Origin of the sequence: Leeuwenhoekiella aequorea (assembly GCF_004104375.1) — a bacterium.
GTDB classification, from domain to species: domain Bacteria; phylum Bacteroidota; class Bacteroidia; order Flavobacteriales; family Flavobacteriaceae; genus Leeuwenhoekiella; species Leeuwenhoekiella aequorea.
Window position 1 is genome coordinate 576,715 of record NZ_QOVM01000001.1, and the last position, 57,671, is coordinate 634,385.

Below are 57,671 nucleotides of genomic sequence, written 5' to 3' on the forward strand. Positions count from 1 at the left end.
TGGTAATGACATGATTCCGGGAGCAGATGTATTTATCAAAACATTACAAGATCGCGGTATCCCATTTTTATTTATGACAAACAATAGTCAGCGTAGCCCCATCGATGTGGTGAATAAATTAATCCCTATGGGGATTAAAATAAATGAAGATAATGTGTATACCAGTGCAATGGCTACAGCTTGGTTTTTAGGTTTTACTAAGCCTAATGGTACGGCTTATGTTCTTGGAGAGGGAGGTTTGCTTTCAAGTTTACATCAAAATGGGTACTCATTAGTAACTCAAGATCCTGATTATGTGGTTATAGGTGAAGGAAGAAATTTTACGCTAGAGATGGCAAACAAAGCGGTAGATATGATCTTAGGAGGTGCTAAGCTAATCGCAACAAATCTTGATCCGTCACCTATGAAAATTGGTTGGTCTAATCTAGGTATAAAGGCTATTGTTAAAATGATTGAAGAAGCTACCGGCCGTAAAGCTTTTTCAGTAGGAAAACCGAGTCCGGTGATGATGCGTGCAGCCAGAAAAAAATTAGGTCTTACGACAGATCAAACTATTGTTATAGGAGATACTATGGATACAGATATTCTAGGCTCTATACAAATGGGATACAAAACTATTTTAACATTATCGGGAGTTTCAAAAGCTAAACATATTAACCATTATGCTTACGCACCAGATATGATAATAGACTCTTTAAAAGATTTTAATATTGACGAGGCTTTAGAAAAGTTAAGCGTTAAAAGTAACACATCAGAATTTTGAAAATAGTAGTAACAGGCGGACTAGGTTTTATAGGATCACATACTGTGGTAGAATTACAGAATGCGGGGTATGAGGTGGTGATTATTGATGATCTATCTAATGCATCAGAATCTGTACTTGATGGTATAGAAGCAATAACAACTAAAAAACCAACTTTTGTAAAACTGGATTTACGCGATCGCAATGGAGTTTCGGAGTTTTTTAAGAAGCACACTAATATTACCGGAGCAATTCACTTTGCGGCTTCTAAAGCAGTAGGGGAAAGTGTAAATAAACCATTAGAGTATTATGAAAATAATCTAAGCTCTTTAATCTATTTGCTTCAAGAGTTAACGGCAAAAGAAGGGGCTAATTTTATATTTAGTTCTTCTTGTACAGTTTATGGACAAGCAGATGAATTGCCTATTACAGAAGAAGCTCCGGTAAAACCTGCAGAATCTCCTTACGGAAACACTAAGCAAATAGGTGAGGAAATCATTAAGGACACTGCAAATGTTTGTCACAACTTCAATGCTATAGCCTTGCGTTATTTTAACCCAATAGGTGCTCACGAAAGTTGTGAAATAGGAGAATTGCCTCTAGGAGTTCCTCAAAATTTAGTTCCTTTTATCACTCAGACAGCAGCGGGACTACGTAAGGAACTGGCCGTCTTTGGGAATGATTATCCAACGGCTGACGGAACGTGTGTGAGAGATTATATTCACGTTGTAGATCTTGCCAAAGCCCACGTAATGGCACTAACACGTTTAGTAAATAAAAAAAATATATCGAATTATGAGACTTTTAACTTAGGTACAGGAAAGGGGAGTTCTGTTCTTGAAGTTATACAAACATTTGAAAAAGTGACGGGTGTCGATCTTGCCTATAAAATTGTAGATAGAAGGGAAGGAGATGTAATTGCTGCTTATGCAGATACAACAAAGGCAAATGATATTTTAGGTTGGAAAGCAGAGCTTACTTTAGCTGAGGCATTAGATTCTGCCTGGAATTGGGAGAAAAAAGTACGCGGACTATAAGTTAGTTAGCGTACTTATTTAATAATTGAAATAGTTTCAGTAAGCTTTTATTATTCAACAATAAATTATTGCAGATTAGAATAATGAATATCTGATAAATTGCGCAAGGTTTCCGCAGCCATCTCAGCGGTTATATCGCGTTGAGGTGTGGCAAACATTTCATAGCCAACCATAAATTTTTTAACCGTAGCAGATCGTAATAATGGTGGATAGAATGACATGTGAAAATGCCACGACTCCCAATCTTGCCCGTCTGTAGGTGCCTGATGAATTCCCGAACTATACGGAAATGATATTTTAAATAGGTTGTCGTATTTAATTGTAACTGCTTTTATAATTCTTGCGTAATCAAGGCGCTCTTCTGAATTAAGTGTAAGAATATTGCGGTGCTGTTTTTTTGGAGCGATCATAACTTCATAGGGCCATACCGCCCAGTAAGGTACTAGGGCTATAAAATTTTCATTCTCACTAATTACCCGCTCCTTTAATTCCTGCTCTTCTTTAATGTAATCACCAAGTAAACTGGAGTGATTATTCTGCCAGTATTCTCTTAGCTGTTTGTTCTTTTTAGCTACTTCTTGTGGAATAGTACGTTGTGCCCAAATCTGACCATGTGGATGCGGATTGCTACATCCCATTAGATCTCCTTTGTTTTCAAATATTTGAATGTGATTAATATCTGCTTTATCGCTAAGCTTTTTGAACTCTTTTTGCCATAATGCTATAACATCATCTATAGCCTCTACACGCATTACGGGAAGTGTAAGCGAATGATCTGGTGAGAAGCAAACTACTTTACATATCCCACTTTCTGATTCAGCTTTGAGAAGACCAGATTTAAATTTCGACAGCGGAACATCTTTTTTTAAAGCAGCAAAGTCATTAACAAACGACCAAGGTTTTGTATAATCTTCATTTATATGACCACCTGCTCGTTCATTGCCAGGACACAAGTAGCATTTCGCATTATAAGAAGGACGTATTTCCCTTACTATCTTTTCTTCTTTCCCTTGCCAAGGGCGTTTTGTTCTATGTGGAGATACGAGTACCCATTCACCTGTTAATATGTTATATCTTCTGTGTGAATTATCATTAAAATCTACCATACATTATTAATTAAATATGCGCTCAACTCCGTTAGAGGGCATTGCTGTAAAAGCTGTTAACTCTATATTAAAGACTTTTTTATAAGCCAGACTTGCGTCTGCTATATAAGCATCAATTGCATCTTGATGAATTAGATTTAAGGTGCAACCACCAAAACCACCACCCATCATTCTACACCCTAATATAGCTTCATTATTTTCAGAAAATTCAGTTAAAAAATCAAGTTCTTTACAGCTTACCTCATATTTATTTTGAAGACCTTGGTGCGATGCGTACATCAATTCACCAAAAGTTTTTAAATTCTTATTTTCTAAAGCAAGGGCTGCATCACTTACTCGTTTGTTTTCTTCTAAGACATATTCACAACGCTTGTAAATTAGAGGATCAAATTGCGATTGATGATTCTGAAGTTGTTCCATACTGCAATCTCGTAGCGATTTAATTTCTGGATACCACTGCTGTAATATAGTGACGCCTTGCTCACATTCTGCTCTACGGGTATTGTATTCACTTGTAGATAAACTATGTGAAACATTTGTATTTAATAAAAGCAGCCCGTAGGGTTCTATCATAAAGGGAACCAACTCATATTCTAGCGATTTACAATCCAGTTTTATTATGTGATTTTTTTTACTCATTACAGATGAAAACTGATCCATAATACCACATTGTGTTCCTACATAATTATGCTCTGCTAACTGCGAAAGCTTTACAATTTCTAATTGAGTGAGACCTAAATCAAACAGTTCATTAATTCCTGTCGCGAGTCCGCATTCTAATGCAGCAGATGAACTTATACCTGCACCTATGGGTAAATTGCTAAGCATTATGCAGTCAAATCCTTTTATTACTTTTCCAAGTTTTTTGATTTCTTCAAGAACTCCGGTGATGTAACGGGTCCACTCTTCCTGATTAGAGTTAGGTGAATTTAAATCAAATTTATAGCAGCTATTATAATTAAGACTTTGAATAGAACAAGATGATTCAGAACCATTTAATTTTAAATAAAACTGAATGTTCTTATCTATCGCCGTAGGCATTACAAACCCATTGTTGTAATCGGTATGTTCTCCAATTAAATTCACTCTTCCGGGTGCATTAATGATTACCTCTGCATTAAATGATGCAATCTGGCTATCAAATTGGGTCAAGCTATTTAAATACTTATTTTGCACTTAAAATCATTAAAAGTTAAAAGAATAAAACAAAGATACTATTTTAAATGTAAATTTTACGTTTAAAAATTAATGTTACTGAATTAGCCTCGAAAGGTTGATGATTATAGTAGAACCAACTTATAAATTATAATTGATAGACACCTTATAGCGATTTTTAAAATTTTGAGATTTAGGGTCAATTTGTCACCATAAATGAATGCAGCATTGCTCAAAATACGTTACTTTAACGCCTGAATAAAATAATTATATCGTTTTCATATAACTATCTAATAGCCTGTGCAAACGATTTTTTGAAAAATTAACCATGACAATAATTTCTTTTTTAGCATTCACAATTTTAGTGGCTCTTGTCTCTTGGCTGGCCGTGAGAAAACAAGATGAAAGCACATCTGACGGATATTTCCTAGGAGGTAGGAGCTTAACTGCTGGTGTAATAGCAGGTTCACTATTACTTACAAATTTATCCACAGAACAAATTGTGGGTCTTAATGGTAGTGCTTATAAAGACGGACTTTCCGTAATGGCTTGGGAAACATTAGCAGCCATTTCAATCGTTGTCACTGCTATCTTTTTACTTCCCAGATATTTAAAAGGAGGTTTAACGACCGTGCCTCAATTTCTTGCGCAGCGTTTTGATGTTTCTACAAAAACAATAACCTCAATTTTATTTTTGTCGGGTTATGTAGTCGTTTTATTACCAGTAATCTTGTATTCGGGATCTGTAGCTTTAAGTGGAATGTTTAATGTGCCAGAACGTTTAGGGGTTTCAGATACAACAGCTTTAGTGATTTGTATTTGGGGGATAGGTATTATAGGCTCTATTTATGCGGTTTTCGGAGGTTTAAAGGCAGTAGCCGTGTCAGATAGTATTAATGCTGTAGGATTAATTATAGGTGGTGTTTTAATTCCTGTTTTCGGTTTGATGGCTATAGGGGATGGGAGTATGATGGATGGTCTAAATCTATTAATAGATTCTGATCCTGCACGATTTGATTCTACAGGAGAACCAGGTCAGGAAGTTCCGTTTGCAACCATATTTACTGGAATGATGCTTGTGCAATTATTTTACTGGGGTACAAACCAGCAAATTATTCAGCGTGGTTTAGGGGCTAAAAATCTTGCAGAAGGACAAAAAGGACTTTTATTAGCTGCATTTTTAAAGATTTTAGGGCCTATTATTCTTGTGTTGCCTGGTATGATAGCTTATTACTATTTTGAAGGTGGTCTTTCTAGTAGTGATCTTGCATATCCTGAACTAGTACGGGCTGTATTGCCAAAACCACTTGTAGGTTTCTTTGCTGCTGTATTGTTTGGTGCAATATTAAGTTCGTTTAATAGTGTTTTAAACAGCTCTGTAACGCTTTTTGGTATAGACGTATATAAACAACACATAAACAAGGATGCTCCTGAAGCAACTGTTGTGAAATATGGTAAAATATTTGGAGTATGTCTTGCACTGGCAGCTATGTTTATAGCTCCATTTATTGCAAATGCAGGTAGTTTATTTAGCTACCTTCAAGAGATAAATGGTATTTACAGTATTCCAATTTTCACGATAATTGTTGTAGGATACTTAACTAAAAGAGTGCCCGCAATCGCAGCTAAAATTGGTATTATAAGTGGTTCACTTATGTATATATTTAGTCAGTTTTGGCTTAAACCTAATATGATTGATAGCGCTGTCGAAGCAGCAAAAGCAAGTGGAGTAACAGATGTAGAAGCACTTCGTATGGTTGAAGTAGGTGCGTATCCACATTATCTACACGTAATGGCAATCCTATTTGTGGCAAACATTATCATTATGCTTATAATAGGTAAGATTTATCCGCGTAAAGAGCCATTTGTGCTTGAGTACACAAAGCAAGTTTCTATTGAACCTTATAAATATGTAAAGCAGGTGGGAATTATAATCTGCCTAATCGTTGTCGGGATATATATCTACTTTGCGAAATAAACAATGTAATGAAGATTGCAGATATAAAAAAAAGCCCTATTAAGGGCTTTTTTTATATATAAGAATAGGACCTTTAAGAATCCAGTAAACCTCGAGAAATCACAATTTTTTGAATTTCTGAAGTTCCTTCATAAATCTGAGTGATTTTTGCATCTCGCATAAGACGTTCAACGTGATACTCTTTTACGAAACCATTGCCACCGTGAACTTGAACAGCTTCAACAGAAACATCCATTGCTACTTGTGAAGCGTATAATTTTGCTCGGGCACTTGAGATATCGTAGTTGCTACCTTGATCTTTATCCCAGGCAGCCTTCATAACAAGATGACGAGCAGCATCTATAGATACATCCATATCAGCAAGTTTAAATGCGATAGCTTGATGATTACAAATTTCTGTACCAAAAGCTTTACGTACCTTAGAATAATCACGAGCCAGTTCATAAGCTCCTGAAGCAATACCTAATGCTTGAGCTGCAATACCTATACGACCACCACTCAAGGTTTTCATTGCAAATTTAAATCCAAAGCCATCTTCACCTATTCTATTCTCTTTAGGCACTTTAACATCATTAAATATTAGAGAGTGGGTGTCACTTCCTCGAATACCTAGTTTTTGCTCCTTAGGTCCTATTTCAAAACCTTCCCAGCCTTTTTCAACTATAAAAGCGTTTATACCTCTGTGTTTCTTATCTTTATCAGTTTGGGCAATGACTAGGTAATAATCTGCAGAACCGCCATTTGTAATCCAGTTTTTAGTTCCATTAAGGATATAATGATCTCCTTTATCGATTGCGGTAGTTTTTTGAGAAGTTGCATCACTTCCTGCTTCTGGTTCACTTAAACAAAATGCGCCCAATTTTTCGCCGGTTGTGAGTTTTGAAAGGTATTTTTCTTTTTGTGCTTGAGAGCCATATTGCGACAGTCCATAATTTACGAGACTGTTGTTTACAGAGACTATAACTGAAGCAGATGCATCTACCTTAGAAAGTTCTTCCATTACCAAAACATAGGAAATGGTATCCATTCCGCCACCTCCAAACTCTGTTGGTGCCATCATACCCAAAAATCCCATATCTCCCATTTTCTTAATGAGTTCTGTAGGGAAGTGCTGTTTTTCGTCACGCTCGATTACACCTGGTAATAGTTCGTTTTGTGCAAATTCACGAGCAGCATCTCGTATCATAATGTGTTCTTCACTCAAGCTAAAATCCATAACCAATTTTTGATTAAAAAATATTTTTCCTTTATACCTTAGTATGCAAAATAAACCATTTACTATGCTTGCATAGTACTTTGCAAAATAAATCAATTTTATTATAGAAAGTTCAATAAATAAAACTAATTATGGTGAAATTTACGATTTTAATAGAAAATAGCTAATATATTAAGAATACTTGTAAAATAGAATTTTGAACGCAACTTGCTATACAATTTTAGGGGTGATGAGCGGTACTTCGCTTGATGGAGTAGATCTTGCTTACATAAAATTCACCAAGAAAGAATCTTGGGAGTACGAATTATTAGATTGTAAAACAATTGCTTATGAAGATAATTGGGTAATACGGCTGCGAGAAGCTGTAAATACGAGTAATGAAGAATTAGCCCAGCTTGATGAAGATTATACGTATTACTTATCGACTTTAATAAATACGTTCATAGCTCAATATCCTCTTAAGAATCTAGATGCTATTGCTTCTCATGGCCATACGATACTGCACCAGCCTAATCAAGGATTTACGTTACAAATAGGCAACCTCCCCAAAATTGCTAAGTTGTGCAATCAGTTAGTTATATGTGATTTTAGAGTAGAAGATGTGGCGCTGGGTGGACAAGGAGCACCTTTAGTGCCTATAGGAGACGAATTATTATTTAATAATTATGGAGCCTGTTTAAACATTGGTGGTTTTGCAAATATTTCCTTTAATCAAAACGGAAAACGTATTGCTTATGATATTTGCGCAACAAATTGTGTCCTCAATAGTTTAACCACCCAACTCGGATACGCTTATGATAAGGATGGGAAATTTGCAGAATCGGGGGTAGTGCATTTAAATGTATTAAACCACTTGAATAATCTCCCGTTTTATAAGCAATCTTACCCAAAGTCGCTAGGTCTAGAATGGGTGCAACAAAACATCTTTCCTATTCTGAAAGAAGCTAACCTGTCCATAATAGATTGTATAGCTACATATACAGAGCATATGGCACAACAACTAGCTCTTGTTTTAAAAGCGTGTAAATCTATTACAGAGTCAAATGAAATTTTAGTTACCGGCGGTGGAGCCTATAATTTATATTTTATGCGACGACTAGAAGAATTATCGGGTCTAAAAATTACAAAAGCACCTGTAAAAATTATAGAATTTAAAGAAGCACTCATATTTGGTTTTATGGGAGTTCTACGATTACGCAACACAATCAACGTGTTGCATAGTGTAACAGGAGCTTCAAAAGATCACTGTGCAGGAAAGGTGTATTCACCTTAATTTAATACGAAAACTATAGGGAAAACCGCCTAAGTAGTTATATTTGTCAACCTTCTAAATAATTTAATGAAAGAATTACTAAAACGTTACGAAACTAAAGAACCAGAAATTGTTTTTCACTGGAATGATCCTGAAACAGAAGCTGAGGGCTGGACGGTAATTAATTCACTTCGTGGGGGAGCTGCCGGTGGTGGTACACGTATGCGCAAAGGACTTGATCGCAATGAAGTACTTTCCTTAGCAAAAACAATGGAGGTTAAATTTACAGTCTCAGGTCCGGCAATTGGCGGGGCTAAAAGTGGGATTAATTTTGACCCTAACGATCCTCGTAAAAAAGGAGTTTTGGAGCGCTGGTATGCAGCTGTTTCTCCATTGCTAAAAAGCTATTACGGTACGGGAGGAGATCTTAATGTAGATGAGATTCACGAAGTTATTCCTATAACTGAAGAAAGTGGAGTTTGGCACCCTCAGGAAGGTGTTTTTAATGGGCATTTTAGACCAACAGAGGCAGATAAGATTAATCGTATAGGTCAGTTAAGACAAGGTGTTATAAAAGTGCTCGAAAATCAGCATTTCTCACCAGATGTATTTAGAAAATATACCGTTGCAGATATGATTACGGGGTATGGTGTTGCGGAAGCGGCAAAACATTTCTATGATATTTATGGCGGAAGTATTGAAGGGAAGCGAGCAGTTATACAGGGTTTTGGTAACGTAGGGTCTGCAGCAGCATATTACTTGGCTCAGCAAGGAGCAAAGATCGTAGGTATCATCGATGCGGCTGGTGGACTTATAAATGAAGAAGGATTTTCATTTGAAGAAATTAAAGATCTGTTTCTGAATAAGAATGGAAACAAATTGCAAGCAGATAATCTCATTCCTTTTGATGAAGTCAATGAGAAAATATGGAATATCAAAACTGAAATATTTGCACCTTGTGCAGCATCAAGATTGGTGCAAAAAGAGCAGATAGATGCGATGATAAATGCGGGTCTAGAGGTTATCTCGTGTGGGGCTAATGTGCCCTTTGCAGATAAAGAAATTTTCTTCGGCTCTATTATGGAGCATACCGATGAACGTGTTTCAGTAATACCAGATTTTATATCTAATTGCGGTATGGCTCGTGTTTTTGCATATTTTATGGAGCGTCGAGTTCAAATGACAGATGAAGCAATTTTTAGCGATACATCACAGACAATACGTGATGCAATTCAAAATACATATAATCACAATAGCAGTAATAAAAATATTAGCCGCACCGCATTTGAAATAGCATTGCAGCAGCTTATATAAATAATCATTAACCAACAACTAAATACACATGTTAAAATATTTTTTGGGTAGCAGCCCGCGCTGGTTCAAGTTAGCAATGGTAGCTTTCTTAATTTTTAATGTCTTTGCATACTACTTGCTAGGCCCTATGATAACCGCTTGGATTTTCATTGGTGAATTTATCTTTACATTAGCAATGGCACTTAAGTGCTATCCCCTACAATCTGGTGGGATACTCGCTTTAGAAGGATTAATTCTCGGGCTTACAAGTCCTGAGGCAGCGTACTCTGAGGTTGCTCAGAATCTCGAAGTGGTATTGCTTTTAGTGTTCATGGTGGCAGGTATCTACTTTATGAAGCCTATGCTTATGTTTATTTTCAGTAAAGTTTTTACTAAAATAAAATCTAAAGCAGTGCTCTCGATGCTTTTTGTCTTCCTGGCAGCTGTATTATCAGCGTTTTTGGATGCATTAACCGTTACTGCTGTTTTAATTAGTGTTGCAGTTGGTTTTTATGGAGTTTATCATAAAATTCACTCTAGTACTACTGCAGATTACGATGATGACAGTGTTTTAGATAGAAAAGCATTAAGTGGTGAAACTCTTGAGCAATTCAGAAGTTTCTTACGTAGTCTTATTATGCACGGTGTGGTAGGTACTGCTCTTGGTGGTGTTTGTACACTTGTAGGTGAGCCTCAGAACTTATTAATAGGGGAAAAGTTAGGATGGGAATTTGTTGAATTCTTTCAACGTATGGCTCCTATTACTATACCAGTATTAATATGCGGGTTGATTACTACATTAATATTAGAGAAAACAAAAACTTTCGGTTTTGGTGCAAAGCTTCCGGAAGTTGCACGTACAATTATTGAAAAATACACTGAGGAGGAAGATGAGAAACGTACTCCAAAAGAATCATTTGGTCTTTGGGTGCAGGGTATTTCAGCAATACTTCTAATCATAAGTTTAGCTCTTCACTTAGCTCCTGTAGGTTTCATAGGTCTTTTCTTAATTGTTGTTCAGACAGCATTTATGGGTATTACAGACGAGCACAGTTTAGGTAAAGCTTTCGAAGAAGCATTACCATTTACAGGTCTTTTAGTAGTATTTTTTGTAATTGTTGCAATGATTCACGATCAGCATTTATTTACTCCTATTATCGACTATGTATTGAGTCTTCCTGTTGATGCACAACCTTCAATGTTCTACTTAGCTAATGGAATTTTATCAATGATTAGTGATAACGTTTTTGTGGCTACCGTTTATATTAATGAAGTACAAGTTGCATATGACGCTGGTACCATTACTAGAGAACAGTTTAATCATCTTGCGGTAGCAATTAACACGGGTACAAATTTACCAAGTGTTGCTACTCCTAATGGTCAGGCGGCGTTCCTATTCCTATTAACGTCATCACTTGCCCCATTAATTAATCTTTCTTATGGAAAAATGGTAAAGATGGCATTGCCTTATACTATTGTATTAGGAGGGGTAGGTTTAGCAGGAGTATATTTTCTACTTTAAGCGTATAATTAAATCCTAATTTACTCGTTAACCATATAACTAATTAATAAAAACTTATGCTTACACTCTTGTTGCAAGAAGGTGCAGATACGCTTCCATCACTTGCTGCCGAAGAAGAACCGGTAGAAAAAACCCTTTCTCTTTTTGACCTCTTAATGAGCGGTGGCTTACCGGGTCAAATTATAATCCTTGTTCTTTTTATTTTACTATTTGTTGCAATCTATATTTACTTTGAACGTCTATTTGCAATTAAAGCTGCTTCCCAGATGGATAGTAACTTTATGAATCAAATAAAAGATCACGTTGCAAATGGAAATATCGAAGCTGCAAAAATACTTTGTGCGCAACAAAATAGTCCGGTTTCAAGATTAACAGCAAAAGGGATTAGCCGTATTGGGAGTCCGCTTGAGGATATAAACACAGCGATTGAGAACTCCGGGAAATTGGAGGTTTATCGTTTAGAGAAAAATGTAAGTGTCTTAGCTACTATAGCCGGTGCAGGTCCTATGATAGGTTTCTTAGGTACGGTAATAGGTATGGTTCTTGCTTTTCACCAACTAGCAACTAGCAGTGGCCAGGCAGAAATGGGTAATCTTGCAGAAGGGATTTATACGGCGATGACAACAACGGTTGCCGGTCTTATTGTAGGTATTGTAGCTTATATAGGTTACAACCATCTCGTGGTGCGTACAGATAAAGTAGTGCATCAAATGGAGGCTACAGCTGTTGATTTTCTAGATATGTTAAACGAACCAGCTTAGTATGAATCTACGCGGAAGAAATAAAGTAAGCCCAGAGTTTAGTATGAGCTCCATGACAGATATAGTATTTCTGTTACTGGTTTTCTTTCTGCTTACTTCACCGGCAATAACGCCAGACGCATTAGATCTCATATTGCCTAAAGCTAAAGGTAAAACGAGTAACCAGCAAAATCTTTCAGTGAGTATTACAAAAGATTTAGATATCTACGTTAACAAAGAGCGTGTTACTCAAGCAAACTTAGAATCTTTTATCGCCAGCGAATTAGCTGGAGTAGAAGATCCTACTATAATTCTTAGAGCAGAAGAAGGTGTGCCTATTGAAGAGGCTGTTGCAGTAATGGATATTGCAAACCGTAATAAATATAAAATAGTTTTAGCAGTGCGTCCTAATTAATTGGGGCGTTACGGCTAGCGCCGTCAGGCTTTTAGCTTAATCTTTTTTAGAATTAATTAATTCTAAAAAAGGATATCGCTTCAATCCTTAACGCAAACTAGAAACTCCTTTTTAAATCATATACTGCACTTAAATAGATCGCCATATTGAGCTTTTTAGATACAAAATATAAACGCAAATCATTTACCATTACAAGCATTTTATATGCCTTGTTATTGGTTGTTTTGTTTTTTGCCGGATTCAAATATTTAGATCCACCACCAGAGAGCGGTATTGCAATTAACTTTGGTACCTCAGACGTGGGAATGGGTGCTATTCAACCTAAAGAAGCAGTACAATCTGCTCCTCGAAATGCATCTCCAGAACCCCAAACTCAACAATCTGCTGAGTTAAAAGAAGAGGTGGTAACTCAGGATGTTGAGGAAGCACCGGTTATCAAAAATGAACCCAAAAAAGAAATAAAAAAGCCGGTTACCGAGCAGCCAAAGAAAGTGACAACCAAGCCGGTTGAAGCTAAAAAACCAGATCCTAAACCAGACAAATCTACCACAGATGCACTATCAAGTATTCTCAATGGTCCTAAAAGTTCTGGAACTACAAGTGGTGGAGAAGGTAATGATAATAAAGCGGGAGATAAAGGTGATCCTAATGGAGACCCTAATGCTTCTAGTTATTACGGTACCGGAAAAGGACTTGATGGTGATGGTAACTACCAGTTAGGAGGGCGCAAAGCCCTGAGTAAACCAAAGCGCGTTCAAGAATGTAATGAGGCAGGTATTGTCGTGGTAAGTATTGAAGTAGATCGTAATGGAAATGTAACTAAGGCAACTCCCGGAGTGAGAGGTACTACTAATAACAGTCGATGTCTATTGGACCCTGCACGAGCTGCTGCGCTTGCTACAAAATTTAACGGCGATTCTGATGCGCCTTCAAGACAAATAGGTAAAATCGTTTATAAGTTTAGTTTATCTGAATAATGGATTACGAAGAAACGCTGCAGTGGATGTTCTCAAAACTTCCGATGTTTCAGCGTCAGGGAGCGCCAGCTTACAAGAACAATCTCAATAATATTTTGCACTTAAGTGATCATCTGGGAAATCCACATCATTCGTTTAAAAGTATTCATGTAGCTGGGACCAATGGTAAAGGTTCAACCAGTCACATGTTGGCTTCGGTGCTACAAGAAAGTGGTTACAAAACGGGTTTGTATACATCTCCTCACTTAAAAGATTTTAGAGAGCGCATACGCGTAAATGGTGTTCTTGCAGATAAACAATTTGTCATTCAATTTGTTGAGGAGCATAAAGATTTTTTAGAAGATAATCATTTGTCATTTTTTGAGCTAACTGTGGGAATGGCATTTCAATATTTTGCACTTCAAGAAGTGGATATTGCAATAATTGAAGTAGGACTGGGAGGCAGGCTTGATGCAACTAATATTATAAATCCGCTACTTTCAGTAATTACTAATATAGGTTTAGACCACACTGCTTTTCTAGGAAACACTTTAGAGAAAATCGCTGCCGAAAAAGCAGGTACAATCAAAAACAGGATTCCGATAGTTATAGGTGAACGACAAGCAGAAACAACAGCGGTTTTTAAAAATGTAGCTTACGAAAAATCAGCTCCGCTCTATTTTGCAGATGAAACAACTTATCCGGATTTAGAAAGTGAGCTTAAAGGTTCTTATCAATTTAAGAATAAGCAAACCGTACAAAAAGCTATTGAGGTTCTAAATGCCACATCAAATTATAAAGTAGAGGCATCGGCATTAAAAACAGGTATAAAAAATGTTGTTACTAATACTGGGTTAATGGGTAGATGGCAAATCATACAAGATAGAAATCCGAAGATTATTTGTGATACCGGGCATAACGCTGAAGGGTTGCTTTATGTAACCGCACAATTGCAGAAAGAAGAGTATCACAAACTTCATATTGTTTTAGGAGTTGTTTCTGATAAAGAGTTGAATACTATACTTCCTCTATTTCCAAAGGATGCTATCTATTATTTTACTAAACCTGATGGACCTCGTGGTTTAGATGAGTCCATTTTGAAAGAAAAAGCTTTTGATTTTGAGCTTTTAGGTGAGAAATATAAATCAGTAGTGCAGGCTTTACACGCTGCAAAACAGGCTTCAGGCGCTGATGATCTGATATTTATAGGGGGAAGTACCTTTGTTGTAGCAGAAGTGATTGAATAATTTTAAAAAAAAGTGTTTGGTATATTTAAAAGTTGGTTTATATTTGCACCCGCTAAAGGGCAATTAGCTCAGTTGGTTCAGAGCACCTCGTTTACACCGAGGGGGTCGGGGGTTCGAATCCCTCATTGCCCACAAAGGTTTTCAGTATTGAAAACCTTTTTTTATCCTTTAGCATCTAATTAGTGATTACTTTTTAGGTATAGGAATTTAAATATGCCTTAAACGGGCAATTAGCTCAGTTGGTTCAGAGCACCTCGTTTACACCGAGGGGGTCGGGGGTTCGAATCCCTCATTGCCCACAAAGGCTTCCAGAAATGGAAGCCTTTTTTTATGCCTTTTGATTCTTGATATTTCATATTAAAGATTAATTCAAAATTTATTGGGATGGGATATACTAAAATTTGAACTTTAAAGTTTCAGATTATAGTTTTCAATATTGAATATTTTAGAAAATAAAATAGACGTAAAACATACTTCCATATTGGTGATAAAATCAAAATTTCTTCTTTTCATTACTATTTTAGGTCTTTTAATTTATGTGTCTTTAACAGCTTGGGGTGTTGAGTCTAATACTCATTTAGAATCTACCTCAATCAATGACGCGATTAATCAGGCCAATAAAAAAGAAGAAGTTTCATTACATTTATTACGTAAAGAAATTTTAATCAAACATTTAGAAGCTTACTTTCAGGATGCGTTGGATGCACATTTAATTATAGGCGCAGGTGTGAGTATTGTATCTGGAGATTCAGTCTTATTTAATGGTGGATTTGGCAGGCGCAATTCAACTTTAAACGAGCGAGTTAATGCACAGACTGTTTTTAGGTTAGGATCGCTTTCAAAAGGTTTTACCGGTGTACTTGCAGGTATAGAAGTGCATAACGGAAATTTAAATTGGGAAGATAAACTAGCCGAGGCAATTCCTCAATTTCATTTGAAGGATAAGGAAAATGAGGAAGCTATAACTTTATCCACAATTTTATCTCATACTACTGGAGTACCTTATCATTGTTATACAAACTTAGTAGAGGCGGGTTTGAGTATGTCTCAAATTGCCGAGCGGTTTGATATCATTAAAAGCACTTCAAAACCTGGTCAACTCTACAGTTATCAGAATGCAATGTTTGCTCTTAGTGGAGAGATGTTGCAAATAGCAACTGGTGACAATATGCACGAACTTCTTCAGAATAGAATATTCAATCCCTTAGATATGCAATTTGCGTCAACAGATTATGACGCTCTGGTAGGAGGTACTAATTATGCATACCCGCACAAAAATACTGCTCAGGGATTTAAACCAATACCTGTAAATAAGAAATATTATAACGCGATACCCGCAGGAGGTATTAACGCAAGTCCTGAAGATATGTCTAAGTGGATGCGTTTCTTATTAGGTTATAACGAATCTGTTTTGAGTAAAACAAATTTGCAAACCATATTTACACCTCAAATTGAAATGATTGAAGCGCGTAAATATTATCAGCGTTGGGAAGGCCACCTAAAATCTTCTTATGCTTATGGGTGGAGAATACATGAGTTTAAAGATAGTGCCACCGAAAAGAAAACCACGATGATACATCACGGAGGTTCTGTAAATAATTATAGAAATGAAATTGCATTGTACCCAGAAGAAGAATTGGGAATTTGTATTCTTTTTAATAGTATGACCCCATTGGCAACATCGGTGATTCCCGATGTGCACAAAATTGTAAGAAAGGTAATGCAGCAATCTCTAGCAGATTTTGAAAGAAATGCTGAATGTCTATAAGTGCAAAAATTCTTGAATTTTTATTTTCACTCATCTACTATTTTAACATTTATTGGATTTTTGATTATGTAATATTTAAATCATTCGATAAAAATCGGCGTGTAGTTTAAATAATATTCAATTGATTGCGATTTTTATTAATTGATTCTTCTTCAAAAGGATTTATAGTTAATACGTATTTATAAGCGCCGCATATAATGTAATTTAGGCTTATTAGATATGATTTTTGTATTTTAAAAATCGAAATAAGAAATTATGCAAAAACCAAATGAGCGTTTAAAAGGTCAAACAGCAATTGTTACTGGATCAAGTTCTGGAATTGGAGCTGCTGTAGCGCTGGCCCTTGGTAGAGATGGGGCTAACGTAGTAGTAAATTATAATTCATCAGATGAGGGAGCGCAAGAGATTGCTAAGCAGATTAATGATGATAACTTATGTGGTGAGGCAATTGTGGTAAAATGCGATGTGAGCAAGGAGGAGGATGTGCAGAATATGTTTAAACAAACAATTGATAAATTTGGTACTGTAGATATTCTGGTTGCCAATGCAGGTCTGCAAAAAGACGCGCCACTCCATGAGATGACATTAGAAGATTGGCAACTGGTAATAGATGTTAATCTTACGGGACAATTTTTATGTGCTAGGGAAGCTTTGCGAGAATTTATGAGAAGAGGCATGCGCCCAGAAGTTTCCAAGTCTCTTGGTAAGATAATTCATATGAGTTCGGTACATCAGATTATTCCTTGGGCTGGACATACTAATTATGCGGCCTCAAAGGGTGGACTGGTAATGCTTATGGAAAGTATTTGTCAGGAGTATGCACCTCTAAAAGTGCGATGTAATAGTATAGCTCCGGGAGCGATAAAAACTCCTATTAATAAAGAGGCTTGGGAAAGTGATGAGGCATTAGAAAAATTAAATAAGTTAATCCCCTATAAACGTATTGGTGTACCAGATGATATAGGTAGTGCCACTGCATGGTTAGCTTCAGATGAGTCAGAATATATTAATGGCACTACACTCTATGTAGATGGAGGTATGACGTGCTATCCAGGATTTACAACAAATGGTTAAGAAAAATACAGAAGAACAAAAAAGGTTAGATGCTCATTATTCAAATAGGGAAGACTGGTTACACTGGGGACCTTACTTGAGTGAAAGGCAGTGGGGAACGGTTCGGGAAGATTATAGTGCAGAAGGAAATGCGTGGGGATATTTTACCCACGATCACGCAAGAAGCCGGGTCTATAGATGGGGTGAAGATGGTCTCGCGGGTTTTACAGATCGCTATTGTAATATATGTTTTGGGCTTGCGCTTTGGAATGGAAAAGATAAAATTTTAAAGGAGCGTTTGTATGGATTGACAGGTCCTGAAGGGAATCATGGTGAAGATGTTAAAGAACTTTACTATTATTTAGAAAACACGCCTACTCACTCATACATGAAACATTTGTATAAGTATCCGCAAAAGGAATTTCCCTATGGAGAACTTATCAAATTAAATAAAAACAGAACTCGACAGGAGTTAGAGTACGAACTCTTAGATACAGGGATATTTAAAAAAAATGAATATTTTGATATAGTTACCGAATATGCCAAAGCAGGTCCTGAGGATATGTGCATCAAAATTTCCGTAACTAATAGAAATTCAAGGGCTGCAGAATTACATGTGTTACCAACACTTTGGGTTCGTAATTTTTGGGATTTTAGAGAAATGCCATTTAAGCCATCTATAACCAAAACTAAGACTCGCAAAAATCCTTCGGTTCATATAAAACATCCTTATACAGGAGAATACAAGTTTTACTTTCAGAAACCAGACCATTTACTGTTTACTGAAAATGAAACTAATGAAGAAAAGCTTTATCTCCAGCCTAACGATCATCCTTATAAGAAAGACTTTTTTCATAATACGGTTGTAAAAAATGATTACCGACTCAGTAAAAAGAAGCAGGAGGGAACAAAATTTGCCCCGCATTATAAACGTAAATTAAAAGGTGGTGAGACTGTTGTGTTCAAACTTCGTCTTACTAAAGAAGAGCCTAAAGATGCTTTTGATAAAAATTTTGATAAAGTTTTTGAGGACCGAATTCGAGAGTGTGCTGAATTTTACGACGGAATAAAATCTGTTGAGAATCCTGAAGCTAAGAAAATACAACGACAAGCTTTTGCCGGTTTATTATGGTCTAAGCAATATTATAATTACGAGGTCGAACAATGGTTAAAAGGAGATCCTAAAGTTTCTACGCCTCCAAAAGAACGTCGCAATGGGCGTAATAACAACTGGCGAACTTTACGTAATCACGATATTCATCTGATGCCAGATGCCTGGGAATATCCTTGGTATGCCGCGTGGGATAGTGCATTTCACTGCATTACGATGGCTTATATAGATCCTGATTTTGCAAAGAAGCAACTTTTGCTTTTTACCAAAGAGTGGTATATGGCTCCTAATGGCCAAATTCCAGCATATGAATGGAATTTTAGTGATGTGAATCCGCCTACTCAGGCATTTGCAGCATTACAAATATTTAAAATTGAACGCGATAGTGCAGGTAAATCAGATATCGATTTTCTCAAACGTATATTTAATAAGCTTTCACTCAATTTTACATGGTGGGTAAATCAAGAAGATAGAAAACAGAATAATGTCTTCCAAGGTGGTTTTCTTGGTCTGGATAATATTGGGGTTTTTGATCGTAGTAGTGGTATACCGGGTAATGCACATTTAGAGCAGGTAGATGGTACTTCGTGGATGGCGCTGTACTGTCTAAATATGTTAGAAATAAGTATAAAAATAGCCTTAGTAGATAGCTCTTATGAGGAAATGTGTACTAAGTATTTTGGACACTTCATTTTTATAGCAGAGGCTCTCAATAAACGCAGTGAGGAGTATGAAGGTATTTGGGATGAAAAGGAAGGCTTCTTTTATGATAACCTAGTTTTTCAAGATGGCACTTCACAACCTATAAAAGTGCGTTCTATTGTAGGGATGATGTCACTTGTTGCGGTACTCCACATATCTCAAGAGACTTTAGACAGACTACCTAATTTTAAATACAGTGTTGACTGGTTTAGAAAATATCGTATGAAGAATCTAAAATATATGGTTATTCAAGAGTTTTCTGATGAATCTGATCTTTTACTAGCATTGGTACCTAAAGAGAGGTTAGAGATATTATTGCAAACTATGTTTGATGAAAAAGAATTTTTGAGTAATCAGGGTATACGTTCTTTATCTAAAATACATGAACAGACTTACACAATCAACATAGCCAATATTAGCTACGATATCAAGTATGAGCCTGCAGAATCTGAGTCATCTATGTTTGGTGGTAACTCAAACTGGCGTGGGCCTGTTTGGATGCCTTTTAATTATTTATTTACTACTGCTCTAAAAGAATTTAGAGATTATTATGGTAGTGCACTAGAGCTAGAGTATCCTACTGGTAGTGGTAATATTGCGAGTCTTGAAACCATACGCAAAGATCTTATGAGTCGTCTAATAAGTATTTTTCAGGAAGATGAAAATGGTGACAGACCTGTTAATGCTCTGCATAAAGAAACTTACAGAGATCCCCATTTTAAAGATCTTATTTTATTCTATGAATATTTTCATGGGGATAATGGTAGAGGGATAGGTGCAAGTCATCAAACAGGGTGGACATCATTAGTAGCAAATATGATTCACGAGATTTATTGAATCTAAAAAATGATGAAATATATATTTATTACACTACTAGCGTTATTAACCATGCAGATAGCCGAAGCACAGGAGTTTAAGTTTAATAAAGATCACGATGCACTTTTAGTAAAGGATTTGGATAAATCTGCACAATTCTATGCCGAGGTTCTAGGGTTGAAGGAAATTGATAATGCAGGACTAGGACCTAAATTTAGATGGTTTGAACTTGAAAATAAAGTTCAAATACACCTTATCGAAAGTAGTGAGCAATTTACACCACATAAAGGAGTTCACTTAGCACTCAATATTGATGATCTCGAAAATTATATGAAGTTTTTGAAGGAAGCGAATGTTCCATTTGAGAATTGGCAAGGAGAAAAAAACAAGACTAACACAAGACCCGATGGGGTAAAGCAAATCTATTTCACAGATCCTGATGGATATTGGATTGAAGTAAACAACAATACACTTTAGTTTTAATTCAAAATCTTAAAAACTGATTGATTTAAGATCAATCAGTTTTTTTATGCCGTAATAATAGGTTACCCTAATAATTATTAATTATAGAGAGTGGTCATCAAAAGCCCGTTACTTTCGGGTTTTGTCTAACGACCTTCAGGTTAGCTGATTATTAGATTAAAATATTTACTAATAGGAAGTAACTACCGAAATATGAAACTGCTTGAAAATTTTTAATAATTATCAGTAATAATTATACAAATATTTTATTTTTGCATAAAATTTTAAAATCGGGAAAACTTCTAAAAATTTTTAAAGTCTTTGCCGGAATAGGGTTTAGGGACTCGTTCAGAGATGAACATTATTTTCTGGCAATTTAAGCCCCCGAGAGGGGGCTTTCTCTTGATTATTCTGCGCTTTCGAGTCCTTCATTTATGCGCTCTTCAATCTCTTCATTGATTTCTTCATCCAGTTCCGGATTTTCTAAAATCTCTCCGGTTTCTAACCAAAATGTAAAAAACATAGGGTAATGATCTGATCCTATATGTTCTAGTCGTTGCATTTTGTCTACAACTACATCTTCAGAATGAAAAAGATGATCTATAGGGAATCTCAAATACCAGTAGTCTGCGTGAAATGTAGGGAATAAACCACGACCTATTCTAGGATCTATTAAGCCAGTCATCTTTGCAAATAATCTGCTTACCCGCGACCAAACTACATCGTTTAAATCTCCACAAACAATTACCGGACTCTCTAATTCACGTACAGCTTTACCTATTATTAAAAGCTCTGCGTCACGCTCTTCAGAGGTTTCATTTTCGGTAGGGCTAGGTGGTGCAGGATGTACACAAATTAGATTAATGAACTTATTTTTAGAATAGTAGACTTTTGTGAAAATTGATGGAATATCTTTTTCAACCAGATAATTTATTTGTGTGTCTGCCAGCTCATATTTGCTGTAAAGATGCATTCCATAGAAATTATCTAAAGGCACCGGTACAATGAAAGGATAATCTGCTTCTATAGATTTGAGTCCATTTTCCCAATTTTTGTCCGTTTCCATAACAAGAAGCAGATCTGGATTTAGATGAGTTACTTGTTTTTTAAGTTTATCATAATCTGTATTTGTTTGTAATACATTAGAAGTGAGTAAACTTATTTGTTGCAAGCTATCAGGATTTTTTGGTTTTTTATCCCGTATGGGGTAATAATGAGAGTAAGGAAATACCTTGTAAATTTGAAATATCAAAGTGGCAAATAGACCTATGGTAACACAATATTCCCAGATTTCTATAGGAAATGAAAAAGCAAATATCAAAGCGAGAACTAGCATTTGCAGGAAACTTGTTTGAACACGTATAAAATCCCAGCCTCGTATAATCCAGTGAGTACCTTGCGTAAGTGGCAGTAACGCAATTAGAATTAGAAATAATGCAAGAGCGTAAAATACCATATTTAGTTACTAGTGAGTTGTTGAAAAAGTTGTTCTAGAGATCTATTTTTCTTAACGAGCTGTAAAATTTTTAGTCCGTTATCATGGGCAAAATCAAATATTGCGGGCCGCATATCTATTGAAGATGAAAAGGTAATTTCATAAACAAAACCTCTTGTGTTTTTGACCGCTGTAGCTTTATTGAATTGCATTAGGGCAATTTCTTCGATACGATAATCAAATTCTACTTCAATTATTTGTTCATTTTCATCTCGCAGATTCTCCATCTTTTTATCTGCTACGATTTTGCCTTTATTAATTATAATGACACGATCACATATCGCTTCAACCTCTTGCATAATATGAGTTGAAAGTAGAACAGTCTTAGTCTTACCTATATTTTTTATGAGCGCTCTAATTTCTTTAAGTTGATTAGGATCTAAGCCAGTTGTGGGTTCATCCAGAATAAGAACTTCAGGATCATTAATGAGCGCAGCTGCAAGCCCTACGCGTTGTTTGTATCCTTTACTTAAGTGCTTTATTTTCTTAGTCATTTCTGGCGTTAATCCGGTAAGTGTTATGACTTCATTAATGCGCGATAGGGAAGCACTATTCAATTCTGCCTGAAACTTGAGATATTCTCTCACATACATTTCAGGATAAAGGGGATTGCTTTCGGCTAAATATCCTATGCTTTTTTGTACATCAAGACTTTGTGTTTGAGTTGAGAAGTTATTAACAAGAGCTTCACCAGATGTAGGTTTTAAGTAGGTTGTCAAGATTTTCATCAGGGTGCTTTTTCCGGCACCATTAGGACCTAAAAATCCGGTAATCTCTCCTTTTCGAATAGTAAAACTAATAGAATCAAGGGCAATTTGCTTTCCGTAATTTTTTGTGATAGTAGTTACAGAGATGGACATAGGTTACACATATTAGTTTGCTTGAGGGGCTAAAATTAAACAAATAGCAGACAGGCATCTCTTTCTAAATGCTTAAAATATCATTGTTAATGTAAAATGGATGAACTAAAAGACTTCTACAAAATGTTATCTTTAAAAAATGGTTGCTTTTAAAAGGTCTTATTTAATTTCGTTTAAAGAAAGTAGCTATTTAATTGAATATCTGTAAAAGTTATTTGTATTTAAGTGGGTTCCTAATTATTTAATTACTTTAGCAACGTAAAACAGAAACAATACATGTTAAACGTACCTTATTTTTATAGCCGTTATTACTTCTTTTTCTTTATTAGAGAAACGGGACCGCTATAAGCATATAGTATTGATATATCATATAGGTCCCGATTTAAATTAAATCGGGATTTTTTTTGTTATAAACTGAACGTAAATATTTTAATCAAGCGCACGTGATACATAAAGTAGCCATACAAGGAATAAAAGGATCCTTTCATCATAAAGTAGCTCAGGATTTTTTTAGTGAAGATGTTGAGGTTGTGGCTTGCCGCAATTTTCAAGATGTGGTAAACAGTTTATTAAGTGGCGAAAGTACAGACGCTGTAATGGCTATTGAAAATTCTATTGCTGGAAGTATCATCCCTAATTATGCGTTAATAGACCATCATAATTTAAACATTGAAGGGGAGCATTATTTGCCTATAAGTCAAAATTTAATGGCGCTTCCCGGCCAGTCTTTAGATGCTATTAAAGAAGTATGGTCTCACCCTATGGCTCTTTTACAGTGTAAAGACTTTTTTAAAGATAAAAGTGAAATACGTCTTGTTGAAGATGATGATACCGCAGGAGCAGCAAAGCGCATTGCAGATGGGAAAATATTAAATGTAGCAGCTATAGCCAGTGCGACTGCAGCAAAAATCTACGGCCTGGAGGTTTTAGCTGAAAATATGCAAACTATAAAAGATAATGCAACTCGCTTTTTTATTTTGAACAATAACGGGCGTACAGATACAGATGTACCAGACAAAGCTTCAGTTAAATTTTTGACAGATCACAAACGCGGTAGTCTTGCAGCGGTACTTAATGTAATGAGTGATTGTAAATTAAACCTTACTAAAATACAATCGTTACCTGTTATCGAGACGCCTTGGGTTTACTCATTTTTTGTAGATGTTACGTTTAAGAATTACGAAGATTTTGACAAAGCAAAAAAATTATTAGCTATCATGACTGCAGAGTTTAAAGTACTTGGCGAATACAAAAATCGAAAATAATGATAATAGAATCGGCAAAACGTTTGCAACAGACGTCAGAATATTATTTTTCTCGTAAGCTTAAAGAGGTAAGAGCACTTGCAGCTGCTGGGAAACCCATCATAAATATGGGTGTGGGAAGTCCAGATTTACCACCACCACCTCAAGTAATCGACGCTCTTACGCGCTCATTAATAGACGGTCCTGCTCACCAGTATCAAAGTTATAAGGGATTGCCTCAACTTACACAGGCAATGAGCGATTTTTATAATAATAAATATGAAGTTCAATTAGATCCTGAAACCGAAATCTTGCCTTTAATGGGTTCTAAGGAAGGTATCATGCATATTAGTATGGCTTTTCTTAATCAAGGAGATCAGGTTTTAATACCTAATCCTGGTTACCCAACTTATTCTTCAGTGACTAATTTGCTAGAGGCAGAACCTGTGTATTATAATCTAGATGCGTCGCATAATTGGATGCCTAATTATGATGAGTTAGAATCGCTTGATCTAAACAAAGTAAAGCTTATGTGGGTAAATTATCCGCATATGCCTACCGGAGCAAAGGCAACAACAGAGGACTTTGAGCAGTTAATTGCCTTTGCGACAAAAAACAATATACTACTGGTAAATGACAACCCGTATAGTTTTATCCTTAATGAAAATCCCCAAAGTATATTGAGTATCCTCGGAGCCAAAGAGGTAGCATTAGAGCTTAATTCGTTAAGTAAATCATTTAATATGTCTGGGTGGCGTGTAGGAATGTTGCTTGGAGCAGAAGATTATATAAATGCGGTGCTTACAGTTAAAAGCAATATGGATAGTGGTATGTTCTACGGAATACAGAAAGGAGCAGCTGCAGTATTAACTGAAGGAACAAGCTGGTTTAATGAACTTAATTTGGTTTATAAGTCACGAAGAGAACTTATGTGGCAACTGGCAGATGTTTTGGGATGTATTTATGATAAAGAAGCTGCCGGAATGTTTATTTGGGCAAAATTACCAGAAGGCTCTCTGGACGCAGAAGCTTTTATAGATGATATTTTAATCGAAAAAAGCATTTTTATAACACCGGGAACCATTTTTGGTTCTCAAGGAGCTGGGTATATTCGATTTTCACTTTGTGTTTCCGAAGATAAAATAAGAGAGGCAATTTCAAGGTTTAAATAGTACTTATTAATCAGAAGATTAGAAATAAATAAATTGGAAGATTTCAAAAATATTTTCGTTTTAGGTATAGGTCTTATTGGCGGTTCTATGGCGCGTGATTTAAAACGTGTTTTGCCTGAAAGTACACTATATGGGATAGACAGTAGTGAGAATCATCTTAGCGAAGCTGTAGGTTTAGGAGTTATTGATCACTCTTCAAGATTTGAAGCGTTGAGTCAAGCAGATTTAGTTATATTATCTATACCTGTAGATCAGGCAAATTTATTTTTACCTCCCGTTTTAGATGCAATTTCAGAGCATGCTCTTGTTATCGATGTGGGATCTACAAAAGGTAGCGTATGTGATGCTGTGCGTAACCATCCTAAACGTGCTAATTTTTTAGCAGCACATCCTATTGCCGGTACAGAGTTTTCTGGACCTACCGCAGCCATTGAATATTTGTTTAAAGACAAGACAATGATTCTTTGCGAAGTAGAAGATACAGATACTGAATTATTAAAAAAGGCTATGCAATTGTTTGAAGTTTTAGAGATGCGTATTCGCTATATGAATCCGCATTCTCATGATAAGCATATTGCTTATGTCTCACACCTATCACACATAAGTAGTTTTATGTTAGGGAAAACTGTGATCGAAAAAGAAAAAAACGAGAAAGATATTTTTGATATGGCAGGTAGTGGATTTGCTTCGACCGTACGCCTGGCAAAAAGTAATCCCGCCACTTGGACTCCTATTTTTAAGGAAAATAAGGCTAATGTGTTAGAAAGCCTTACTGAATATATAACCAATTTAACTCATTTCAAAAATGTTCTCGAAGCAGATGACTACGAAGAAGTTTATAATGAAATGGAAAATACAAACCACATAAAATCAATACTCAAAGGATTATCGTAATTGGCAAAATGCCGTAAATTTGTAGGATATGGAAAACAAAAAAGAACTTAGAAACTGGTTAGATGCATTCAATCTGGATCATCCTCTGGTAATCGCAGGACCTTGTAGCGCAGAAACTGAAGAGCAAGTGCTTAAAATAGCACACGAATTAAAAGACACTGACGCAACAGTATTTAGAGCAGGTATCTGGAAACCACGTACGCGTCCAGGAATGTTTGAAGGAGTTGGAGCTTTAGGTTTAAAATGGCTTCAAAAGGCTAAGGAAGAAACAGGAATGCTTACTACTACTGAAGTGGCAAATCCTAACCACGTAGAGTTAGCGCTTAAGCACGATGTAGATATTCTTTGGATAGGTGCACGTACTACCGTTTCTCCATTTAACATTCAGGAAATAGCTGAAGCATTAAAGGGTACAGATAAAGTTGTTCTTATTAAAAATCCTGTTAACCCAGATTTAGCGTTATGGTTAGGTGCCGTTGAGCGCTTTTACACTCAGGATGTTAAAAATTTAGGTGTTATACATAGAGGTTTTTCTACTTACGAGAAAACCCGTTATAGAAATAATCCAGAATGGCAAGTAGCTGTTGATCTTCAAGATAAATTTCCAGATTTACCTTTAATATTAGATCCATCGCATATTGCGGGACGTCGTGATATTATATTTGATTTGTGCCAAACAGGACTTGATCTTAATTACGATGGTATTATGGTAGAGACGCATTACGATCCTGATAATGCGTGGAGTGATGCTGCGCAACAAATTACTCCTTCTACGCTAGTTCAAATTATGAAAGATTTGAAAATACGTAAAGAAGAAGGTACTGCAGCAGAGTTTAATAACAAATTAAATACACTACGTACTCAAATAGATGTAGTAGATCATCAGCTTATTGAAAGTCTGGGTAAACGTATGAAAATTGCAGATTCTATAGGAGAGCTTAAAACGCAAAACAATGTTGCGATTTTACAGTCTAAACGTTGGAACGAGATTTTAGGAGCAATGATCTTAGAAGGTGAGAAACACAATTTAAGCGAAGAATTTATTCTGCGTGTATTTAAAGCGATTCACCAGGAATCAATTAACCACCAGAAGAAAATCTCAAGAATGGAGGAAGCATAGTCCTCGTTTCTTAAATATAAAAAAAGGCACTCATCGAGTGCCTTTTTTTATGTACTTAAACTTTTCAAGTTATTTAGTGTAAGCGAGTCTTCTTGAGGCTTTACGCATCAAAACATTTATAAGGTCGTCAGAATTACTTCCAAAACTTCCGGAAACTTTCTTGTTGTAATTCCATAATAATTCGCCATCTCCAGAATTGTTAATATTCATATTCACAACGGCAGAATTAGTACGTCCCCAAACGCCTATAAGAAGCCCTAAAGCTACAGAAGCACCTTCAGACATAGGCTTGTTAGTTTCATAGGTGCCCGATATTATTGCATCAACTTCCAGAATTTGTGCAAGCTCTTCTGGTGTGAAGGCATCTATATTTTCAGAATTTATATTTTGTTTCAATAATAACGTGCGTGTGCGTGATGGTGGTTGTACATCAATAGCTAGAGTACCTCGTTTTTTACGCTTTAAAAACCACGAGTGCATTGCTTCCTGAAGACTTTCAGCTTCACTTTTTTGCATCTCCTCCAGTTGGCCAGATTCTAATTTTTCCATTTGCTTAGGACGCAATTCTATTTTTGTTCTAAAGGGAAGAATAGCAATGTTTTTGTGATCTTTAGCGAGCTCATCAAATTTTGGGTTTTCATACAAATGAGTTTGTGCTTGAGCGATAAAACCGCTTAAAAAAGCCATTAAGAAAAGGAATTGAGTAATTTTTTTCATATTAGATGTTATTGTTCGAATCGCAATAACCATAAATCTTATGACTTTTGAAAGTGTTATTATTCAAAATAATTTTATAAGTAATATTTTTTATTTGTAGTGAGTTCGTCTATACATTTGGTTCATTAAACTCTTTAATCCCAATGTATTTTACGCTTTGCCTATTTGAGTTCTTTAAAATAAAGTAGTTTTACAGTCTTATATATTAAATGTAATTTTTGAAAGGAACAGTTTACAAATCTACCGGAAGTTGGTATAGCGTTAAGGCAGATGATGGTCATTTTTATGATTGTCGTATAAAAGGGCGCTTTAGAATTCAGGGAATAAAAAGTACAAACCCTGTAGCAGTAGGGGACCGTGTTATATTTGAATTAGAGAAAACAAGCGATGCCGTTACCGGCGTGATCATTGATATTGATACTAGAGACAACTACATCATACGTAAGTCTGTAAATCTTTCAAAACAAACACATATTATTGCGGCAAACATTGATCAATGTTTTTTAATTGTTACTCTCAATAATCCGCCCACATTTACTGCATTTATTGACCGATTTCTAGTAACCTGCGAGGCCTATCATATTAAGGCAATTTTACTTTTTAATAAGGTAGATACTTTTAGCGAAGAAGAGTTTGGCGAAGTAAAATATCTGGCAGAAATGTATCGTGAAATAGGATATACCTGTGTAGGTGTTTCTGCAAAAACCGGTAAAAATGTAGATCAGGTAAAAGAAATGATGCTGGGAAAAACCAGTATGTTCTCTGGTCATAGTGGGGTGGGTAAATCTACATTAGTAAATGCGCTAGAGCCTTCATTAGATTTAAAAACTAAGGAAATAAGTGGGCAGCATATGCAAGGACAGCATACAACTACATTTGCAGAGATGTTTGATCTCACTTTTGAAGCACGTATAATAGATACTCCTGGGATTAAAGGTTTTGGTGTTGTTGATATTGAGAAAGAAGAGTTGGGTAATTATTTTCCAGAATTTTTTGCTTTAAAAGATCAGTGTAAATTCAATAATTGCTTGCACATAGAAGAGCCTAAATGCGCAGTAAAAGAGGCACTGGAAAATGATGAGTTAAGTTGGTCAAGATACCAGAGTTATAAGCAAATCATTGAAGGAGATGAAGAAAATTATAGGCGAAACGTTTACGATCAACAACCATAGTCATTCTTAATAAATTTGTATGCGTGTAGTAATTCAGCGGGTAAGTGAAGCTTCAGTAACGATAGATAATATAATTAAAGGTGCTATAGGAACCGGATATATGATTTTGCTAGGAATACGAGCAGAAGATACGCTTGAAGATATTGACTGGTTAACATCAAAAATTTGTGGACTTCGTGTTTTTAGTGATTCCGAAGGTTTAATGAATGAAAGTATCACCGATCAACATGGAGATGTTCTCTTAATAAGCCAGTTCACCTTATACGCATCTACAAAAAAAGGAAACCGGCCTTCATTTATAAATGCCGCAAAACCAGATATAGCTATCCCATTGTATGAAGAATTTGTGAATATGCTTTCTCAAAAGCTTGGAAAGGCTGTGAAAACTGGCGAATTTGGTGCAGATATGAAAGTTTCTCTGGTAAACGATGGTCCAGTTACAATCACTATTGATTCTAAAAACAGAGAATAACCTGCTTGCATTTTTCGACTTTACCTTATTTTAGCTGTACAAGCTAGAATAAACAGATTATGAAAATCGATAATGCCCAGTTAGCAGTTGACACGTGGATAAAAGATCACGGTGTTCGCTATTTCAACGAACTTACAAATATGGCACAACTTACTGAAGAAGTAGGTGAGGTTGCCCGTATTATTGCCCGTAGATATGGGGAACAAAGTGAAAAAGAGAGTGATAAAAATAAAGATCTAGGAGAAGAACTGGCAGATGTTTTATTTGTAGTTCTATGTCTGGCAAATCAAACTGGTATTAACCTGCAAGAAGCTTTTGACAAGAAACTAGACTTAAAGACAGAAAGAGATCACGATCGCCATCACAATAACGAAAAACTGAAGTAACAGGATTTTCATAATATATTACATTTTGATACTTAAACTACAACAGAAAACACCTCATTTATCAGGAGATGTGCGTATTACCGGTTCAAAGAGTGAAAGCAACAGGCTTTTATTACTTCAAGCACTTTTCGGAAATTTTGAAATAAACAATCTTTCAAATAGCGATGATAGTGATGTGATGCAACGAGCACTGGCATCAACCCAACGTGTGGTAGATATTCATCACGCAGGAACTGCGATGCGCTTTCTTACAGCATATTTTGCAACTTACGAAGGGCGCGAAACACTGCTTACAGGTAGTAATCGAATGAAGGAACGGCCCATTGGTCTTCTAGTTGACGCGCTTAGAACGCTTGGAGCAGATATTACCTATACTGAAACAGAAGGTTATGCCCCGCTTTTAATAAAAGGGAAAAAGTTAACCAAAAACACGGTTTCTCTGGCGGCGAATGTGAGTAGTCAATATATTTCTGCACTTATGATGATAGGTGCTTCTTTAGAGAAGGGTCTTGAGATTACTCTACTAGGTAATATTACTTCGGTACCCTATATAGAAATGACCCGTTCGCTATTAACGCAGCTGGGTATTGTGAGTAGTTTTGAGAACCAACTCATAAAAATAGAGCCTGCAAAAAATGTCTCGATATCAGAGATGACTGTAGAGTCTGACTGGAGTAGTGTTTCTTACTATTACAGTTTAGTAGCACTATCTAAAACTGCAAAGCTCAATTTGTCTAGCTATAAAAAGGAGAGTTTGCAGGGTGATGCAGTATTGGCAGAACTCTATGATAAATTGGGGGTACAAACTACATTTCTTGAAAATACAATTGTGTTGGAAAAAGAAGTTGAATCAAAGCCGCGACGTGTATCTTTTGATTTGGCAAATTGTCCAGACATTGCCCAGACAATTGCAGTAACATGTTTTGGTTTAGGTGTCGCTTGTGATTTAACCGGTCTGCATACGCTCAAGATTAAAGAAACAGATCGTTTAGAAGCGTTAAAAAATGAATTGACAAAATTAGGAGCCACTATAACCGTTACAGATAAATCACTTCATCTAAAAGAAGGTGGAACTTGTAACGAAAATATCACGATTAAAACCTATCAAGATCATAGAATGGCGATGGCTTTTGCACCTTTGGCTCTAAAAGTGCCAATTATTTTTGAAGATGCAGAGGTTGTAAACAAATCATATCCCGATTTTTGGGCTGATTTTAGAGGCTTGGGCTTTAAAACGGAGCAACTTTAGTATACTATTAAATTAAACCCCGATTTACTTGACAACCCCTACCTTGAGGTTGTATATTTGCACGCTATTTTAAATACCTAAAAAAGACATCCCATGGGAATGAAACTTTCGCATTTTAATTTTGATTTGCCTAATGAGCTATTGGCTGAATATCCTGCAGAAAATAGGGATGAGGCACGCTTGATGGTTCTTAATCGAAAAACTAAAACTATTGAGCACAAGCTTTTTAAAGATATAATAGATTATTTTGAGCCTAATGATATTATGGTTCTTAACAATACAAAGGTTTTCCCGGCACGTCTTTATGGAAATAAAGAAAAAACAGGAGCGCGTATCGAGGTTTTCTTGTTGAGAGAACTTAATTCTGAAACTCGTTTGTGGGATGTACTTGTAGATCCTGCACGTAAGATACGTATTGGGAATAAGCTTTATTTTGGTGATGATGAGAGTCTAGTTGCTGAAGTAATTGACAATACGACTTCTAGAGGTAGAACTTTACGTTTCTTATACGATGGTTCGTACCAGGAATTTAGAAATAAATTGACAGAATTAGGAGAAACGCCACTTCCTAAATATATTAAAAGAGAGGTGGAGCCAGAAGATGCAGAGCGTTACCAGACTATTTTTGCAAAAGAAGAAGGTGCTGTTGCAGCTCCTACTGCAGGGTTGCATTTTAGTAAGCACTTATTAAAGCGTCTTGAAATTAAAGGACTTGATTTTGCAGAGGTTACCTTGCATGTAGGTCTAGGAACGTTTAGTGCTGTTGAAGTTGAAGATCTTTCTAAGCACAAAATGGATAGTGAGGAAGCTTATATTAAGCCAGAAGCAGTATCTATTATTAATAAGGCAATTAGCGAGAAGCGCAAGATTTGTGCGGTAGGTACTACCGTTATGCGTACTCTAGAAAGTGCGGTGAGCTCTAACCATACTTTAAATGAATTTGGTGGATGGACAAATAAATTTATCTTTCCTCCTTATGACTTTAGTATTGCAAACTGTATGGTAACTAATTTCCATACGCCTAAGTCTACTTTGATGATGATGGTTTCTGCATTTGCAGGGCACGATTTTATGAAGCAAGCTTATGAAGAAGCAGTAAAAGAAAAATACAAGTTTTATACTTATGGTGATGCGATGTTGATTATCTAATCGAATCATTTATTATAATTTTTAAAATCCCCGGCTATGTCGGGGATTTTTTTAGTATAAAACTTAAGACATTGTATATAGAAAGCAACGTGTTAATTGGTAACTTTACAGCGTGATACAAATTAAAAAAGATATACGAGCATTAACCCGTGATCAACTGCGGGAATATTTTGTAACTCAGGGCGAAAAGGCTTTTAGAGGTAATCAGGTTTATGAATGGTTGTGGAGTAAAGGAGCGCATTCATTTGATGATATGACAAACCTCTCAAAAGAAACCAGAACTTTTCTTGATACTCACTTTGTAATCAATCATATTAAGGTTGATCAAATGCAACGTAGCAAAGATGGCACTATAAAAAATGCTGTAAAGCTGCACGACAATCTTACAGTAGAATCTGTATTAATTCCTACAGCGAGTAGAACAACTGCTTGTGTTTCTTCACAAGTGGGTTGTAGTCTCAACTGTAAATTTTGTGCAACAGCCCGCTTAAAGCGTATGCGTAATCTTAATCCTGATGAAATTTTTGATCAAGTGGTAGCGATTGATCAGCAAAGCCGATTATATTTTGACAGACCTTTATCTAATATTGTATTTATGGGTATGGGCGAGCCTTTGATGAATTATAATAACGTCATAAAATCTATAGAAAAAATTACAGCTCCAGATGGTTTGGGAATGTCACCTAAACGTATTACAGTTTCTACTTCAGGAGTGCCTAAAATAATTAGGAAAATGGCAGACGATGCCGTAAAATTTAATCTGGCTGTATCCTTACATTCAGCACTTGATGAGGTACGTACTGAGATTATGCCATTTAATGAGCAAATGCCACTTATAGAGCTTAAGGAGGCACTTCAGTACTGGTATATAAAAACTAAAAAATTTATTACTTACGAGTATGTTGTCTGGCGTGGTATTAATGATCGGGATCGCGATATCGAGGCATTGATAGATTTTTGTTTAGCTGTACCAAGTAAAGTAAATTTGATAGAATACAATCCTATAGATGATGGTCAGTTTCAACAGGCAGATCCAGAAGCTATAGATAGATATGTAGCCAAGCTCGAAGCACGAGGAATTACCGTAACCGTACGTCGCTCACGCGGAAAAGATATAGATGCCGCTTGTGGTCAATTAGCAAATAAGAATGCGTAATCGCATAAACACTATAATTTAATAGCAGATCTTCAAAATTGAAAGTAGTCGAACAAATTAAGCAGCCTATAGCTCATGAGATGGAACTCTTTGAGCAAAAGTTTTCGCTTTCGATGAAGTCTAAAGTTCCTTTACTTAATAGAATCACCCACTATATTGTAAACCGAAAAGGAAAACAGATGCGACCTATGTTTGTTTTTCTGGTTGCAAAAATGTTAGGAGATGAGCGCTTAAATGATAGGACTTATAGAGGTGCTTCTATAATAGAGCTAATACATACCGCTACTTTAGTTCACGATGATGTGGTTGACGACAGTTATCGCCGCCGTGGCTTTTTTAGTCTTAATGCACTCTGGAAAAATAAAATTGCCGTTCTAGTGGGTGATTTTTTACTTTCTAAAGGGTTGCTACTTTCTATTGATAACGAGGATTTTGATTTGCTTCAGATTATTTCGGTAGCAGTAAGAGAGATGAGTGAAGGTGAATTGCTTCAAATTGAAAAAGCCCGCAATCTTGATATAACCGAAGAAATTTATTTCGAAATCATACGTCAAAAAACTGCTACTTTAATAGCGGCTTGTTGTGCTATGGGGGCAAGTGCTGTTCACGCCGGTAAAAAAGATATTGAGAATATGCGCAAATTTGGGGAGCTTATAGGGCTTGCTTTTCAAATTAAAGATGACCTTTTTGATTACGGAACTCAAAAAATAGGAAAGCCTACAGGTATAGATATTAAAGAGCAAAAAATGACTCTTCCACTTATTTATGCGGTTAATAATAGTGACAAGAAACAGCGCAAATGGCTCATAAACTCCGTTAAAAATCACAACAAAGATAAACAGCGCGTTAATGAGGTTATTGATTATGTGAAAAAATCTGGTGGATTGGATTACGCTGTAAATAAGATGGTTTCTCTGCAGCAGGAGGCTTTAGGTTTATTAAATAAATATCCAGAATCTAAATACAAAGACTCTCTGGTACTTATGGTGAATTACGTTATTGAACGTAAAAAGTAACTATTCTCAATAGGTTGATCACACGATTTTCTGCAGTTATATTCTACCTATTGTTCACTTTTCTTCTTTAGGAACATAGGTTCTAGCACAGATTTGGTCTTTTTAAACTCTTGGGTTCCTTATTTCTTCAGTTCTAATAACTATTTTTTTTTTCAGGATGCTTCCATCTTTTTCTAAATATTTGGATGTTGATAATGAGCTATTTAAAAATTAATTTATTTTTTTAATGCTCAGGCAACCATTTGATAAAATTTTGCGTCTATATAAGTGAAGGCAGTTTTAAACCATCTTTTGTGAAAGTCATTTCATTTTTTAATAACGAAAAACAGCTTATAAAGAAAGCCGCTAACGGAAATCGTGATGCACAGCGCGCACTTTATAATCTGCACGCACCAAAAATGCTTAGCGTATGCAGAAGATATTTAAAAGATGTTATGCAGGCAGAAGAGGCGATGTGCAACGGATTTTTAAAGGTTTTTAAAAATCTAAAATCCTTTAGAGATGAAGGTAGTTTTGAGGGGTGGATACGGCGAATTATGGTTAATGAATCTATCTCTTATTTACGAAAAGAAGAAAAAATCACTTTTACCGATTTAAAAGAAGATTTTTCTGATGCAAGTTATAGTCCGCAAGATAGTGATTTAGAAGTTGAGCATATTCAAGCATTGATAGATGAATTACCTGAAGGCTATCGCGCTGTATTTGTAATGTATGCAGTAGAAGGTTATAAGCATCAAGAGATAGCAAAGTTACTGGAGATCTCAGAAAGTACATCTAAAAGTCAATTGTTTAAAGCTAGAAAATTGCTTCAGTTTAAGTTAAAAGAATCTAATTCATATCTCTATGGCACCGATGAAATTTGAAGAGAACATACGTGAGAAGCTTGAGAATCGAGAGATTAATCCGTCTCCTAGTGCTTGGGAGCAAATAGAAAGTGAGCTCAATGCTTCCGCAGCGCGTAAAGAAAATAAGGGCTTTGGGTGGTTTTTTATTGCGGCTAGTTTTATAGGAATACTAGTAATTGCCGGAATGTTTTTTCTAAATACTGATTTACCAGAGAATCAACAGATCGTTGTTAATCCTATTGAAGAAATCAAAACACAAGAACAAATAACAGACGCAATTGAAGAGGTAAATGTACCTGATAAAGAGCTTGAATTGAATTCTAGTCCTGATGATGCACTAGTAAATGAAGAGAAGATCGAAGAAAAACCAGTCATTACTAAAAAGCCAACTCAGATGTTTGCTGCAACCGAGAAAACCAAGAAAATAGTCCCCTTAGAAGAACCGGTTAAAAATCTTATAAATACTGAAGTAGATAATCTACTCTCAAAAGTTGAACAGCAGGAAAACACTGGTGTTGCCTATTCTGATGCAGAAATCGATAAGCTTTTGCGAGAAGCACAGCGTGAGATTATCACTGAAAAATTATTTAAGAATGCTCAGCAAGAGGTAAGTGCACAGGCTTTGCTTTATGAGGTTGAGGAAGAGTTGGATCCCTCTTTTAGAGACCGCATTTTTGAAGCGCTTAAAGAAGGCTTTGTGAAAGCCAGAGAAGCTGTCGTTTCTCGAAATAACTAAATATTCATTCATCAATCTTTGGGTAGCCCATCTCCGTCATAGACGGAGAGCGGTGACCTGAAACTAAATCACAAATTATGAGAACTTTAATTTTACTTTTTATTATTGGCTTAAGCTTTCTGCCACACACAATTAATGCTCAAACTGAAGAACAAGTTGAGTCTCTTAAACAGCTTCAAGTTAAAAAAGAAGAAATAGTAAATCAAGAGAAAGAAGCTTTAAAGCTGGAAGTTCTTGCGATTAATAAACGTTTAACCGCTAATGAAATCACTGCAGAACAAGCTAGCGAATTGAAGAAAGAAGCGGCAAAAAAACACGCACGCAACATAGAAGATAAACTCACAATAATTGAAAGTCAGATAGATTTATTAGAGCGTAATGCCGGAGATGAAGATGATGAGAGTGTCTTTGGGATATTTATAGGTAAAAATAAGTTGCGTATAGGTCAAGCTGAAAGAGAGGTGGTTTACGATCGTCGTACCACATCAGATATTGTGCTGGCTATAGGATTAAATAATGCAATCATTGATGGTCAAGGTTTGAACGATTCTCCTTATAAAATAGGAGGTAGTCGTTTCTTTGAACTGGGTTATGCATGGAAAACACGCGTTTTTGAAAATTCTAATTTTTTACGCTTAAAATATGGTTTTAGTTTTCAGTTTAATGGTTTGAAGATTGATGATAACCAGTATTTGGTTGAGCAGGGTGATGAGACGGTGCTAGAAACCTATCCTTTGAATCTGGATAAGTCAAAATTTAGAATGGACAACTTAGTCTTTCCTGTTCACTTTGAAATAGGTTCTTCAACTAAGAATGAAGGGGAAAATTATTTTAGATATTCAACAAAAAATAAATTCAAACTTGGTTTAGGTGGTTATGCGGGCTTTAATTTACTTACTATACAGAAACTCAAGTACGAAGAAAACGGAGAGGATCGCAAAGATAAGTTTAAGCAAAATTTCAACACTAATAATTTTATATATGGATTGAGTAGTTATGTTGCATTTGGTGATACAGCGCTCTATGTAAAATACGATTTGAATACTATATTTAAAAACAACCCGTTAGAGCAGCGCAATATTTCTGTAGGATTACGATTTGATATGGATTAACACCTACAAAACCTTCTAAATATGGTATTGAGCCTGTATGCTCAATACCATTTTTTTATCTAGAATATACAGTCCATTTTTCAGGTCTAAAACTTAATTTTGCAGTCTTCTTTAATTCGATATAAAAAGGAAAACTTAATATAGATTAGCTGCCTTGATTTCAAAAACTACCATAGATAATGTATTTGAAACTGCTCGTGTCGAGGAGGTGATAGGTGATTTTGTAAATCTTAAAAAGTCTGGAAGTAACTTCAAAGGTTTAAGTCCGTTTACAGATGAACGCTCTCCGAGTTTTATGGTCTCTCCGGTCAAACAAATTTGGAAGGATTTTTCTAGTGGAAAAGGGGGGAATGCTGTGGCTTTTTTAATGGAGCATGAGCATTTTACGTATCCTGAAGCAATAAAATATCTGGCTAAAAAGTACAATATAGAAATTGAAGAAACCGAACAAACAGACGAGCAAAAGGAGCAGGCCGATGAACGCGAAAGTATGTATGTGGTTTCTGAATATGCAAAAGACTACTTTCACAATACACTCCTAAATTCTGAAGCGGGTAAGGCTATAGGTCTTACCTATTTTAAAGAGCGTGGGTTTACTTCAGAAACTATTGAAAAATTTCAATTGGGATATTCCCCAGATACCTGGGATGCGTTTACCAGTGAAGCTATACGTAAAGGCTATAAACTAGAATATCTCGAAAAAACCGGATTGTCTATAGTTAAGGACGAAAAGCAATTTGATCGTTTTAAGGGGCGCGTGATGTTTCCTATACAATCATTAAGTGGAAGGATATTAGGTTTTGGAGGGCGCATTTTAACTAATGATAAAAAGGCAGCCAAATATTTAAATAGTCCGGAGAGTGATATTTATCATAAGTCCAAGGTGCTTTATGGTATTTATCACGCAAAACAAGCGATTGCCAAAGAGGATAATTGTTTTTTAGTTGAGGGTTATACCGATGTAATTCAAATGCATCAGTTAGGAATTGAAAATGTAGTTTCTTCTTCAGGGACTGCACTTACGCCAGAGCAGATACGCTTGATAAATCGTCTCACTCCTAATATTACAGTTTTATTTGATGGAGATGCTGCAGGGCAGCGTGCATCCTTGCGTGGTATTGATTTGATTCTCGAGCAGGGAATGAATGTGAAAGTATGCAGTTTTCCCGAGGGAGAAGACCCGGATAGCTTTTCACGAAAAAATACATTAACTGAAGTTGAGGATTTTCTAAAGGAAAATGCTAAAGATTTTATTCAGTATAAGGCTTCTCTTCTTATGCAGGAGGCACAGGGAGATCCTATTAAAAAGGCTGGGCTCGTAAGAGATATGGTTGAGAGCATCGGTAAAATTCCAGATGTAATTAAGCGGGAAATCTATATACAAGAATGTGCGCGTATAATGGATATTAAGGAGGCAGTCCTTTTTAATACGTTAGCTCAAATTTTAAATAAAGGGCAAAAAAATATACCGGCAACTACTAAACCTGCTGCTGGTCAAATGCAGGTTGTAGAAAAGAAAAAGACAGAAAAAGTTGATCGTCAATTTGTATTAGAGCGTAAGCTTATTGAACTTTTGTTGCTCTACGGAAATCAGAAAATCAAGTTTGACGATGTTATTGTTAAAGAGAATGAAGATGGTGATCCTGTCGAAGAACCTATCGTTTTTGAGCTTGATGTATATGAGAAGATTTATCTAGATCTTCAGGAAGATGAAACCGAGTTTGCTAATGAGCAATTCAGGAATTTATACTTAAAATTGATTGATGCACTAACGCAGCAACGTGATAAGTTTAAGATTGATGTTTTTATAAATACGGTAAGTCCTGAAGAAGGAGCGCTCATTTCAGATATAATTCTAAATGAAGATAAGTACGTTTTACATAGGTGGGATACTCAAGAAATTTATGTAAAACTTAAAAAAGATACTATTGCTCAAGTAGTGTCGCAAACAGTGCTTTATCTACGTCGTTTTTACGTTTCACAAAAGATAGAACAACTTGCTGAAGTAATAAAGGTACCTGAGAATTCTTCTATGGAAGTACTAATGGATATCAAAGATTATCAAGAGCTGAATAAATTTATTGCCTTAAAATTAAATAGAGTAGTCTAATACTACAAATCTGAAGTTTGCAATAATCGCGCTTGTTGAATAAGTTCGGCGAGACTACCAGCATCTAATTTTTTAAGTAATCTCGTTTTATACGTGCTAACTGTTTTTTCATTAATGTCTAATGACTCAGCTATATCTTTATTTCGTTTTCCTGAAGAAAGCATATTAAGCACTTCGGTTTCTCTAGTAGATAACTTTTTATATCGGTATGCGAGCGAATTATTCTTGGAAGGATCTGTGTTAGATAGCATTTCTACCAGGGCATTGTTTAGATAAATGCCTCCTCGTGCCACTTGTATTAATGCTTTGAGTACAGTGGCAGAATCTACCGTTTTACCCACATACCCCATCGCACCGGCCTTAATTGCACTTAGAGCATACATCTCCTCCGGATGTGTACTAAAAATCATAATTTTTAATCCGGGAAAGCTACGGCGCAGTTCTTTAATAGCAGATAATCCTTGTAGATTAGGAAGATCAATTTCCATAACTACCAGATCTGGAACTTCGTTTTCTAATGAAGCTTTTAAATCATTACCGTCAACAATAACATCCAGTATTTCGTGATCTGTATTGCGTAGTATGTGCGATAAACCATCAGTAATTACTGGATGATGATCTGCTATTGTGATTGTAATCATAAGATGGGATTATTCTTCTAGAACGGCTAAAGTAGCATCATTAGTGTAAACTACAAATGCTTTTCGGTGTAAGAATAAATTTACAGGATTAAAGTCATTATTCCTTCAAATTCATCGGGATCTCACATACCGGAATAGCTTCCATCTTATGTTTATTTGCGTTATTATAGCGTTTATAAATTTCAAATACGGTTTTTTTGCGACCATCAAAATCAGAAGCCGTACTACCTTTTTTATCTTCCTTCATTGCCCATTCTAGCTCATCGTAACTTGCTCCTATTTGATCTTCATCGCTTCGATCATCTTGCCATAGACCATCTGTAGGTTTAGCCACCTGAATACTTTCTGGCACTCCTAAAACTTTGGCTAAAGCATATACTTCGCTTTTCATTAAATCTGCAATAGGACTTAAATCAACACCACCATCTCCATATTTAGTATAAAAACCTACCCCAAAATCTTCTACTTTATTCCCTGTACCAGCAACCAGATATTTATGAATTCCTGCAAAATAATATAATGTACTCATACGCAATCTCGCTCTGGTATTGGCCAGACTAAGTTGTAACTCCGGACTAGCAGATATTTCAGGTAGAGCGGCTTTAAAGACTTCAAAAGTTTCAGTAAGATCTGTATTTACATCACTCACATTTGCAAACTGTTTTTTTAACTTGGCTATGTGCTCTTTACCACGTGTAACGTGTGCAGGAGGTTGATGAATAGGCATTTCTACACATAAAGTGCGTAAACCCGTTCTGGCGCAAAGTGCAGAAGTAACAGCACTGTCTATGCCACCACTAATACCTACAACAAAACCATTTATATTAGCATTAATTGCATAATTTTTTAACCAGTTTACGATGTGATCAATAACTTTTTCAGTTTGCATATAGAACAAATTAATTAGATGTAAATACTACCTTTGCGGCGCAATTTTTTGTTATGGTGAATTTACTAAATTTAAGAAAGTCTGAAGTAGCAGGCAGGTCTATACTTGGCCTATTTAATATTTTTTTAGGGGTTTCTTTATTTTTTATAACGGCTTGTAAGAATGATGCAAAATTACCTGAAGATATTTCTAAAATTGCAATTGAAGTAAAGATTGATAGATTTGATAAAAAATTTGCACGTATAGACTCTGCGCACTTACCACAATTAATAAGCGAATATCCCTATTTGTTTCCTTCAGAATATCCAGATGCGTTTTGGGTTTCAAAAATAAAAGATACCATTCAGCTCGAATTAAATACAGAGGTGGCTAAAGCATTTCCTGATTTTAAGGAAACTACGAGTGAATTGGGAAATCTTTTTAAACATATTAAATACTATTACCCAAAGTTTGAGGAGCCAAGAGTTGTTACCATTACTTCAGACGTTTCCTATAAAATGCCGGTTGTGTTAACTGACAGTTTACTTTTGATTGGTCTGGATAATTATTTAGGACCAGAACATCCTTTTTATGATGGTATACAGCGGTTTTATACACAAAATTTTAGAAGAGAGCAGATAGATGTAGATGTGGCAGAGGCTTTTGTGTCAAAATTGATTGCTCGTAAAGGAAATAGAAGATTTTTAGATGAAATGATTTATCACGGTAAGCGACTCTATATGATGGAAGCTTTACTGACTTTAAAGCCGAAAAGCGAAGTTTTGGATTATACGACAGATCAATATGAATGGGCAGTAGCAAATGAAGTTGATATCTGGAAGTATTTTGTAGAGAACAAATTACTGTTTGAGACAGATAGTAAATTGTTAAGTCGCTTTATAAATCCTGCTCCATTTTCTAAATTTTATTTAGATTTTGATAATGATAGTCCGCCTCGCTTAGGCAGATATATAGGCTGGCAAATTGTGAAGCGTTACATGGAGCGTACAAATGTTCCGCTGCAAATGCTTCCTGAAAAAAGCACTGATGAAATCTTTGAAAAAGCAAATTATAAACCCCGTAATTAAACCCAGTTTATGAAAACTGAAATAAAAATAAACGTAGAATTAGACGCAAACCGTGTACCTGAAAAAATTTCTTGGACTGCTCCTGACGGAGGTGTTTCTAATGAACCGGCAAAAGCATTAATGCTTGCTCTTTGGGATGCAAAAACGCAAGAAGCAGCACGTATTGATTTATGGACAAAAGACATGCCTGTAGATGAAATGAAGGTATTTTTTCATCAGACTTTAGTAAGTATGGCAAAAACATTTCAGCGTGCAACAGATGATGAGAAAATGTCTGCGACGATGATGGATTTCTGTGATTATTTTGCTGAAAAGTTAGAGCTAAAGAAATAAAAATGAAGCTCGTATTTGTTTACAATGCAAATTCTGGAAAGCTTAATGGTTATCTAGACAGCTTGCACAAGGTTATAAGTCCTAAAACCTATCCTTGTAGTTTATGCGATATCACCTACGGTGTGCTTAAAATTAAACCGGAGTGGCAAGCTTTTAAAGATAGAACTAACCTGAATTTAGAATTTCATCATCTTGATGAGTTTGAAAATAAATTTGGGTCGATTACTAGAGCACGATATACCTATCCGATTATTTTGGAAGAGCATAATGGAGCGTTAGAAATATTTCTTAGTAAAGAAGAACTCGATGGTTTAAAAGATGAAAACGAGTTAATTAAGTGTATTGAAGCAAGAACTACTGCTCTTTAAGCTGTTCATTTATAGCACCTATATAGTTAAGAATTTCTTCCTTTCCTACACTATTTGAGGCGCTACTCACAAAGTAATTAGGCATTTCTAGCCAAACCCCTTCTAAAAGTGCTTGTTTGTAATTTTCTATATTACGCTCAAGCGCTTTTGGTTTAAGCTTATCTGCTTTAGTAAAGATTATTGAAAACGGAATTTGTTTTTCGCCTAGATATTGCATAAAGTCCCTGTCAATTGGTTGCGGTTCGTGTCTGCAATCTATAAGTACAAAAGCCGAAACTAACTGTTCGCGTTCTTCAAAATATTGAGTAATGAATTTTTGGAATTCTTTTTTTGCTTTTTTAGAAACTCGAGCATATCCATACCCAGGTAAATCTACAAGATACCAAGATTCATTTATCGTAAAATGATTTATAAGCTGAGTTTTACCTGGACGACCAGACGTTTTTGCTAAATTTTTACGATCGGTAAGCATATTTATTAAGCTAGACTTACCTACGTTTGACCTACCTATAAACGCATACTCCGGCATTTTGTTCTGTGGACATTTTGCCACGTTAGAGTTGCTTACAAGAAATTCAGCAGATTTAATTCGCATGATCTGTTTTTAGTAATTGCGGTCTTTTAGCCACTGAGATAGAATCTCATTAAATTCAATTGGACGCTCCATCATCGCTGCATGACCACATTTATCTATCCAAAATAAATCAGAGTCTGGCAGCAGTTTATTAAAATCTTCTGCAACCTCTGGTGGTGTAACATTATCATTACGGCCCCATATTATACAAGTAGGCGTGGTCATATGTGGTAAATCCTGAGCCATATTATGACGTATAGCACTTTTTGCAATAGCTAAAGTTTTAATAAGTTTATTACGGTCATTCACAGTCTCGTAAACTTCATCTACAATTTCTTTAGTAGCGACTGCAGGATCGTAAAATACATCTTCGGCTTTTTTCTTTATATATTCATAATCTCCACGCTTAGGGTAACTCTCTCCCATCGCGCTTTCATACAAACCAGAGCTGCCTGTTATTACTAATGCTTTAGTAGCTTCAGGATAAAGCTTTGTATGTATTAGTCCTATATGACCACCTAAAGAATTACCTAGTAAGATAGGGTCTTCATATCCTCTAAGCTTAATAAATTCATTTAAGTAGTTTGCAAATGTTTTAACCCCAGTCTTAATGAGGGGCATCGAGTATAAGGGCAATTCTGGAATTACAATTTTGTAGCCAAGCTTTGAAAAATGTTCAGTGACTTCATCAAAATTGCTTAGCCCGCCCATTAGTCCGTGAAGAATAATTATAGGGGTTCCTTCGCCAGCTTCTAGATAGGTGAATTTTCCCTGTGTTTTTAATTGGTGCTTCATAATTGGTCGGCAAGAGGCTTTCGCACAAATATAGACATTTACACTAAAATCAAAATTTAAAAATAGCGTGATTATAGAAGTCAGAGCTGGTATTCATAACAAGAGGTTTGCTTACAGACTAATAGCGCAATTTTAACTTTTGAGGAGTAGTCAACAAGTGGGGAGACTTATTAACAAAGTGGTAGATTGTGGGAGATTGTGGTAATAAATTCTCTATATTTGAAATTGTAAAATCTAAAACCTACAGTATTAGTGCTCAGCCTAATAGGGACATATGAATGTAAAGTTGATGCTAAAGGCCGTCTTATGATGCCTTCTGCGTTGAAAAAACAGCTCGCAAAAGAGTTGCAGGAGGGCTTTGTGATAAAGCGTTCTGTTTTTAATTCTTGTTTAGAGTTGTGGCCTATGTCTGAGTGGGAAGTGATGATGGCAAAATTAAATGGTCTCAATCGCTTTGTTAAGAAAAATGTGGAGTTTATTAGAAGGTTTACAGCTGGTGTAAAGCTAATAGAGGCAGATGCTTCGGGTAGATTATTAATTCCCAAAGACTTGATTTCATTTGCTTCGATTTCAAAAGATATTGTTTTGACCTCTGGTGGAAACATTATTGAAATCTGGGATTTAGTAGCATATGAGGTTGCAGTAAGTGACAACGATGGTGATTTTGCTGCATTAGCAGAAGATGTTATGGGAGGTCAAAACGATATAATAGATGAGTTATCATAATCCAGTATTATTAGATGAGACTGTAAGTGGTTTGGCGATTAAGCCAGACGGCATTTATGTAGATGTAACATTTGGAGGAGGAGGCCATTCTCGGGAGATACTTAATCGACTTGGTGAGAACGGAAAGTTATTTGCCTTTGATCAAGACGCAGATGCGTTAGAGAATAAGATTGACGATCCCAGATTTACATTAATACACGAGAACTTTCGGTTTGCTAAGCGTTTTTTGCGGTTTTATGGTGCTTCACAAGTAGATGGGGTTTTAGGAGATTTTGGAGTTTCGTCACATCAGTTTGATGTTGCAGAACGTGGTTTTTCAACACGATTTGATGCGGAGCTGGATATGAGGATGAATCAAAAAAACAAATTATCTGCTTATCACGTAGTTAATGAGTATGCTGAAGAGGATATAAGCAGAGTGCTGTTACAATATGGTGAGTTGAGAAGTGCACCTAAAATTGCACGCACCTTAATCTCAGTGCGTAAAGAGGGAGCTATAAAAACTACGGAAGCTTTAAAGCTTGCATTAAAACCTTTTCTTCCGCAGAACAGGGAGAATAAAGTTTTGGCGCAGGTGTATCAGGCGATACGTATTGAAGTAAATCAAGAAATCGAAGTTCTAAAAGATTTTCTCAAGCAAACTGAAGAAATTATTAAGCCGGGTGGCAGGCTAAGTTTAATCTCCTATCATTCATTAGAAGATAGGTTGGTAAAGCGATACATGCGTAATGGCTTATTTGAAGGCGAACCTGAGAAAGATATGTTTGGCAATTTTACAGTGCCTTTTAAAAAAGTAGGTGGTCTTATCGTTCCCGGTAAGGCAGAAATTAAAGAAAATAATAGAGCGCGTAGTGCAAAATTACGTATTGCTGAAAAAGTATAAATCGTTTTGAAGCAAGGTATTTATAACATATTAAAAGGAAAGTTTCTTTTTAGCGATGACGCTATGAGAAACTGGCGAATGATTATTTTTTTATCATTCCTGGCGATTATTATGATAGGTAGTTCGCATCGAGCAGATAAAAAAGTACACGAGATTTCAAGTTTAAGTGCAGAGGTTAAAGAGCTGCATAGTGAGTTTGTAGATGCCCGGTTGGAGGCGCGAAGATCTAAAATGGAAAGCGTGGTGACGCGAAAAGTAGCAGAGAGCGGTCTGGCACCGTCATTAACACCGCCTAAAAAAATTAACGTAACTAAAGAACCTTAAGTTCTAATGGCAACAAGCGAAAAGAACATACTTAATAGAATGTACTTGGTGGCGGGAGCAATGTTTCTCTTTGCCTTTTTTGTTGCGTTTAAACTTATCAATATTCAAGTTTCTGAAGGAGATAAGTACAAGGCTCTTGCAGAGGCTAGAACCGAGCGTATGTTTACGATACCTGCAAACCGAGGTAATCTATATGCTGGAGATGGTAGTTTATTAGCTACATCGGTACCTAAATATGATATCCGGTTTGATGCACTGGCTCCAACACAATCAGATTTTGAGCAGCATATTCAAGGATTAGCAAAAGGACTGTCTGCAGAGTTAGGCAAGCCTGTAGAGCATTATATAAATACACTACGTAAGGCGCGCGTAAACAAGAATCGGTATTTATTATTAGCTAGAAACCTAGGGTACTCAAAATATCTTGCAGTAAAAAAATTACCGCTTTTTAATAAAGGACCTTATAAAGGAGGGATAATTACAGAGCAGCGTACGGTGAGAGAGCATCCGCTAGATAAAATTGCCGAGCGTACTATAGGATATGATCGTTTAACTGAATACGGAAGATATAGTGAAGCGGGTCTTGAAGGAGCTTTTGGTACGTATTTAAGAGGTAAGGAGGGAAAACGACTTAAGCAACGCATTGCAAAAGGGCAATGGAAGCCTATAGGTGATGACAATATCGTAGAGCCTCAGGATGGCTATGATGTTATTTCTACAATAGATGTAAATATTCAAGATATCGCACATCACGCATTGTTAGAATCTTTAGAAAAATTTGAAGCAGATCACGGTTGTGTTGTAGTTATGGAAACTAAAACCGGAGAGGTAAAGGCGATTTCTAATCTGGGTCGTATGGAAGATGGTGGTTATTACGAGGATCGTAATTATGCCATTTATGAATCTGCAGAACCCGGCTCAACATTTAAGCTAATGTCTATGGTAGCTGCCCTAGAAGATAAGGTTATAGATAGTAGTGATGTGGTAGATACAGAAAATGGAAGAGTGAAATTCTATAACCGTACGGTTTACGATTCTCATTGGGGAGGTTACGGAAAGATAAGTGCAGCACGCGCATTTGAACTTTCTTCAAATACCGCATTTGCCAAAATGATTAATGAAAATTATAAAGATGATCCTAAGCGCTTTTTAAAGCGCCTTTATAATATGGGCCTTAATGACAAGCTGGGATTAGAAATTAAAGGTGAAGGTTCCCCGCGATTCCCATATCCGGGAGATTCTAACTGGTATGGTACTACCCTACCGTGGATGGCCTTTGGATACGGAGTTTCTTTAACTCCTTTACAAACGCTAACATTCTACAATGCAATTGCAAATAATGGAGAAATGGTTAAGCCACGCTTCATTAAAGAAATTAAAAAATGGGATGTTTCTGTAGAAAAGTTTGAAAAACAGGTGATCAATCCGGCGATTTGTTCTCAAACAACTATAGATAAAGTAAAAGTGATGATGCTTAATGTAGTTGAGCGAGGCACGGCGGCTAATATATACTCAAAAGATTTTTCTATGGCCGGTAAAACCGGAACATGTCAAACAGAGTATTGGTTAGAAGAAGGTAAATACATCGCTTCTTTCGCAGGTTATTTTCCGGCAGAAGATCCTAAGTACTCTTGTATTGTGGTTGTTCATAAGCCAAAAAAGAGTTTAGGATACTACGGAAATATCGTAGCTGCACCAGTATTTAAAAAAATAGCACAAAAAATATACAGTGATACACCTATAACCGATGAGGTTCGCTTAGCTAATTCAAACCCAAAGCCGGTTATTTCAGATTATGAAGGGTATTATACAAAATCGCAAAACAAAGCACAGACTATTCCTAATGTAAAAGGGATGAGTGGAATGGATGCAATTTCAATATTAGAAAACCTTGGGCTTCAAGTGGAGTATAAGGGTATTGGAAAAGTTAGAGAACAATCTTTAAAAGCGGGTCAAAAATTAAGTAAGAATCAAAAAATAATTTTACAGCTATCGTGATTTTATTAAAAGACATATTATATAAAGTAACGCTAGAGTCTGTTACCGGAAACCCTAATGTTCCCGTTAATAATATTCAATTTGATTCGCGTCTAGTAGGGCTTAATGATGTATTTGTTGCTGTTAAAGGTACTCAAAGCGACGGGCATGCGTATATAAAAAATGCTGAAGATCAAGGAGCAATTGCTATCATATGCGAAGAAATGCCGTCAAATTTTGTTAATGGTATCACGTATGTTCAGACTTCAGATTCTGCTAGAGCTCTAGCTATAATAGCTTCTAATTATTACAATACGCCGTCAGAAAATTTGAAGTTAGTAGGAATTACCGGAACAAATGGTAAGACTACTATTGCGACGTTATTATATCAATTATTCACTAAAGCAGGTTTTAAAACTGGTCTATTATCAACGGTGAAAGTCGTGGTTGCTGACAAAGAGTATCCTGCGACGCATACAACACCAGATTCGCTTACGATAAATAAGTATCTGTCTGAAATGAATGAGGCGGGTGTAGAATACTGTTTTATGGAAGTGAGCTCCCATGGTATTCATCAAATGCGTACAGAAGGGTTGCATTTTGCAGGTGGGATTTTTACAAACCTTACACATGATCATTTAGACTATCATAGCAGTTTTTCAGAATACAGGGATGTTAAGAAATCATTTTTTGACAATTTACCTAAAACAGCTTTTGCGCTTGTAAATGCAGATGATCGCAATGGGCAAATTATGCTGCAAAATACGAAGGCAAAAAAAGTTACCTATGCTCTAAAATCGTTTGCAGATTATAGAGCTCAGATTTTAGAAAATCAGTTTTCTGGATTGTTACTTAAAGTGAATGAACAGGAAGTGTGGGTAAAGCTTATTGGTTCATTTAATGCCTATAATGTTTTAGCGATTTATGCAGCTTCAGAATTATTAGGATTATCCCAGATTGAGGCACTTCAGTACTTATCAGAATTAACAAGTGTAAGCGGAAGATTTCAGTATCTGATTTCAGCAAAAAAAATAACTGCTATCGTTGATTATGCACATACACCAGATGCATTAAAAAATGTTTTAGAGACAATTAATGATATACGCACAAAGAATGAAAATCTTATTACAGTGGTAGGTTGTGGTGGCGATCGTGATCGTACAAAACGTCCTGTAATGGGTAAAATAGCTGCTGCTTTAAGCAGTAAGGTGATTTTTACAAGCGATAACCCACGTAGTGAAAATCCTGAAACGATAATTGAAGAAATTGAAAAGGGTGTTGAGCCTTTAGACTATAAAAAAACGCTTGCGATCACGTCTAGAAAACAAGCAATTAAGACTGCTTGCCAACTAGCTGAAGAAAATGATATTATCCTAATTGCTGGGAAAGGTCACGAGACCTATCAGGAAATAATGGGCAAGCGTACCGATTTTGACGACTACAAAATCGTGCAGGAATTATTAATCGAATTAAATAAATAAATCAAAAACGCAAAACGCGTAATTGAACTTTAAAATATGTTGTACTACCTGTTTGAATACTTAGAGCGCGCATACAACTTCCCTGGAGCAAGTCTTTTTGGGTTTATAACATTTAGAGCGGCAATTGCGATTTTAATGTCGTTAGCTATCTCAACAATTTGGGGAAAACGCATTATTCTTTATTTGCAAAAAAAGCAATTGGGGGAGTCTATACGTGACTTAGGTTTAGAAGGGCAGGTTGAAAAAGCAGGGACACCTACAATGGGTGGGCTTATAATAATTCTAGCGACTTTGATACCGGTTCTTTTACTGGCAAAACTAGAAAATGTATATGTCATTTTGCTAATAGTTACAACCCTGTGGATGGGTGCAATAGGATTTATAGATGATTTTTTAAAAATTAGAAAAAAGAATAAAGAAGGCTTAAGCGGAAAGTTTAAAATATTTGGTCAAATAGGTTTAGGGGTTATCGTAGGCGCTACCATATTTTTTCATCCCGGAGTTACTGTCAAGGAAGAGATTGCCAATAGTCCTGCACAACAAGAAGAGCTTGTAGATAGTAGTTCTAGAGAGTTTTCTTCAGAAGAAAAAGCACTAACAACCACTATACCTTTTGTTAAAAATAATGAGATCGATTATAGTGTTTTAGTGAGTTGGTTAGGCCCCGATTATGTAAAATACTCGTGGTTATTGTTTATCCCTATAGTAATTTTTATAGTGACTGCAGTTTCAAATGGAGCTAACCTAACAGATGGAATTGACGGATTAGCTGCTGGTACATCTGCAATAATTGTGCTCACACTTGGGATTTTTGCCTGGGTTTCTGGTAATATCATTTTCAGCGATTATCTGGATGTGATGTATATACCCAGATCTGGAGAGATGGTAATTTTTATCACGGCGTTTGTAGGATCGCTGGTTGGTTTTTTATGGTACAACACGTATCCGGCTCAGGTGTTTATGGGAGATACGGGAAGTTTAACCATAGGTGGAATTATCGCTGTGATTGCTATAGCCATTCGTAAAGAGCTATTAATACCTATTCTATGTGGTGTCTTCTTTATGGAAACACTATCGGTGATGTTGCAGGTGAGTTGGTTTAAGTACACAAAGAAAAAATCTGGTGAGGGCAGACGTATATTTTTAATGTCGCCACTTCATCATCATTATCAGAAAAAGGGTATTCACGAGAGTAAGATCGTGACTCGTTTTTGGATTATAGGAATTCTACTAGCGATTATAACAATTGTAACGCTAAAGGTTAGATAGATGAAGCGGTTAGTAATTTTAGGCGGCGGTGAGAGTGGTGTAGGAACTGCGATATTAGGTAAAAAACAAGGGTATGCTGTATTTGTATCAGACTTTGGGAAGATAAAGAAAAGCTACCAGGACGTTCTTAATGATTATGAAATTAAATGGGAAGATGGCGGACATACAGAATCGCTAATTCTTAATGCAGACTTAGTGATGAAAAGTCCGGGAATACCAGACAAAGCACCGCTAATTAAGCACTTGAAAGCAAGTAATATTCCAGTTATTTCTGAAATGGAATTTGCTGCTCTTTATACACAGGCAACCTTGATTGGCATTACCGGAAGTAATGGTAAGACCACAACCACCATGTTGATGGCTCATATTCTGAAAGAAGCCGGATTAAAAAGTGTGGCGGCGGGAAATATAGGAGACAGCTTTGCAAAATGGGTAGCATTAGATGATCAGGATTATTATGCGCTAGAGATAAGCAGTTTTCAATTAGATGGTATTGAAAAATTTGCTCCCCATATTGCGATTTTGACAAATATTACACCAGATCATCTGGACCGATATGAGTATGAATTTGAAAATTATATACGGTCAAAATTTAGAATAGCGGAGAATCAGACAGAAGCAGATTATTTAATATATGATGCAGATGATGAAGTGATAGTTGAGTGGTTAGAAAAACATCCAGTACGGTCTAAGCTGATGCCGTTTTCTATCACTAAAGAATTAAAACAAGGTGCTTATTATGCACAAGAAGAAATAAACATAATAACTGACGATACGAGAATGACTATGTCAACAAAAAATTTAGAAATTAAAGGTGCACATAATACAAAGAATGCAATGGCGGCAGCGACAGCTTCTCGATTATTAAGTATTCGCAAGGCGACTATTAGAGAATCGTTAGAAGGGTTTCAGGGAGTTGAACACCGCTTAGAATATGTATTAAAAATTAATAATGTTTCATATATAAACGATTCAAAAGCTACTAACGTTAATGCAACATTCTATGCATTAGATAGTATGAGCGCCCCTACAGTATGGATTGTGGGAGGTGTAGATAAAGGAAACGATTATAAGGATCTTTTTCCACTTGTGAATGAGAAGGTGAAAGCAATAGTATGCTTAGGTGTAGATAATGCAAAATTATTACACACGTTCAGCAATATGGTTGAGACTATTATTGAAACAGAATCTATGACAGAAGCTGTGAAGATAGCATACAAGCTTACAGATAAGGGAGATAACGTGTTATTGTCACCTGCCTGTGCCAGTTTTGATTTATTTGATAATTATGAAGATCGCGGAAGACAATTTAAAAATGCGGTTAGAAACTTATAGTAATTTATAATTCATTGTAAATAGGGAATACATTGAGTACATCAAAAAACATATTTGCTACATTAAAGGGGGATCGTTCTATCTGGGCGATCACCGCTTTTCTTGCATTATTTTCTTTTTTGCCGGTATTTAGTGCTAGTAGTAATCTGGCGTATTTATATGGAGGAAATGGGGATACATTTCCGTATTTACTACGCCATTTTATGCATCTCGTATTAGGTTTTGCTATAATTTATGGCGTGCATAAAGTGCCGTCGCATTATTTTAAAGGTCTTTCTATAATAGGAATTCCAGTAGTCATCATTTTATTAATCGTGACTATGGCTCAGGGAACAACTATAGATGGGTCAAATGCAAGTAGATGGATTAAAGTTCCGTTTGTGGGAATTACTTTTCAAACATCTACATTGGCATCGGTTGTATTAATGATTTATATCGCGCGCTATCTTTCACGAATTAAAGATAAAACCATAACCTTTAAAGAGAGCATATTACCCTTATGGGTGCCGGTGGCTCTTATTTTAGGTATGATTTTACCGGCCAATTTCTCTACTACAGCTATCATATTTGTAATGGTGCTTACGCTTGTATTTCTTGGCGGTTACCCGATTAAGTATTTAAGTATAATAGTAGTCTCAGGTCTACTTGTATTAACGCTTTTTATTTTGGCCGCTAAAGCGTTTCCGGGTGTATTTCCTAACCGTGTTGATACCTGGATAAGTAGGATAGATAGTTTTTCTGATAATGAAGATAGTGAAGGGGATTATCAGATAGAAAAGGCAAAGATAGCAATAGCGACCGGTGGTCTTGTGGGTATGGGCCCAGGAAAGAGTATTCAAAAAAACTTTTTACCGCAATCATCATCAGATTTTATCTATGCTATAATTGTTGAAGAATTTGGTCTAGTTGGTGGATTGACACTTTTGGTTATGTATTTGCTGCTATTATTTAGAATTCTGGTAATTGCAAATAAAGCGCCCAGCGTATTCGGAAAGTTAGCCGTAATAGGGGTGGGAATTCCTATCGTATTTCAAGCATTAATAAATATGGCTGTTGCTGTTGAGTTGTTCCCGGTTACTGGGCAAACCTTGCCGCTTGTAAGTAGTGGAGGAACCTCGATATGGATGACCTGTCTTGCTATAGGAATAATATTAAGCGTAAGCGTAAAACGAGGAGAAGTAAAAATTAAGGACGAAGAAGAAATGAATCCGCTAGATATATTAAGCGAAACCATTTAAGAACTTAAAAAAGATTTGAAGAACTATAAATTCATATTATCAGGTGGTGGAACCGGGGGGCATATTTACCCAGCAATTGCTATTGCAGATGCTTTAAAAGTGAAATATCCGACTGCGGAGTTTCTTTTTGTAGGATCTCAAGATCGTATGGAAATGGAAAAAGTACCGGCTGCAGGATATAAAATTGAAGGATTATGGATCGCAGGTTTGCAACGTAAACTAACATTTGCAAATTTGATGTTTCCGTTTAAACTAATTAGCAGTTTAATTAAATCTGCCAGAATAATTAGAAAATTCAAACCAGATGCGGTTATAGGTACAGGTGGTTTTGCAAGCGGACCTTTATTAGAAATGGCCACACGTTACGGTAAACCAACGCTTATACAAGAGCAAAATAGTTTTGCAGGTATAACCAATAAATTACTGGCAAAGAAAGTTGATACCATATGTGTAGCATATGAAAATATGCAACAGTTTTTTCCGTCCGAAAAAATTGTTATTACTGGAAATCCAGTGCGCCAAGATTTGTTAGATATCAATTCAAAACGTGAAACAGGTATTGCCAAATATAATCTTGACGCTTCAAAAAAAACGCTTGTAGTATTAGGCGGAAGCCTCGGAGCCCGAGCGATAAATAAATTAATCGATAACGAATTACAATTTATTTTAGATCAAAACGTACAAGTTTTATGGCAATGCGGTAAGATCTATTATGAAGAGTATAAACACCACAATGCATCTGTAGAGGTTCAAGTTGTACCTTTTATAGATACAATGGATCTGGCTTATGCTTCAGCTGATATAATTATAAGTAGAGCCGGAGCGGGATCTGTGTCAGAATTAGCACTGGTAGGGAAGCCGGTGATATTTATTCCATCTCCCAATGTCGCTGAAGATCATCAGACAAAAAATGCAGAAGCGATAGTGGATAAAGATGCTGCTTTGCTCATAAAAGAAAAAGATCTAGACGGTGCGTTTAGAAATCAGTTTTTAGGATTAATAAATGATGAAAATAGACAGGAGATATTAGGAGCTAATATTTTGAAATTGGCTAAACCTGATGCAACACAACAGATAGCGGATCAAATAGAAAAAATGCTTAAAAAGCAATAACAACACGCGTAATTGAATAGTTTAAATAACATATCTAATTTTTATTTTATCGGTATTGGCGGTATAGGTATGAGTGCTCTAGCGCGTTACTTTAAAGCTGCTGGTAAAAATGTTTCGGGCTATGACAAAACACCTTCAGAAATTACGCGATCTCTAAATGCACTTGGGATTGACATAACTTTTAATGATTCTCTTAATGAGATAACTGCACTTTATAAAAATCAGCAAAATACACTAGTTGTATATACACCAGCTGTTCCTACGACTCATTTAGGATATCAATATTTTCAGCAGAATAATTTCAAAATATTAAAACGCGCAGCAGTTTTGGGCTTGCTTACGCAATCAAAATTTTGTCTGGCAGTAGCTGGCACTCATGGTAAAACAACCACAAGCGCTATGTTAGGTCATTTAATGGCTTCCTGTGAGTTACCTGTAACTGCTTTTTTAGGAGGTATTGCCGAAAATTATCAAAGTAATTTAATACAGCAAGGTGAAGAGATCGTAGTTGTAGAGGCAGATGAATTTGACAGATCGTTTATGCAACTATATCCTAATATAGGTGCTATCACATCTATGGATGCAGATCATTTAGATATTTATGGTGATTCTGAAACATTACAAAATAGTTTTAAAGATTTTGCAGCTCAAGTAAAAGAGGATGGCGTGTTATTTATAGCTAACGGTTTGCCATTAGACGGTATTACCGTAGGTGTCGAAGATAATTCGCTTTATACCGCTATAAATGTTAATATAGAAAATGGAGCTTATCACTTTGATTTAAAATATCCCGGTGGTATGCTTAAAGATCTGGTACTTAACCTACCTGGCAGACACAATCTGTCAAACGCGATAACTGCTTTGGCGATGGCTTTAGAATATGGCTGCCCTGCTGATAAGCTCGCCAAAGCGCTAGTCGCATTTAAAGGGGTTAATCGCAGATTTACATATAGAATTCAGACAGAAAAGCAGGTGCTTATAGATGATTATGCGCATCATCCTACAGAAATTGATGCAGTGCATAATGCTGTTCGGGAAATGTATCCTAACAAAAGAGTTTTAGGAGTTTTTCAGCCTCATTTGTATAGTCGTACTCGGGATTTCATGGAAGATTTTGCAAGAAGTTTATCGCAGTTTGATGAGCTATTGTTATTAGATATTTATCCAGCACGTGAACAGCCGATAGAAGGAATAAATTCTCAGGAGCTATTAAACTTAATTACTGTCGCTAGAAAGCGATTAGTTACAAAAAAGAATCTGGAGGCAAAAATGAAAGCTTCAAAAGCAACTGTCAAGGTAATGATGGGTGCAGGAGATATTGGGGAAGAAATATTGAAAATCACAAAATCTTTTAGCCAATGAAGATAGGGTGGTTTTATATAAGAATGTTTTGTTTACTACTAGTCACTTTGTTTTTAGTAGCATTTTCGCACAAGCGAAATTCAGATCGAACAATAAAAGCAGTAGAAGTAAATTTTGAAGCAGGAGCAAACCTATTTATAACTGCTGAAACGGTTGATAAATTGTTGATACAAAATGGAAAACCCTTAGAGGGACAGCGGAAAGAAATTCTAGTTTTGAAAAACTTAGAGGATAAGTTAGATTCGCACGCAATGATTTCTGATGCAGATGTTTACCTAACCCTTGATGGTGTGGTAGGTGCAACTGTAAAACAGAGAAAGCCTCTGGGTCGCGTGCAAGCGCAAAAACCTTTTTATATCGATGAGAATGGTTCATATATGCCATTGTCAACAAACTATTCTGCTCGGGTACCATTAATAGATGGAGTATCACGCGAGCAAATAAAAGAGGTTTATCCACTTTTAAATTATTTACAGCAAGATGATTTGCTTGCAAAGCAGGTTATAGGGATCAGCCGAAAAGCAGATGGTAATTACAGTTTAACGCCGCGGGTATTAAACTATAACATCACTTTAGGAAAGATTAAAGATTTGCAAAGCAAGTTTGCAAACTATAAAGCTTTTTATCAAAAGGCGATTAAAGACAATAGTCTCCCAAATTATAAGAATATAGACCTGAGATTTAAAGGCCAGGTAGTTGGGACAAAAATTTAAGTTATGGAACAGAAAGACATAGCAGTAGGATTAGACATTGGTACTACCAAAATTGTCGCTATGATAGGTCGTTACAACGATTATCATAAGTTAGAAATTTTAGGAATTGGCAAGTCTAAGAGCCTTGGTGTTCATAGAGGGGTTGTAAATAATATTACACAAACCATACAGTCTATTCAGCAAGCCGTGCAGGAAGCAGAAAGTGTCTCTGGTATGAAGATTGAAGATGTAGTGGTAGGTATTGCGGGTCAACACATACGCAGTTTACAACATAGCGATTACATAACTCGAGCAGATGCAGACCAGGTAATAGGTCCACGTGATATTGATATGTTATGCAATCAAGTACATAAATTGGTAATGCTTCCGGGAGAAGAGATTATTCATGTACTTCCGCAGGAATACAAAGTAGATGGTCAAGCCGAAATTACACAGCCCATAGGGATGTATGGAGGGCGACTTGAGGCGAATTTCCATGTGGTAGTAGGCCAGGTAAGTAGCATACGCAACATAGGAAGATGTGTGAAAAGCGCCGGTCTCAATCTGGATAAAATTACACTAGAACCTCTGGCGTCGGCAAATGCTGTTTTGAGTCAAGAAGAGAAAGAGGCAGGTGTAGCTTTAATAGATATAGGTGGAGGTACAACAGATCTTGCGATTTTTAAAGACGGTATAATACGTCACACTGCTGTTATCCCTTTTGGGGGTAACGTTATTACCGAAGATATTAAAGAAGGTTGCAGTATAATAGAAAAACAGGCAGAGCTACTCAAAATAAAATTTGGATCTGCTTGGCCTGGTGAGAATAAAGATAATGAAATTGTTTCTATACCTGGTTTACGCGGTAGAGAACCAAAAGAGATCACGTTAAAGAATCTCTCTAAAATCATTCATGCTCGCGTTGTGGAGATTGTAGAGCAGGTCTATTTAGAAATAAAAAATTACGGTCACGAGGAGCAGAAAAAGAAGCTTATTGCTGGTATAGTTCTTACAGGTGGTGGTTCACAGTTGAAGCATTTAAAACAACTTGTTGAATATATAACCGGAATGGATACTCGTATAGGCTATCCTAATGAACACCTAGCCGGTGATAGTGATTCGGAGACT

The 57,671-nt window shown here is 36.1% G+C and carries 54 protein-coding genes and 2 tRNA genes (2 of these 56 only partly in view); 46 read left to right on the forward strand and 10 right to left on the reverse strand.

The annotated features are described in order from the left end of the window. Positions 1-763: the 3' portion of an HAD-IIA family hydrolase gene (locus DSM00_RS02540; RefSeq protein WP_128756444.1), read on the forward strand. It extends 44 nt beyond the left edge of the window; the window shows 763 of its 807 coding nt (coding positions 45-807); the start codon falls outside the window, past its left edge; it ends in the stop codon at positions 761-763. After that, a complete protein-coding gene (gene galE, locus DSM00_RS02545) occupies positions 760-1,779 on the forward strand; it encodes a UDP-glucose 4-epimerase GalE (protein WP_128756445.1) in 1,020 nt (339 codons plus the stop codon). The genes DSM00_RS02540 and galE overlap by 4 nt, the downstream gene beginning before the upstream one ends. A gap of 65 nt (positions 1,780-1,844) precedes the next feature. Here galE and DSM00_RS02550 read toward each other — a convergent pair whose 3' ends face one another. Together DSM00_RS02550 and galK are read right to left on the reverse strand one after the other, a co-directional pair. After that, positions 1,845-2,885, reverse strand: coding sequence for a UDP-glucose--hexose-1-phosphate uridylyltransferase (locus DSM00_RS02550; RefSeq protein WP_128756446.1), 1,041 nt, complete (start codon positions 2,883-2,885; stop codon positions 1,845-1,847). 6 nt (positions 2,886-2,891) lie between these two features. Further along, positions 2,892-4,037 (reverse strand): galactokinase, encoded by a 1,146-nt coding sequence (galK, locus tag DSM00_RS02555; protein WP_164916296.1) that lies wholly within the window; start codon positions 4,035-4,037, stop codon positions 2,892-2,894. A gap of 331 nt (positions 4,038-4,368) precedes the next feature. Here galK and DSM00_RS02560 point away from each other — a divergent pair, with 331 nt between their 5' ends. Next, a complete protein-coding gene (locus tag DSM00_RS02560) occupies positions 4,369-6,018 on the forward strand; it encodes a solute:sodium symporter family transporter (RefSeq protein WP_128756448.1) in 1,650 nt (549 codons plus the stop codon). A gap of 73 nt (positions 6,019-6,091) precedes the next feature. Here DSM00_RS02560 and DSM00_RS02565 read toward each other — a convergent pair whose 3' ends face one another. Next, the gene (locus tag DSM00_RS02565) at positions 6,092-7,234 is read right to left on the reverse strand and encodes an acyl-CoA dehydrogenase (protein ID WP_128756449.1); all 1,143 of its coding nucleotides are present in this window, start codon (positions 7,232-7,234) and stop codon (positions 6,092-6,094) included. A 196-nt stretch (positions 7,235-7,430) separates the two neighbouring features. Here DSM00_RS02565 and DSM00_RS02570 point away from each other — a divergent pair, with 196 nt between their 5' ends. The 13 genes from DSM00_RS02570 to DSM00_RS02630 all read left to right on the forward strand — a co-directional run bounded on the left by DSM00_RS02570 (position 7,431) and on the right by DSM00_RS02630 (position 20,586). Then, the gene (locus tag DSM00_RS02570) at positions 7,431-8,507 is read left to right on the forward strand and encodes an anhydro-N-acetylmuramic acid kinase (protein ID WP_128756450.1); all 1,077 of its coding nucleotides are present in this window, start codon (positions 7,431-7,433) and stop codon (positions 8,505-8,507) included. A 66-nt stretch (positions 8,508-8,573) separates the two neighbouring features. Further along, positions 8,574-9,800, forward strand: coding sequence for a Glu/Leu/Phe/Val dehydrogenase dimerization domain-containing protein (locus DSM00_RS02575; RefSeq protein WP_128756451.1), 1,227 nt, complete (start codon positions 8,574-8,576; stop codon positions 9,798-9,800). A gap of 28 nt (positions 9,801-9,828) precedes the next feature. Beyond that, the gene (gene nhaB, locus DSM00_RS02580; protein WP_128756452.1) at positions 9,829-11,301 is read left to right on the forward strand and encodes a sodium/proton antiporter NhaB; all 1,473 of its coding nucleotides are present in this window, start codon (positions 9,829-9,831) and stop codon (positions 11,299-11,301) included. Positions 11,302-11,357: 56 nt separating this feature from the next. Continuing rightward, positions 11,358-12,062: a MotA/TolQ/ExbB proton channel family protein gene (locus tag DSM00_RS02585; RefSeq protein ID WP_128756453.1), complete on the forward strand. Its 705-nt coding sequence runs from the start codon at positions 11,358-11,360 to the stop codon at positions 12,060-12,062. 1 nt (position 12,063) lies between these two features. Then, positions 12,064-12,456, forward strand: a complete 393-nt coding sequence (locus tag DSM00_RS02590; RefSeq protein ID WP_128756454.1) for an ExbD/TolR family protein — start codon at positions 12,064-12,066, stop codon at positions 12,454-12,456. A 146-nt stretch (positions 12,457-12,602) separates the two neighbouring features. Next, on the forward strand, positions 12,603-13,433 hold the full coding sequence (locus tag DSM00_RS02595; RefSeq protein ID WP_128756455.1) for an energy transducer TonB: 831 nt from the start codon (positions 12,603-12,605) through the stop codon (positions 13,431-13,433). Continuing rightward, positions 13,433-14,659, forward strand: coding sequence for a bifunctional folylpolyglutamate synthase/dihydrofolate synthase (locus DSM00_RS02600; RefSeq protein ID WP_128756456.1), 1,227 nt, complete (start codon positions 13,433-13,435; stop codon positions 14,657-14,659). Before DSM00_RS02595 ends, DSM00_RS02600 begins: the two co-directional genes overlap by 1 nt. Positions 14,660-14,716: 57 nt before the next feature. After that, positions 14,717-14,791 (forward strand) — tRNA-Val (locus DSM00_RS02605). A gap of 92 nt (positions 14,792-14,883) precedes the next feature. Continuing rightward, positions 14,884-14,958, forward strand: a tRNA-Val gene (locus DSM00_RS02610). A gap of 185 nt (positions 14,959-15,143) precedes the next feature. Then, positions 15,144-16,427, forward strand: a complete 1,284-nt coding sequence (locus DSM00_RS02615) for a serine hydrolase domain-containing protein (RefSeq protein WP_206633780.1) — start codon at positions 15,144-15,146, stop codon at positions 16,425-16,427. A gap of 255 nt (positions 16,428-16,682) precedes the next feature. Then, positions 16,683-17,501, forward strand: a complete 819-nt coding sequence (locus tag DSM00_RS02620; RefSeq protein WP_128756458.1) for an SDR family oxidoreductase — start codon at positions 16,683-16,685, stop codon at positions 17,499-17,501. After that, positions 17,494-20,130, forward strand: a complete 2,637-nt coding sequence (locus DSM00_RS02625; protein ID WP_128756459.1) for an MGH1-like glycoside hydrolase domain-containing protein — start codon at positions 17,494-17,496, stop codon at positions 20,128-20,130. The genes DSM00_RS02620 and DSM00_RS02625 overlap by 8 nt, the downstream gene beginning before the upstream one ends. A gap of 9 nt (positions 20,131-20,139) precedes the next feature. Then, entirely contained in the window at positions 20,140-20,586 is a 447-nt protein-coding gene (locus DSM00_RS02630; protein ID WP_128756460.1) for a VOC family protein, read from the forward strand. Positions 20,587-20,977: 391 nt separating this feature from the next. Here DSM00_RS02630 and DSM00_RS02635 read toward each other — a convergent pair whose 3' ends face one another. Both DSM00_RS02635 and gldA read right to left on the reverse strand, forming a co-directional pair. Further along, positions 20,978-22,027 (reverse strand): endonuclease/exonuclease/phosphatase family protein, encoded by a 1,050-nt coding sequence (locus tag DSM00_RS02635; protein WP_128756461.1) that lies wholly within the window; start codon positions 22,025-22,027, stop codon positions 20,978-20,980. 2 nt (positions 22,028-22,029) lie between these two features. Beyond that, complete coding sequence (gene gldA, locus DSM00_RS02640) at positions 22,030-22,926, reverse strand: gliding motility-associated ABC transporter ATP-binding subunit GldA (RefSeq protein WP_128756462.1); 897 nt, start codon at positions 22,924-22,926, stop codon at positions 22,030-22,032. Positions 22,927-23,369: 443 nt separating this feature from the next. Here gldA and DSM00_RS02645 point away from each other — a divergent pair, with 443 nt between their 5' ends. From DSM00_RS02645 to DSM00_RS02660, 4 genes are read left to right on the forward strand one after another with little or no spacing between them, the layout of a single operon-like run. Then, positions 23,370-24,191, forward strand: coding sequence for a prephenate dehydratase (locus DSM00_RS02645; protein WP_128756463.1), 822 nt, complete (start codon positions 23,370-23,372; stop codon positions 24,189-24,191). Next, positions 24,191-25,342, forward strand: coding sequence for a pyridoxal phosphate-dependent aminotransferase (locus DSM00_RS02650; RefSeq protein ID WP_128756464.1), 1,152 nt, complete (start codon positions 24,191-24,193; stop codon positions 25,340-25,342). The genes DSM00_RS02645 and DSM00_RS02650 overlap by 1 nt, the downstream gene beginning before the upstream one ends. Before the next feature lie 33 nt (positions 25,343-25,375). Next, entirely contained in the window at positions 25,376-26,236 is an 861-nt protein-coding gene (locus DSM00_RS02655) for a prephenate dehydrogenase (protein ID WP_128756465.1), read from the forward strand. Between the two features lie 28 nt (positions 26,237-26,264). Beyond that, complete coding sequence (locus tag DSM00_RS02660; RefSeq protein ID WP_128756466.1) at positions 26,265-27,356, forward strand: bifunctional 3-deoxy-7-phosphoheptulonate synthase/chorismate mutase type II; 1,092 nt, start codon at positions 26,265-26,267, stop codon at positions 27,354-27,356. A 69-nt stretch (positions 27,357-27,425) separates the two neighbouring features. Here DSM00_RS02660 and DSM00_RS02665 read toward each other — a convergent pair whose 3' ends face one another. Then, on the reverse strand, positions 27,426-28,073 hold the full coding sequence (locus DSM00_RS02665) for a hypothetical protein (protein WP_128756467.1): 648 nt from the start codon (positions 28,071-28,073) through the stop codon (positions 27,426-27,428). A gap of 218 nt (positions 28,074-28,291) precedes the next feature. Between DSM00_RS02665 and rsgA the strand changes: the two genes are divergently transcribed. The 11 genes from rsgA to dnaG all read left to right on the forward strand — a co-directional run bounded on the left by rsgA (position 28,292) and on the right by dnaG (position 39,476). Beyond that, positions 28,292-29,245: a ribosome small subunit-dependent GTPase A gene (gene rsgA / locus DSM00_RS02670; RefSeq protein WP_128756468.1), complete on the forward strand. Its 954-nt coding sequence runs from the start codon at positions 28,292-28,294 to the stop codon at positions 29,243-29,245. A gap of 19 nt (positions 29,246-29,264) precedes the next feature. Next, a complete protein-coding gene (gene dtd, locus DSM00_RS02675; protein ID WP_128756469.1) occupies positions 29,265-29,717 on the forward strand; it encodes a D-aminoacyl-tRNA deacylase in 453 nt (150 codons plus the stop codon). Positions 29,718-29,776: 59 nt separating this feature from the next. Then, a complete protein-coding gene (locus tag DSM00_RS02680) occupies positions 29,777-30,103 on the forward strand; it encodes a nucleotide pyrophosphohydrolase (protein ID WP_128756470.1) in 327 nt (108 codons plus the stop codon). Between the two features lie 25 nt (positions 30,104-30,128). Next, complete coding sequence (locus DSM00_RS02685; RefSeq protein WP_128756471.1) at positions 30,129-31,352, forward strand: 3-phosphoshikimate 1-carboxyvinyltransferase; 1,224 nt, start codon at positions 30,129-30,131, stop codon at positions 31,350-31,352. Positions 31,353-31,451: 99 nt separating this feature from the next. Next, a complete protein-coding gene (gene queA, locus DSM00_RS02690) occupies positions 31,452-32,501 on the forward strand; it encodes a tRNA preQ1(34) S-adenosylmethionine ribosyltransferase-isomerase QueA (RefSeq protein ID WP_128756729.1) in 1,050 nt (349 codons plus the stop codon). 112 nt (positions 32,502-32,613) lie between these two features. Next, complete coding sequence (rlmN, locus tag DSM00_RS02695; RefSeq protein ID WP_128756472.1) at positions 32,614-33,657, forward strand: 23S rRNA (adenine(2503)-C(2))-methyltransferase RlmN; 1,044 nt, start codon at positions 32,614-32,616, stop codon at positions 33,655-33,657. Positions 33,658-33,695: 38 nt separating this feature from the next. After that, positions 33,696-34,673 (forward strand): polyprenyl synthetase family protein, encoded by a 978-nt coding sequence (locus tag DSM00_RS02700; protein WP_128756473.1) that lies wholly within the window; start codon positions 33,696-33,698, stop codon positions 34,671-34,673. Between the two features lie 293 nt (positions 34,674-34,966). Beyond that, positions 34,967-35,536: an RNA polymerase sigma factor gene (locus DSM00_RS02705; protein WP_128756474.1), complete on the forward strand. Its 570-nt coding sequence runs from the start codon at positions 34,967-34,969 to the stop codon at positions 35,534-35,536. Next, positions 35,517-36,254 (forward strand): hypothetical protein, encoded by a 738-nt coding sequence (locus tag DSM00_RS02710; protein ID WP_128756475.1) that lies wholly within the window; start codon positions 35,517-35,519, stop codon positions 36,252-36,254. The genes DSM00_RS02705 and DSM00_RS02710 overlap by 20 nt, the downstream gene beginning before the upstream one ends. Positions 36,255-36,331: 77 nt before the next feature. Further along, complete coding sequence (locus DSM00_RS02715) at positions 36,332-37,366, forward strand: hypothetical protein (RefSeq protein ID WP_128756476.1); 1,035 nt, start codon at positions 36,332-36,334, stop codon at positions 37,364-37,366. A gap of 154 nt (positions 37,367-37,520) precedes the next feature. After that, positions 37,521-39,476: a DNA primase gene (dnaG, locus tag DSM00_RS02720; RefSeq protein ID WP_128756477.1), complete on the forward strand. Its 1,956-nt coding sequence runs from the start codon at positions 37,521-37,523 to the stop codon at positions 39,474-39,476. Between the two features lie 2 nt (positions 39,477-39,478). Here dnaG and DSM00_RS02725 read toward each other — a convergent pair whose 3' ends face one another. Both DSM00_RS02725 and nadE read right to left on the reverse strand, forming a co-directional pair. Continuing rightward, positions 39,479-40,117 (reverse strand): response regulator, encoded by a 639-nt coding sequence (locus DSM00_RS02725; RefSeq protein WP_206633781.1) that lies wholly within the window; start codon positions 40,115-40,117, stop codon positions 39,479-39,481. Positions 40,118-40,214: 97 nt separating this feature from the next. Next, positions 40,215-41,006: an NAD(+) synthase gene (gene nadE / locus DSM00_RS02730; protein WP_128756478.1), complete on the reverse strand. Its 792-nt coding sequence runs from the start codon at positions 41,004-41,006 to the stop codon at positions 40,215-40,217. A gap of 53 nt (positions 41,007-41,059) precedes the next feature. On the opposite strand from nadE, the gene gldB reads away from it, so the two are divergent. The 3 genes from gldB to DSM00_RS02745 are packed head-to-tail and all read left to right on the forward strand — an operon-like array spanning position 41,060 to position 42,774. After that, on the forward strand, positions 41,060-42,073 hold the full coding sequence (gldB, locus tag DSM00_RS02735) for a gliding motility lipoprotein GldB (RefSeq protein ID WP_128756479.1): 1,014 nt from the start codon (positions 41,060-41,062) through the stop codon (positions 42,071-42,073). A 9-nt stretch (positions 42,074-42,082) separates the two neighbouring features. Then, positions 42,083-42,406, forward strand: a complete 324-nt coding sequence (gldC, locus tag DSM00_RS02740) for a gliding motility protein GldC (protein ID WP_128756480.1) — start codon at positions 42,083-42,085, stop codon at positions 42,404-42,406. Between the two features lie 2 nt (positions 42,407-42,408). Continuing rightward, on the forward strand, positions 42,409-42,774 hold the full coding sequence (locus tag DSM00_RS02745; protein ID WP_128756481.1) for a GTPase: 366 nt from the start codon (positions 42,409-42,411) through the stop codon (positions 42,772-42,774). Here DSM00_RS02745 and yihA read toward each other — a convergent pair. Together yihA and DSM00_RS02755 are read right to left on the reverse strand one after the other, a co-directional pair. Next, complete coding sequence (yihA, locus tag DSM00_RS02750) at positions 42,761-43,369, reverse strand: ribosome biogenesis GTP-binding protein YihA/YsxC (protein WP_128756482.1); 609 nt, start codon at positions 43,367-43,369, stop codon at positions 42,761-42,763. The genes DSM00_RS02745 and yihA overlap by 14 nt on opposite strands. A 9-nt stretch (positions 43,370-43,378) precedes the next feature. Then, the gene (locus DSM00_RS02755; RefSeq protein WP_128756483.1) at positions 43,379-44,143 is read right to left on the reverse strand and encodes an alpha/beta fold hydrolase; all 765 of its coding nucleotides are present in this window, start codon (positions 44,141-44,143) and stop codon (positions 43,379-43,381) included. A gap of 252 nt (positions 44,144-44,395) precedes the next feature. On the opposite strand from DSM00_RS02755, the gene DSM00_RS02760 reads away from it, so the two are divergent. The 12 genes in view from DSM00_RS02760 to ftsA are tightly spaced (at most 36 nt apart) and all read left to right on the forward strand, a layout consistent with a single transcriptional unit that may run on beyond the window. Continuing rightward, a complete protein-coding gene (locus DSM00_RS02760; RefSeq protein WP_128756484.1) occupies positions 44,396-44,869 on the forward strand; it encodes a division/cell wall cluster transcriptional repressor MraZ in 474 nt (157 codons plus the stop codon). Beyond that, complete coding sequence (gene rsmH, locus DSM00_RS02765) at positions 44,856-45,752, forward strand: 16S rRNA (cytosine(1402)-N(4))-methyltransferase RsmH (protein ID WP_128756485.1); 897 nt, start codon at positions 44,856-44,858, stop codon at positions 45,750-45,752. Before DSM00_RS02760 ends, rsmH begins: the two co-directional genes overlap by 14 nt. Positions 45,753-45,758: 6 nt before the next feature. Beyond that, positions 45,759-46,076, forward strand: a complete 318-nt coding sequence (locus DSM00_RS02770; protein ID WP_128756486.1) for an FtsL-like putative cell division protein — start codon at positions 45,759-45,761, stop codon at positions 46,074-46,076. Positions 46,077-46,082: 6 nt separating this feature from the next. Further along, positions 46,083-48,074 carry a penicillin-binding protein gene (locus DSM00_RS02775; protein ID WP_128756487.1) on the forward strand — a complete coding sequence of 664 codons (1,992 nt, stop codon included), beginning with the start codon at positions 46,083-46,085 and terminating at the stop codon, positions 48,072-48,074. Beyond that, the gene (locus DSM00_RS02780; protein WP_128756488.1) at positions 48,071-49,534 is read left to right on the forward strand and encodes a UDP-N-acetylmuramoyl-L-alanyl-D-glutamate--2,6-diaminopimelate ligase; all 1,464 of its coding nucleotides are present in this window, start codon (positions 48,071-48,073) and stop codon (positions 49,532-49,534) included. The genes DSM00_RS02775 and DSM00_RS02780 overlap by 4 nt, the downstream gene beginning before the upstream one ends. Positions 49,535-49,570: 36 nt before the next feature. Beyond that, complete coding sequence (gene mraY, locus DSM00_RS02785) at positions 49,571-50,803, forward strand: phospho-N-acetylmuramoyl-pentapeptide-transferase (protein WP_128756489.1); 1,233 nt, start codon at positions 49,571-49,573, stop codon at positions 50,801-50,803. Continuing rightward, a complete protein-coding gene (gene murD, locus DSM00_RS02790) occupies positions 50,804-52,138 on the forward strand; it encodes a UDP-N-acetylmuramoyl-L-alanine--D-glutamate ligase (RefSeq protein WP_128756490.1) in 1,335 nt (444 codons plus the stop codon). Between the two features lie 32 nt (positions 52,139-52,170). After that, a complete protein-coding gene (locus DSM00_RS02795) occupies positions 52,171-53,376 on the forward strand; it encodes an FtsW/RodA/SpoVE family cell cycle protein (protein WP_128756491.1) in 1,206 nt (401 codons plus the stop codon). A gap of 15 nt (positions 53,377-53,391) precedes the next feature. Then, positions 53,392-54,489 carry an undecaprenyldiphospho-muramoylpentapeptide beta-N-acetylglucosaminyltransferase gene (murG, locus tag DSM00_RS02800; RefSeq protein WP_128756492.1) on the forward strand — a complete coding sequence of 366 codons (1,098 nt, stop codon included), beginning with the start codon at positions 53,392-53,394 and terminating at the stop codon, positions 54,487-54,489. Between the two features lie 12 nt (positions 54,490-54,501). After that, entirely contained in the window at positions 54,502-55,851 is a 1,350-nt protein-coding gene (murC, locus tag DSM00_RS02805) for a UDP-N-acetylmuramate--L-alanine ligase (protein WP_128756493.1), read from the forward strand. Beyond that, the gene (locus DSM00_RS02810; protein WP_128756494.1) at positions 55,848-56,564 is read left to right on the forward strand and encodes a cell division protein FtsQ/DivIB; all 717 of its coding nucleotides are present in this window, start codon (positions 55,848-55,850) and stop codon (positions 56,562-56,564) included. The genes murC and DSM00_RS02810 overlap by 4 nt, the downstream gene beginning before the upstream one ends. Before the next feature lie 3 nt (positions 56,565-56,567). Further along, positions 56,568-57,671, forward strand: partial view of a cell division protein FtsA gene (ftsA, locus tag DSM00_RS02815; protein WP_128756495.1) — the 5' portion only. It continues 246 nt past the right edge of the window; the window shows 1,104 of its 1,350 coding nt (coding positions 1-1,104); its start codon is at positions 56,568-56,570; the stop codon falls past the right edge of the window.

Excerpts from the sequence above, each read along its gene's own strand:
- DSM00_RS02635 (WP_128756461.1), bottom strand. The coding sequence starts at position 22,027 with ATGGTATTTTACGCTCTTGCATTATTTCTAATTCTAATTGCGTTACTG.
- DSM00_RS02755 (WP_128756483.1), bottom strand. The coding sequence starts at position 44,143 with ATGAAGCACCAATTAAAAACACAGGGAAAATTCACCTATCTAGAAGCT.
- DSM00_RS02560 (WP_128756448.1), top strand. The coding sequence starts at position 4,369 with ATGACAATAATTTCTTTTTTAGCATTCACAATTTTAGTGGCTCTTGTC.
- DSM00_RS02680 (WP_128756470.1), top strand. The coding sequence starts at position 29,777 with ATGAAAATCGATAATGCCCAGTTAGCAGTTGACACGTGGATAAAAGAT.
- DSM00_RS02630 (WP_128756460.1), top strand. The coding sequence starts at position 20,140 with ATGATGAAATATATATTTATTACACTACTAGCGTTATTAACCATGCAG.
- DSM00_RS02585 (WP_128756453.1), top strand. The coding sequence starts at position 11,358 with ATGCTTACACTCTTGTTGCAAGAAGGTGCAGATACGCTTCCATCACTT.
- DSM00_RS02810 (WP_128756494.1), top strand. The coding sequence starts at position 55,848 with ATGAAGATAGGGTGGTTTTATATAAGAATGTTTTGTTTACTACTAGTC.
- DSM00_RS02715 (WP_128756476.1), top strand. The coding sequence starts at position 36,332 with ATGAGAACTTTAATTTTACTTTTTATTATTGGCTTAAGCTTTCTGCCA.
- murD (WP_128756490.1), top strand. The coding sequence starts at position 50,804 with ATGAAGCGGTTAGTAATTTTAGGCGGCGGTGAGAGTGGTGTAGGAACT.
- DSM00_RS02775 (WP_128756487.1), top strand. The coding sequence starts at position 46,083 with ATGGCAACAAGCGAAAAGAACATACTTAATAGAATGTACTTGGTGGCG.
- gldA (WP_128756462.1), bottom strand. The coding sequence starts at position 22,926 with ATGTCCATCTCTGTAACTACTATCACAAAAAATTACGGAAAGCAAATT.
- DSM00_RS02620 (WP_128756458.1), top strand. The coding sequence starts at position 16,683 with ATGCAAAAACCAAATGAGCGTTTAAAAGGTCAAACAGCAATTGTTACT.
- DSM00_RS02575 (WP_128756451.1), top strand. The coding sequence starts at position 8,574 with ATGAAAGAATTACTAAAACGTTACGAAACTAAAGAACCAGAAATTGTT.
- DSM00_RS02600 (WP_128756456.1), top strand. The coding sequence starts at position 13,433 with ATGGATTACGAAGAAACGCTGCAGTGGATGTTCTCAAAACTTCCGATG.
- gldB (WP_128756479.1), top strand. The coding sequence starts at position 41,060 with ATGGTGAATTTACTAAATTTAAGAAAGTCTGAAGTAGCAGGCAGGTCT.
- nhaB (WP_128756452.1), top strand. The coding sequence starts at position 9,829 with ATGTTAAAATATTTTTTGGGTAGCAGCCCGCGCTGGTTCAAGTTAGCA.
- DSM00_RS02725 (WP_206633781.1), bottom strand. The coding sequence starts at position 40,117 with ATGATTACAATCACAATAGCAGATCATCATCCAGTAATTACTGATGGT.
- DSM00_RS02650 (WP_128756464.1), top strand. The coding sequence starts at position 24,191 with ATGATAATAGAATCGGCAAAACGTTTGCAACAGACGTCAGAATATTAT.
- DSM00_RS02590 (WP_128756454.1), top strand. The coding sequence starts at position 12,064 with ATGAATCTACGCGGAAGAAATAAAGTAAGCCCAGAGTTTAGTATGAGC.
- DSM00_RS02710 (WP_128756475.1), top strand. The coding sequence starts at position 35,517 with ATGGCACCGATGAAATTTGAAGAGAACATACGTGAGAAGCTTGAGAAT.
- DSM00_RS02665 (WP_128756467.1), bottom strand. The coding sequence starts at position 28,073 with ATGAAAAAAATTACTCAATTCCTTTTCTTAATGGCTTTTTTAAGCGGT.
- DSM00_RS02660 (WP_128756466.1), top strand. The coding sequence starts at position 26,265 with ATGGAAAACAAAAAAGAACTTAGAAACTGGTTAGATGCATTCAATCTG.
- DSM00_RS02625 (WP_128756459.1), top strand. The coding sequence starts at position 17,494 with ATGGTTAAGAAAAATACAGAAGAACAAAAAAGGTTAGATGCTCATTAT.
- rsmH (WP_128756485.1), top strand. The coding sequence starts at position 44,856 with ATGAGTTATCATAATCCAGTATTATTAGATGAGACTGTAAGTGGTTTG.
- nadE (WP_128756478.1), bottom strand. The coding sequence starts at position 41,006 with ATGCAAACTGAAAAAGTTATTGATCACATCGTAAACTGGTTAAAAAAT.
- gldC (WP_128756480.1), top strand. The coding sequence starts at position 42,083 with ATGAAAACTGAAATAAAAATAAACGTAGAATTAGACGCAAACCGTGTA.
- DSM00_RS02565 (WP_128756449.1), bottom strand. The coding sequence starts at position 7,234 with ATGGATTTTAGCTTGAGTGAAGAACACATTATGATACGAGATGCTGCT.
- yihA (WP_128756482.1), bottom strand. The coding sequence starts at position 43,369 with ATGCGAATTAAATCTGCTGAATTTCTTGTAAGCAACTCTAACGTGGCA.
- DSM00_RS02550 (WP_128756446.1), bottom strand. The coding sequence starts at position 2,885 with ATGGTAGATTTTAATGATAATTCACACAGAAGATATAACATATTAACA.
- queA (WP_128756729.1), top strand. The coding sequence starts at position 31,452 with ATGAAACTTTCGCATTTTAATTTTGATTTGCCTAATGAGCTATTGGCT.
- dtd (WP_128756469.1), top strand. The coding sequence starts at position 29,265 with ATGCGTGTAGTAATTCAGCGGGTAAGTGAAGCTTCAGTAACGATAGAT.
- DSM00_RS02745 (WP_128756481.1), top strand. The coding sequence starts at position 42,409 with ATGAAGCTCGTATTTGTTTACAATGCAAATTCTGGAAAGCTTAATGGT.
- mraY (WP_128756489.1), top strand. The coding sequence starts at position 49,571 with ATGTTGTACTACCTGTTTGAATACTTAGAGCGCGCATACAACTTCCCT.